This window comes from Halobacteriovorax sp. ZH5_bin.2 (assembly GCF_043196375.1).
Lineage (GTDB): Bacteria > Bdellovibrionota > Bacteriovoracia > Bacteriovoracales > Bacteriovoracaceae > Halobacteriovorax_A.
The window spans coordinates 1-57,671 of sequence record NZ_JBEBMJ010000007.1; the positions used below are offsets into that span (position 1 = coordinate 1).

Sequence of the window (57,671 nt, forward strand, 5' to 3'; positions counted from 1 at the left end):
CTATTTTTTTTATTTGCGAATTTTGACGAAAAGTGCCATTTTTTTGCTCAAGTCATAATATCAGTTATATGGGGTAAGGCTATATTCTAACTTATAATCATTATTATAACCCCAATTATCACTATCTACATCTAGGCAATATTTGACATAAAAAACGCGACAACTTGGTCGCGTAATTTATTTGAAGCTCTTAGAATCGATTTTAGAACGTCACTTTTTTTGTATTATTTCTAACGACAGAAATTTGTCAGTTGATATAACTTCTCACATGCTCTAGCTGCTGAGAAACAATCTGACATATCACGTGAGATAAACATCTGTGATCCACATGAAACTTGACCTAGGTCTTCAACAAATATTTCATGTGTTTTTTCTTCCACTAAGCGGCCTTTGAAATATGCGCTCATTTTAATGATATTTTTACCCGTGTGTAGCACAGGTTTTTTTCGCAAGTTTTTCTGCCAAAGATTCAGTGATTTTTTCGTGCGCTGACTAGTCATATCGTAACGGAGAGTTTTTGATTTTTTTCTGCCTTTTTCATCCGTATATGACACGACGATTTTATCGGCCTCCAAATTTTGGCCCACAATGAAGTCTTCAAATCTTACGGGATATAGATGTCGCGTTTTGCATCCGAATGCCTTTACGGCCTGATTTGAGCCGTTGTCACATTTGATCCCAACACCGCCGATTAAAGTGGCCGCTTCATAGGTATTTTGTTTCGTATTTTCGAAATTTAGTGCGTATGAGTAACAGCTAAAAATAGCAGATAAAATAACTAGGGAAATTTTCATGAAAAATCCTTCTTTTATAAAACAATAAGTAAGCAAAAATTATTTCATAAAAGAAGGGGATTTTTCAATCACTATTTTAGACACCAATAACGATATCGTCGTCACCAGGTGCTTGTTTCACTTCAAAACATTCGACACGGTATAGGTGATCGTTTGACTCTCCTACTGATTTACGATTTTTAGCACGATCATAATGACGTGGACTATAAAGAACACGGGCCGAAATTGGCCAGCTGGCCTCAGTAATACCATAACCTTGGTCATCAGTTTCAACTACTGACCATTTTAAGTAACCGTTTCCACCAATGATAACGTTAGAAAAAAGCGCACGGCCATTGCCATAGTCCATAAGCATCTTCAGGTCTGGGCCAGTAATATTATTATATTGTTCGTGAAATACTGAGTTAATAAGACGCCCAGCATAGGCACGATATGAAACTGGGTTGACCTTTTTTTCAAAGATGTCCACTTGGCAACGAAATGCGATGTGATTTGTTGTACCAAAGTCAACGGTTGCTGCGATTGTTGATACTGCGGAAATAAGCGTTAATGCAATCGAGATTTTAGTTAAAATCTTCATTTGTCCCCCAACTGTAAATAATATTTAACAATTATTATTCAATTGGAGGCGAAGTTCATAGTTAAGAAAACTTAAAATTTACTTATCAGTTGGATTCAGATTTAGATATAGATTCCCACGAAATAGGCTCATGGCGCCACTAAGCGTATCCCCTACCTGATACTTACAATTAGTCCCTACATAGCGTACACCACGCATTAGAAGCTCACTTTCAGATAATGGGTTTAGATAAGCTCCCATCCATACATCAGGATACTTTGTGCGAATGTGACAACCGTAGTCTGTGGCCGTTACTTCTGTAATTTCAGCAACTCCTTGGGCCTCTTCATATTCATAGTCATACTGATATTCATAGCGCTCAGCTTGATAAGACTTAAACCAGCAATTTGGTCTTGGTTGATTTAAAAGACCGGCCTTAAGTGTGTCCACGCGGCATTGATTTTGAGGGTAATCATTAAAGATTGTGACCTTTGAGATATGATTTGATTTTGCATTGATATCACTTCCTGGATAAATCACAGAAGCATCTCTAATGGCACCAAGTCCTCTTAGACACAATTTATCGTCCTTACATTGCGAAAGGTTTTCTGTACTAATACCGCTTGTATCAATAGTTTCAGCGCTATTGGCGACAAAGTATTTTTTCAAGCATTCATTCGTTGCAAAGTAATCAGACTGGGCCTCGCTTGAGTATTTCTGTGTTGGCATCACTTTCGGGTAACCTCCGATAATATGGCCAACTTCATGACAAGCAATAAGGGCAAATGCATCTTTAGATAGCTTATTTTTGCGAACAAACTCTCCGTGAAAACTAAAGCGCACAGATTCAGAGTGCCTTTTATATCCAACTGATGCATTTAGGGTTTTTGACTCCCAATTAATGTCGACTTGGCGATTCTTACCTTGTGGTAACTTTTGGTCGTAGATACTAAGAACGCTTTCGATGACCTCGCGAAACTCTCCCTCTGAAGTGATCACATTAGAGGCCAATAAATTAGTTGAGATAAGGCAAGATGCTGCAAGTAAGATTGTTTTCATTCTATCTGTATAACAGATAATCTGAACGCAATGAGTAATATTGAAATCTATATATAGTGGTGTACAGATTTTGTTGATGCTAAATGGTGCTGAAAATCCCCTATTTTGACCCTTATATTGACCCAAATTTAACAAATTTCGCTATTCCTAAGTCATATTCTTTCCCCTATAATGTGTCTAATTACTTAAAAATGCGAGGAAATATGTCAGTAAACGGCGTACCATTTATTACTTTAAATCGCTTTGAAGATGGGTTTCGTGAAGAATTCCTTTCAGGCGTTGAAACACTATTTGATAACACACAATTTATCGGTGGACCTCAAGTTAATAAGCTTGAAGAGAAGCTAGCAGCTAAGACTGGAGCTAAGTATTCAGTTGGTTGTGCTAACGGAACAGATGCAATCCAAATCGCTCTAAGAGCAAGTGGCGTTGAAAAAAACGATGTCGTTCTTGTTCCTGATATGACGTTTTGGGCGACTTTTGAGGCCGTCGTCAACGTTGGTGCAAACCCTGCAACTGTCGATGTTAGTCGTGAAACTCTTCACTGGGATAAAGATACTTTCAAAGAAGCTGTTGAGAAATTTAAGCCAAAGGCTGCTATTCTTGTTCACTTATATGGTTGGGCATGTCCAGATACAATGGAAATCAGACAAATTGCTGAAGAAAATGGCGTTATGCTAATTGAAGACGGTGCTCAGTGCTATGGAACGACAATCAATGGAGAGTCGATTCTTGGAACTGCTAAGATCTCAACAACAAGCTTCTACCCAGCAAAGGTTCTTGGAGCTTCAGGTGATGCTGGTGCAATCTTCTCAAACGATGAAACTCTAATTAATACTTGTCGTACACTAATTAACCACGGACGTACAAGTCACTATAGCCACGGCCTAATCGGTTGGAACTCAAGAATTGGTGCTTACGAAGCGCTATTTCTAAACCTATCGTTAGAGCATATTGATGCAAGACTTGATTCACGCCGCAAGGCCGTTAAGTACTACCAAGAAAATCTTCAAGGTCTACCTCTTAAGATGCAATCAGTTCCTGCTCACGTTGGTGAAAATGGTTACTGTAGTGTTGCTCTTATTGAACCAGAGCTTAGAGATGGGCTTACAGCTGCTTTAAAAGAAGCAAATGTAGGATTTGGGACAATTTATCCAGGTGCCATGAGTAAGCAAGAAGGTGCTCCTGCCCACAGTGTTGGATCAATTGATCACGGTAATGCCGATTATATTAGTAAAGCAGTTTTAAACCTGCCATGTTTCGCCTATATCACGGAAGAAGAATGCGAGTACGTTTGCCAAGTAGTAAAAAATTATTTTTCAAAATAATCACTTTAGGGGCCGTTGTTATTTCGGCCCCTGCTTTTTCAAACGGAAGAACCGAAAGGATCAACGAGTTAGAAAGGCAAAAGAGTAAGAGGCCACCTCCAACCAACCAAGTTGGTCTAGGAACCAGTTTCTCATCTTCACTCTATAAAGTTGGGGATCAATTCGATATCCCAGTCGTTCCTTCAATTAACTACAATTACAAAAGATTCTCATTTCGCGGTATTGCCGCAAGCTTTCGCCTATTTCCTCTCACAAACCTGACCCTTACGCCAGACTTTAACAAAGTGGAGGCCGAGGCAGGAACATACAATGATGGACTCAAAGAGCGTGATCGCTCACTTGATTTAGGAATAACATTTCTCTTACCATCGAAGTGGTTTATGACGAGATTTAGCTACACTCATGATATCAGTGGCCGCTCTGAGGCCAGCAAGTACTATGTCTCAGTATCAAAAGCGTTTCCAATTGAACCTTGGAAAGGTGAAAAAATTGTTTTAATTCCAGGTCTTACGTATTCTCAGTACAGCGACAATTGGAGTCGTTACTACTTTGGTGTCTCAAGTGCTGAAGCACGTGCAGGTCGTCCAGAATATACTCCAGGGGCCTCTCATCAGCTAAGTGCTAGGCTTATTGTGAATTACCCTATTGGCAAGAAGTACGTGCTTAATAGCTTCTATTCGTACACGAAGTATTCAGCTGCGGTAGAAGATAGCCCCTTAACGAAAAGAGGCTATCGTGAAAGTATTTTTCTTGGTCTAAATTATATTCTTGGAGAGTCGACTCGCTAAACTTTCTATCTAGTCAAGAAACTCAAAGGCCTTCTGTGCAAAGAGTGCATCAGGTAGGATATAAAGTGTCCAGTCAGTGATGTCACTGTTAATAATCTTAAGGTTATTCTTCTTATAGCGATTATTATATAAGCGGTAATATGGCCCAATAAAGCGCTCATCTAGCTCAGCTAAAACTCTATGTGCATTATCAGCATACGATCTAACACTACTTGGATGCTTAAGATCACTTATTCTCGTTAGTGCATCTCTTAATACCTTGGCAGCAGTTGCAATTTGCATAAGCTCGGCACCTGTTGTTGAGTAATTATCTGCATGAGACTGCTCATCATTTAAAACAGATAGCGCATTGTAACTATTAATGACTTTCATCAGGCGATGCTTTAATGAAAGCTTTGAGATGTCACTATTATAGAAGAGACGATCATAAGCTTTTAGAAAGTCGGCCGGCGTCTTAAGCTTTCCATCTTTTACAGATTGAGAGATTTCATTGGCCTCTTTCATAATTAGGTAAAGCTCATGCTTATCAACTGTTGATGGATTAAAGACCATCTTGAAGTCAAAATTAATTGTCTCACTTGGGTAATCGATTCCAATACCAATTTTTCGTCCCTTAAAGTCCTGATCTTGAACTAAGAGTAAATCCCACACTGGTCCAGCAAGACGTGGGTTAAGTTGTAATAAGATATCTTTCTTCGTTGTAAAGACCTTCAGATAATTATTAAGAGCAAAGCCAGCAAGAGTTGCATTACCATTTCTTTCATCTGTAGGGTTTAGCATTGGCCCAGCAATCTTTAGAACAAGCTTTTTAAGGTTAGAGCCTACGATACCATTTTTAAGGTTCACATCCCCTATCATGGCATTTAAAACCGAGCCAAATAGTCCAGCATTCTTTGCTGTACGGCCAATTGATTCAAGCTCAATCTTTAGTAGCGTATTACCTAGGAAGATCTCATCTTCGTTCTTTTCAAGAAGATCCTTCTTGTAGTCTTTTAACGCCACTGCATGAAGCTTTATTCTGGCACTAATTGATGAGCGGTTATTTTCGATAACATAATTCTTATCTTCATTACCAAACATATTGTTAAAGACTCTGGCGCCAAACCAACGCTTCTTCTTCTCAACTTGATTAAGAGCAATTGATAGATATAGCTGATTGTCTCCCTGTGATCTAACAGTTAGATCCTCAAGGATATTCACGCTTCCTTCTTCAAGGTTTGAGAGCATTGCCTTTGCTTCTTTCACTTGAGGCGCAATCGAGGCCGTAAGAATTGAATTTACCATCGATTCAAACTCTCTAAGATTAATCTTAAACGAGTAATCAGTTGGACCTTCATTATTTAGATCACCTGAAGTCCCCACAAAGTTAAGGCTATCTTTCTTCTCTGGACGACTGTAAATTTTTGATAAGAAATCCTTTGTTCTCACACCGTGACCGATGGCCAGATCAATATAGGTCTTATCCATTAACTTATCGAAGATCGGCTCAATATTCCAAACTTGAACATTATTTTGAGCATAGAGAATCTTTTCACTCAGAATTGTAGGGTCTAGGTTAATCTGAAGTCTTCCTGTGCGGCGATCGATTCCTAGGATATTATTAAAGAACTCCACAAGGTTCTCTTCAGTCATCTCCTCTGGAATCGAGTTAAATGGACTTTGAAGGTCTAGTTTTTTAACAGCAATGATTTGTTCTTCAGTCTTTACAGTCTGGGTGCGCTGGAAGTTCTCCTTGAAGCTTTCTAGCTTTTCAATAAGCTTTCTTTTTACTTCAGCTTCATCAACAATCACTTCATCTTCTTTGGTCGCAAGTGGATCGCTAATAAGGTAAGTCTTTAAGATATTTGCTGTAGCAAGTTTCGTAAATTCTTCAAGAAAGTACCCCTTATCTGTCTTAGGAGTTAAGTGGATACGTCCTTGGCCACTACCAAGAGTTGCATCCTTAATATCAAGCTCTAGAACACCTTTATCTCTCATATACGTATAAAGAGAAATCTCAAATGGAACAGAGTCTCCATAAGTTTTGCTATCGAGGCGAATATCTGGATTATTAAAATCAATTCCTTCTCCTTCAAGTCCCATTTCAAATAATGAATTAAGTTCAAGGTTCACACGTCCTCTTAAGATAACTCCAGGTAAATGAGGAGCAAGAACGACATCTAATTCTTTAAATAGTGGCTCTTTATCAATAAGCTTAAAGTCACGGAAAAAATTCGTAAATTGTGACACTGCATTTTGCGAGATACGAGAATTCACAAAAGGCATCTCAGGTCCTTTGCGTCCTCCATTTCGAGTTTCCATATCCACAACATGTCTAAGCTTTAAATCGGCAATTGAGACCCTTAGAAACTCATCTGCTTGCTCAAAGAATTTTATATTGGCAAGTTGAGGTTCATCAATAAAGTATAGGTCTTTTTGACTTAGTGCTTTTCTCGCTTTTGAGATCGAAGTCTTGAGCATTTCGTTAATGATCATTCTTTCACGATCATTCCAATTATAAATCCCTGTCGCTTCTAACAGTCTAGAATGTATTTTGGAGAGCCTTAGTTCTGTATCAGCACTGAAACCGTAAGTCTTATATTCTTGTTCACGAAGCTTCTTAAGCTCGTCTGCTGCAACTTTTCCTTCGGCCTTAACACCTTTGATATAGCTAAGAGAAGGATTACCAATACCACCTTCAATTAAAAAAGATGCTCCTTGCTTTGTTCCCTTAAGCTTCTTCGGTCCAATATACCAAACCTGAAGATTTTCAAGATCGCGGTAGCGAGTCAGGCCGGAGAGTTTCATAAAATTGAAACGCAGACGAACGCGATTATCTTTCAAAACGATTTCTTCATTATCAAATAAATCTTTAATGACTTTAGAAAGGTCTTCATCAGAATAATCTGTTGGGGCCTTATCATCGGCCATAAAGTAATTAAGTAAACTACGGTTTCTTAAAAGTGCCGCCGTCACATTCGTTACGATGTGCATACCATTTGTATAATCAACGTCATCTAGAATAAATTTTTCAATTGATAGCTCTACATATTGGCCACGTACATATGGAGGAAAACCTAGAACAAGTGAAATCGAGTGCTCATTTAAAAGCTTATCTCCGGCCTTATCTTCCATCGATAAGAGCATTGAGTCTGGAATGATAATTGTGGCATCGAGGTGAAAGGTGCGATTGATAGGATCGAGATCGATCTTAGTAATCTCTTTAAAGCTTCCTTTTCCATCACCAACAAGAAGGTCTTGTAAATCATAGCGTAGAAATTTTAGAGGCCACTTAAGTGAAACCAGTGCTTCTTCATTACCCCATTCTTCATCGGCGCGAGAATTGATCGGTCCACTGTGCATCGGCTTGGCCTGCACTTGTGTCGAAAAAATAGTCACTGTCAAAAGAATTGCTAGTAGAAATTTAGATTTAAACACCTTATACCTCTCTCAATGATTTCTTAGGGTATATGATGCAACTAGAGTGCCAACTTTATTAATTTAGGTCATTGAGAAAATACGCTGGCATTTCACGTATAGGCATACCACCAGCAAATCCGCCATTACTCATGCATAGAGGATCCTGTGAGTCTTGCGGGCAGCGATTATAGCGCATACAATTATTGGCCGTGTCTTTAACGAGAGACCAGCCTGAACCGAATGTGTGGACTCCAATTACTGCATTTTGATCAAGACTATAAATGGCCGAGCCAGAGTTTCCACCAAAGACATCGAGGTTGTACTCTAAAGTTGGCCCATTATCATATTCAACCTTACCTTGATCGACTATTTTTAAAGGTGCCCCAAGTGGGCTTCCTACAGTAATCAACTTTTCTTCTTCTTGGAAATCTGTCGAAAGTTTTAAAGGCCTTGTATGTGAGACAGATTCTTTTAATGCGATGATTGCAACATCTGCTTCTTCCTCAACATCAAAGAGTACATGAGTTACCTTTTCGCATTCATAAACTTTCTTATAAGTAGAGTTTTCTTGTGTATAATCAAAAACAAAGACAAAGTTATCACAGAAGTTATACTGATCACCCTTGTTTAAGAAAACACAGTGGCCTGCGGTCATCATCTTGTTTTCAGAAATTAAAAAAGAGCTGCACTCGCCAATTGAATTCTGATGGGCGAATCTTTCGTCGGGACATAAGTTTGAGCGTTCTTTAATGCTAACAAAGCGCTCTAAGTTATCTTTATGTAATATGGCAGCTGTCGCATCAGAGACAATATTCTTACTTACTTCACGGCGATTATCATCACCATAAATCATCTTATTTGATTTAATAAGAAGCTCAGCATCCTGATTGTGACAAGATAAGAATATAGTTAAAAAGCATAGGCTTAAGATAATTCTCATAGGCCACAATATAAAGTCTTGGCCTTAATTATGGTTAATTTTGTAAACTCGTAACAGGCCGTAAAGTAATTGGCCATTTATGTCATTTTGTGGAAAAATTTTTAAATAAGTTTTATTACTCAATTATCATAGGGAATTATATGGATATTTCTGTATTTCTTGCGCAAACTGTAGATATCCTTTGGGGCCTACCATTAGTGATGTTACTTGTTGGTGGTGGTTTATATCTAGTGGTGATTTCGCGTTTAAAAATGCTTGCAGGCTTCATTCACGCGCTAAAACTTATTGCAGGAAAGTATCACCACGCTCATGATGATGAGAGTAAAGGACAAATTTCACACTTTAAGGCCTTAACAAATGCCCTGGCCTCAACGGTTGGTATGGGAAATGTTGCTGGTGTTGCGGTAGCGATTTCACAAGGTGGCCCTGGTGCAATATTTTGGATGTGGGTCGGTGCTCTTATTGGGATGAATACCAAGTTCTTCGAGTGTACGCTGGCCGTTATGTATCGTAAGAATGATCACCACGGAGAAATCCAAGGTGGACCGATGTATACAATCATAGAGGCGCTTCCAAAGTATATGCACTTTCTTGCTTACTTCTTTGCGGTGGCAGGACTCATTGGTACCCTAGGAATTTTTAACACGAATCAAATGGCAACCTTTATTGAATCGAATTATAGCATTCCAACATATATAACAGGAATTGTAGCTGCCTTATTAATAATTTACATCCTTATGGGTGGTGTACGAAGAATTGGAGGTGCAACTTCTAAAATCGTACCTGCCATGTGCCTACTTTATGTTGGTTGTGCTATTGCTATCATTATCATGAATCTATCAAGTGTTGTGGATGTGTTCTATCTCATATTCAATGAGGCCATCAATGGACGAGCGGCCGTCGGAGGAGCTTCAGGCCTAGCAGTTGTCCACATCTTTAAAACAGGAATAAAAAGAGCAACATATTCAAATGAGGCCGGTGTTGGTTCAGCGCCTTTGGCCCACGGAAATGCCAAAACAAGTGAGCCTGTGGCCGAAGGCCTCGTTGCAATGGTTGGCCCATTTATTGATACAATTATCGTTTGTACGATGACTTCAATTGTTATCTTAAGCTCTCTTACTCCTGAGGAGCTACAGGGTTCAAATGGTGTTCTTATCACTCAAATGGCCTTTGTGAAAAATTTTGGAGTTATGGGTTCACACTTACTAGGTCTATCAATTATCCTCTTTGCTTTATCGACGATTATCGGGTGTTCAAATTATTGTGAGAAGTGTTGGGATTTTCTCTTTGGTGGAGTGCCTCTTTTAGGAGCAAGATTAACCTTTGCAATCTTTTATGCCTCAACGGTGCTTTTGGGAGCAATCTCTGCACCAGATGATATGGTAAATGCTATGGATATTGGCTTTGCCTTGATGGCCATTCCAAATATGATTGCCACAATTTGGCTAGCGCCAAAGGTTAAGCATAAGATGGATGATTACTTTGCTAAGTATATGCGTCCATAGATATCGGCACACTCGCCAGTGGCCTCAATTGACTTGAGAGTACGCTGCCATTTATTTTCAAATGGTATATCACGACAGTCATTATGACTAACCCCACGTTTCATAATCGCTCTGATTGTGCCTTTGCAGTTGTTTGCTTCGATAAAAAAGCCTGTGCTAAAAAAAGTGTCAATCTCTTCAATGACTCTAATATCAACTTTTTGCTTAATTCGTTTTTCAAGAAAATCATTCACTTCTTCTAAGCAAAGATTATCATTCTTAAGTGGAATTCTTTCTTTATCAAAACCTAGTTCAACGATCTCTTGCCCTTGTGGGTCCTCAGGCATCTTCTTAGAGATTTCATACTTATCCTGTGTTGTGAGATCGTGATAGCCTCTAATATGGTTCCAGCCATAGCCCCAAGCATAGCCTGTATGAAAAGATGGATTACCACCAATATAGACCGCAACCTGCATGGCCTTACCAAAAATACTTGAGAATACATCTGAAACACATTGCTTAAGCTCTTCGTCGGCCTTAATTTTTTCCATTAGAGTTCCACCCATCCAGTAGCTAACGTCATGTTCAATACAACAATGTTGCCATAACTTTGGAGCATTAAATGTTCCTTGTGGTGAAATTGATGAGCAACCATCTGTTTGAAATGGCCTTAAGTAATTTTCAACATTTCTTTTAGACAAAACTCCATCATTTAATTCAAGTAGGCCATAATCCTGAGCATAGGAATAATTCACGCTAAAAATTGAAAATAGGATAAGTAATAATAAGAAACGCATTGGCCAAATATAGCAAATCATTAGCTATATTCAGAAATTTATGACATTTCTACATGGGTGTAAAAAGCTGTGACACTAATTTCGATAGAGGCTGTGGGGCTTCGTTTTTATCCTTTCTTGTTGATTTTCTTGTGCTGATGCTGGTTCCCGGTCACCCTTATCACGCTCCACAATCATATAAGTAATCATGGCCACCCATAAAATGATGGCCACGATTGATAGGATAGTATTTCTGATCTTAAAAAAATTCTTGTAAACCATAACACCACCTACTTCATTGAAATAACTTTTGGCTCAATAGGCTCAATGCCTGGAACCTTCCATTTCAAATCGAGAATCTCTTGTGATGGAATATATAGTCTCATGATGACATAGAAATTTCCTTTTGGAGTTGCCAACCAATTGGCCTTTTGCTTTTCATCCATCGGCATACGATTCGACAGATATAGGTCAAATGAACCATCAGAATTCTTAGTGAGATTACTGCTATTATTCAACGAATAACGTTCGAGATCATTTTTTATAAGCATTTTGCTAACACTGTCATAGACAGTGACCGACCAGAACGCTCCAACCTTTGGCCCACTCTTAAAGCGAATTCGATACATTTTAGAGCCAGTAAGTTTATTTCCTTTTATATCGACTTCGGCCAGAGGATATAAAGCTTCCTTCTCTCCTTGTCCTCCTAGGTATGGATGAGAGACCATCGAGCGTAGCGCATAATCATCCCCAAAATTATCTAGCCCAAAAACATAACTCCAACCGTTTGCAAATTTTGTATTAGCTGGGTTTCTGATTTGAGCAGCTGCGACTTGAGGGCCATCATTTAACACTTGAACTAAGACATCTTGAACGGCCTGTGAGAGCATCTCTTTTCTAAAACCATCATTAGTAAATCCAATTTTCTTAAATTGTCCAAATAGGGCCTTTTCTTTATCAGCGACAGGATTTACCTTTAGGTACTCTCCTAGTTCTTGAAAAAATCTTAGTGGATCACTATCGCTTCCTACGCGCTTATCAAGGGGATAAATTCTCACTCGACTTTTCTTTCCTAGGTATTCATCTAACTCTGTAAGCTTATACTGATCTTGGATTTTATGAACCTTTGTCAGCTCCTCATCCATATCTTCTGACTTAAGTATTTGAGTGCGTCCCCAAAGCCAAACTTTTGATGTTGGTGCCTCAACGATCGTAAGGCCTGAAAGATTCTTATCCTTCTTGTACATCTCACTTGTATTTGGAGCCACAATTAAGTATTTCTGTGCATTTGTACCTGTTGTTCTTGTCCCCACATATTTAATGAGGTTATGCCACATATCGAATACATCAATAACATAGTAGCGATCCTTGATTGCAGGAACTGATAGAACCATTGGTGACTGATTTAAGTCTAAGATAGCACTTGAATATAGAGTGTCCTGATTGGCCGTAGGCATATCGGTATCGGTCGGCCCTGGCAGACGTCTAGAGTGACCAAATTCGTTTAAAGGTGCACGGTAGCTTGTTTCAGGCTGCTTTTGTGTTACGTCAGTATAAGTGCGGGCGATATTTTCCATTCTAACAAGTGTTGAGCCCCAAAGATAAGCATTTAGGCCAAGAGCATAGGCTTCTTTTAAAAGCGGATCTTCTCTTACTGGAACAGAAGCAATTGACCTCTCTGCACTGCCACGTTCTTTGCCATAATAAATTTTATCAATGGCCGCTTGAGAGAGATGTGTTCGATAGCTTTCTGGTGTATTAGTTTGAATAAGATAAGTAACAGTTGATATCCATGAGATAGCAAGGACCACCCCTAAAGCAGGAAAAAGGTATTTTTGGTAACTTGATTTGCTCATCGCTATTTCCTTGTTTTATTGTGTGCATAGTCACAATATAGCGCAAGGAAGATAGCAATGAACTTAATAATCGTGAATTAAGGTTAAGTATTTAAAGAGTCAAATGCCTACCAAGTCCAACTCCCGGATACTCTCTCTTATTTGCACCGGGCTGTGCATATCCATTAATTAAAACTCTTCTTGGTGAATCTGTTTTATTAAGAGATGACGAATGAAAAGTGTATGGCCCAAAGAACGCCACATCACCGGCCTTTAGCTTAAGATCAATAGCTGGAAGTTTATCCAGTAATTCATCAATAATCCTCGGATCTTCTTTATAATTTAGGTGTCCTTGAAGGTGTGATTTGGGGATGAACTTAAGAGGTCCATTGAGTGAATTCATATCATCAATGGCCATAACTGTTTGAACGTAACTTCCTCGCCCATCAACATCTTCCCACATCTCTGTTCCATAACGACGATGTTCACTATCTTGATGCCACTTAAACTCGACAATTTGTCCAGGCAGCTTAAAGTGGGCCTGATTAATGAGCTGAACCATTTCATTTGATTCGAGAATTTTACTCACTATATTTAAGATTTTCTTGTCAGCACCAATATCAAGAAGATGTTCATCATAACCACCACACCAGACAATGCGGTTCAATGCATTCTTGTCAAAGACGAATTGCGCTAGCTTGAGCATCTGAGTTTCATCTATCGTTAGAGATGCCTCATAGAGATTATCAAATGAGCGCTTGATACGTTTAATTTCTGTGTAATCAAAAAGGCCTTCGACAATGCAAAAGCCATTTTCATAAAAATCTTTTACTAATTTATTATAATCTAATTCCATAAAGTCATTATAGCACGATATTAAGCATTCTTCTTAATGGCTCTGCTGCTCCCCAAAGAAGTTGATCGCCGCTTGTAAAAATATTTAGGTACTCATCACCCATTTTCATCTTACGCACGCGTCCTACAGTTGTTTTAAGTGTTCCTGAAACATAGCGCGGGTTTAGCTTTTCACGAGTGGCCTCTGGTGTATTTTCAACAAACTCAGTATATTCAGAAAAGTTCTTAATCATATCTTCAATTGTTTTTAGATCAACAGACTTATTAAGCTTTACTGTTAGAGCTTGAGAATGTGACCTCAATGCACCAACTCTTACACACGTTCCATCAATAGGAATTGGATTCTCTATTCGTCCAAGGATCTTATTTGTTTCACTAAATGCTTTCCATTCTTCACGTGTTTGGCCATCTTCGACAGCACTATCAATCCAAGGGATTAAGTTAAGTGCCAGTGGTACACCAAAGCAGTCACTGTCTAGCTCATTACTTTTTAAGAGATTTGAGATATTTTGATCAAGTTGAAGAATTGGTCCATCCATTAGAGGCTTGGCCATATTTCCAATTACTTCCATTTGTTTAAGAAGTTCTTTCATATGACGAGCACCTCCACCTGAAGCCGCCTGATAAGACATTGTGCTCATCCATTCAACGAGCCCTTCTTGGAAGAGGCTTCCAATTCCCATGAGCATTAAACTAACAGTACAGTTTCCACCTACAAAGTTTTTAATTCCATCGTTAAGGGCCTTGTCAATGATATCGCGGTTAACAGGATCGAGAATGATTAGCGAGTCATCATCCATTCTCTTTGCAGAAGCAGCGTCAATCCAAAAGCCTGGCCAGTTAACCTTTTCAAGTTCAGGGCGTACTTGCTTTGTATAGTCTCCGCCTTGGCAAGAGATGATAATATCCATATCTGCAAGTTCAGAGATATTATTTGCGTCCTTAAGCGTGTGAGTAGCATTGTAAATAAGTGGACCAGCTTGGCCAGCTTGCGAAGTTGAAAAGAAGTATGGATCGATTTTGGCAAAGTCTCCCTCGCTCTCCATTCTCTCTAAAAGAACAGAACCAACCATTCCACGCCAACCAATAATTCCTACTTTTTTCATATGTATCTCCAGAGGCAACGGCCTTTTTTATTTAATTATGTCTAAAATTATAAAAGTATAGACATCAATGTGTCTATCCACTACAATTAATTTCAATTGAAGAGGCGCAGTGTTCAGAGCGTGTTGATAAGGGTGTACAACTATTTTAGTCCGTTATCAGTCAACACAATGGGAATATTGCCGAAATAAGGCCAGAGTGTACAGCTTGTCTTATTGGTCACTAAGGGAGAAGCCTTAGGACTGTCATATAGTAAATTTTAATTAACGAAATTAGGATTTAGTTATGTGGAGAGCTTCAAATGCAAATGTTAGCTTATATCTTTTAGCTAGATGTTTTTTTGCATTTCTTTATTCTCCTACATACAATTATCTTAATTTTAAAGCTTTAAACGTTTTTACTTTGGAGACTTATGTCAACTCAAACAAATGAAGTTATTGTTGCGAAATTTGGTGGATCATCGATGGCAAATCTTGAGGCCATGACTCGTAGTGCTCAAATCAGTGTTAATAAGGGTGCCAACATGGTTGTCGTTTCAGCTGTCTACGGTGTTACAAATCTTCTTGTGGAGATTTCTAAAAAAGCACCTGCTGGTGACGAGGCCCGCGTGAATGAACTTATTCATGAAATCGAAGCTAAACACCGTGAAATCCTTCAAGAAATGCAAGCTTCTGAGAGCTTAAGAGATGATGTAACCCAACTTCTTTCAGAAGTTAATATGATCGCGAAAGGCATGCTTCTTTTAAGAGAGTGCTCGGACCGTGCCTATGATTCACTTGTTAGTCTTGGTGAGCGTCTTTCATCTCTTGTTTTTAGTGAGGTTCTAGCTCGAATCAATGAACAATCGGCTTCAACTAAGAAAGTCGAATTATTTGATATTCGCCAAGTTCTTGTAACAGATGACAATTTTACAAAAGCTGCACCTGATATTGAGGCGACTAGGGCCCGTGCAGACCAGTTATTAGTTAACGCAAAATATGGCGACATCGTCTATGTTTCACAGGGATTTATCGGAGCAACTAGCGAGGGACTAACGACAACTTTAGGACGTGGTGGATCAGATTACTCTGCCGCACTTGTTGCAGAGGCCATGGGAGCTGACACGCTTCAAATTTGGACCGATGTTGCGGGTATTGCAACAACAGATCCACGAATTGTTAAAGAAGCAAAACTTCTAAATGAAATTACATTTTCTGAAGCGGCCGAGCTGGCAACTTTTGGTGCAAAAATACTTCATCCAACGACCTTAACTCCTGCCTTACGTGCCGGGATTAAGGTCTTTGTTGGATCGAGCTACGAACCTAATGAGCCAGGAACATGGATAAAGAGTGATACAGAGTCTGCACCGTTAATTCGTGCCATGGCGTTAAGACGTGAACAAAGCCTTGTCACATTATCAACGCCAAAAATGTTACAGGCCCATGGTTTCTTATTTGAGATTTTTAAAATCTTTAATGAATTTAAGGTCAGTATTGACTCAATCACGACGTCAGAAATTTCTGTTGCACTTACTTTAGATGATAGTGCTTTATTAAATAAAAAGATTATTGATCGTTTGGCCGAGCTTTGTAGCGTAAAAGTAGAAAAGGACTTAACATTAGTAAGTCTTATTGGAAATGAAATTAATCACACGCCAAATATAGCAGCACGAATTTTTAATGCTATTGATGGAATAAATGTTCGTATGATTTGCCTAGGTGCCAGTAAGCACAATTTTTGTTTCTTAGTAGGTAAGAATGACGCTGATGAAACAATACAAAGATTACACAAGGAATTCATTTAATGAAAATTGCACTTTTAGGAAAAGGAAAAACTGGCTCAAAAGTTATTGAACTATGTGAATCACCAGAATATTCACATATTGAATTAGAAGTTTTCGACTCAAAAAATCCTTTAAAGAAAGATGATCTTAACAGATTTGATATGGTCCTCTCTTTTTTGAATGGGGATGTTTTTTTAGAGCACTATTTCAAATTATTAAGCGAGTCAGGAATCTGCGTAGTAACTGGTTCTACTGGATTTGCATGGACACCAGAATTAGTAAGTAAAATTAAGTCACCTTGGATTAAGGCCACTAATTTTAGTTTAGGGATGAATTTAGCAAAAGAGATGATTCGTATAGCGGCCAAGGCACAAGCTCTCTTTCCTGCCAGTGATCTTAAGTATGAAATTCATGAAGTACATCATACGAAGAAATTGGATGCTCCAAGTGGCACTGCCCTTTCGTGGCAAGAATGGCTAGATAAAGACTCAACTATTACAAGTGAGCGCACAGGCGATATTATTGGAATTCATGAATTAAAGATTGATACTCCAAATGAATATATTACAATTAAACATGAAGCTAAGGATCGAAAAATTTTTGCAGCAGGAGCTCTTTGGGCCTGTGAACGTGTAAAAGACTTAACACCAGGTCTTCACGACTTTAGCGATATTGCATTACAAGTAATAAGAGAAAACTAATTAAGGAGCTATTTCAATGGCAAATCACGATTATATCAATTCAACACCACTGTGGACGGCGGTTATCACTCCCCTAAACTCAGACCTAACGATTGATCTTGACTCTCTAGAGTCGATTTTAAGAGAGCAAGAAGCTGCTGGAAACGGAATCCTTATTCTAGGATCAACTGGTGAGGCCTTAAATCTCAATCTTGAAGAAAGAAAAAATATCTTAAACTTCGTTATCGACCTTGAGTTAAAAGTTCCACTGATGTGTGGCGTTGGAGGCATTAACCTTGCTGAAACATGTGAGTGGGTTTCATACTTAGATGGACTTGAAATCGATGCCTATCTTATGGTGACTCCGCTTTATGCAAAACCTGGAGCTGAAGGCCAATATGAGTGGTTTAAGGCCCTTATGGACGTCTCAAATAAACCAGTTATGCTTTATAATGTTCCATCTCGTGCAGGGATCGAGTTGTCATTTGAGGCCGTGAAACGCCTAAATAAGCATAAACAATTTTGGGCCATCAAAGAAGCAAGTGGAAGTCCTGAGAAATTTGCAAAATATGTTGAGGCAGCTGGTGAGCAAGGCCGAGTATACAGTGGAGATGATGGAATGCTACCAGAATTTGCGCCTCTTGGTGCCAAAGGACTTGTTTCAGTCGCTTCAAATCCGTGGCCTGCCCAAACTCATGCATACACTATCGCTTGCTTAAGTGGCGAATTAAGTGAAGAAGAAACTAAAATGTGGGTCGAATCAAGCAATGCTATGTTCGTTGCCTCTAACCCTGTTCCTGCAAAATGGTTAATGAAAGAAAATAGACAAATTAAAGACGCAAGTCTTCGCCCGCCTCTTTCAATCAAAGATATGAAATTAGAAACAAATGTATTAAATGCAAATAAGAAAATAAATGAATGGAGAAAAGCATAATGACAATGACAGTAGATGAAATCCTTCTTGGACTTGAAAGTGGAACTCTAAGATCAGCTTCTAAAGTTGATGGTAAATGGGTTGCAAATACTGAAGTAAAACAAATGATCCTTGAGGTTTTTAAGGCCGGAAAAAATATTGAGCAATCTGAATTTGGTTGGCCAGGTTTTGTGGACAAGCACAATATTCCAGCACAAAAATTTACTGTAGACCGTGGTGTTCGCATGGTTCCAGGAGGATCAAGCGTACGTCGTGGTGCTTACGTTTCAAGTGGTGTAATTATCATGCCACCTGCATATATCAATATTGGTGCATACGTTGATGAAGGGACGATGGTTGACTCTCATGCTCTTGTAGGCTCTTGTGCTCAGATTGGAAAGAATGTACACCTTAGTGCTGGTGTGCAAATTGGTGGCGTTCTAGAGCCAATCGGACTTGCTCCAGTAATCATTGAAGACGATGCTTTTATTGGTGCGGGGGCCGTAATTGTTGAAGGTATTCAAGTATTAAAACGTGCTGTTATCGCCCCTGGAGTCATCCTATCTAAAGGTGTTCCGGTATATGACTGTGTCAATGAAAGAAGATTAGAACCAGGAGAGCCTATACCAGAAGGTGCTATCGTTGTTCCTGGAACAAGACCTGTTAACGAAAAACTTTCATGGGCAAGAGATATGGGACTTTCAATGAATTGTGCCATGATTGTAAAATACCGTGATGAAAAATCAGATGCCTCACTTGAGCTAGAAGCATTTTTAAGATAAGGCAAATATTGGAATGGAAAAAGTTTTAACGAAGTTAACAAAGAGATTAGACTCATCATTTTACTTTTATGATCTAGACGCCCTTGAAGAGCATCTCCGATATATTACAGATAATAAAGATGAGAGCATTAAACTTTACTATGCTTGTAAGGCAAACCCTTTGTCTTCGATTTTAAAACTTATCAGAAACCTTGGCATCGGCGTTGACGTTGCTTCCAAGGGAGAGCTTACACAAGTCGTGGCCAGTGGCGTGAAGTCTAGTGACATCATATCAACTGGCCCAAGTAAGTCACGAGGATACATCAGAACACTTCTAGAACATGAAATTAATTGTGTGGTTATAGAAAGTATCTATCAACTAAAATGGTTAAATGAACAGGCACGTGAGCTTGGAGTAAAGGCCCGCGCACTCTTAAGAGTACAATTAGAGTGGGATTCGCAAGAAAAATCAGTCCTAGGTGGTGATGAGATTACGGCCTTTGGCCTTGATGAGGCCACGTGGTCTACAATTAATCTATCAGAATACGAAAATATTGAGGCCATCGGATTTCACGTTTTTCAGTGGGGTAATATTCTTGATCCCAAAAGACTCGAAGAAGTCTGGGATAAGACATGTGAGCGCATCAATACCCTAGCAAACAAAATGAATATCAATCCTGAAGTCATTGATCTTGGCGGCGGACTTGGTATTCCCTATCAAAATCAAGACGAGAGAATTGATTTTAAAGATATCAATGCGGCACTTATGCGCTTAAAAGCTAAGCATAATTTAAAGAAAATTTGGATGGAGCTTGGACGTTTTGCCGTTGGCGAATGTGGGCTCTACTTAAGCCAAGTTATTGATCGTAAGAATGTTCGTGGCCAAGAGATCCTTGTTCTTGACGGAGGTATCAATCATATTGCGCGTCCTGCCCTTACTGATCAGGCCTTCCCTTGTCGTGTTTTAAACGAAGAAAAAAAATCACAAGAGACCAAACAATTTCATGTTCATGGCCCTTTGTGTACATCACTAGACAAGCTTGGTGTCTTTGAACTACCCAAAGATTGTGATTACGGAGACTGGCTAGTTTTCACTCAATGTGGTGCTTATGGTTTTACAGAAAGTATGCCATTTTTCTTATGTCATAATCTGCCAGCAGAAGTCGTCTCATATAAAGGGGACGTCATGATTCCTAGAACAATTAAAACAAGTGCTGACTGGGTTGAATAGCTCCACTCTTAAAGCGTGTTAAGAATTGGAATATTCTCTAGTTGAATATTTGGTGGTGCCATCTGTCTCAGCTGTGCAGGAGTAAGTCTTGGAACCCCACGGCCAGGACCAGTAGAGTCTTCAGAAGCACAATTGTCACCATCACACTTAGTGACAACATACTCGGCCTTGCCATCACTTAGTCCAGAAATACTTATTTCTGAATCAGCAAAGCTATCGCTCGTCACTAATTTAAAATCACCGTCGGCAACCTTACATTCTACAGAGACAATATAATCATAGTCATATGAAGATAGTTCATACTCTTTTGCACTCTCAAGTGATGAATTGAGAGTACTTACTTTTTCTTTACGATTTCCGTCTTCATCTTCTTCAAAGTATGTCTTTTTGATCTTACAGGCCTTAACCTTTTCATTTGTGAAAGTCACAGTAATGGCCGGTTTTGACCCATTAAAGTCAATTGAGAGATCAGCATCTACTTCATCTCCAGGAACATCTGTTTTGTCAGGTTCTGGATTTACTGTCGGAGTAGGCTCAACAACATCGGGCTCATGTACGACAACTTCTTGATTTGTATTAACTTCATCCACAACAGTATTAACCACTTCAGCAATAGCGGCCGATGCGTTTGATGTATGAACCGCACCTTGTGTCACACCAGGATTCCTTAAAATAGCAGGTGTAGTGGATCCAGTATTATTAGATGTAAGACGTGGGCCACTTAATTTTGGCGCGTTAACTTGATTCGTAATATCCCTATACTCACCTTCAATTGTGATTCCATCATTAACAGCATTCTTAGTATCACTTGCCGTTTTTGCGTCACTTGCTTTCTTATTAGCGGCCTTAATGAGTTCGATCTTATCATCAGTTCTTGCAACAGTGTGAGCAAGTTGTCTTGCACTATCAACAATACGCTGTCCTGTTGCTTTAATGATATTCCCTTTAGCTGGAACTGGAAGATTTGCTTGTGTTGGTGCTGGAAGCGCTAACACTTTTTCTCCTGCAATTGCACCTTGCGGAGTCCCATGCGGAGCACGAGCTGGTCTCGCGTTTAAAGCATTTGAAGTTGTTGAAGCAATCTGTGGAGCCGTAGGCTTCCCTGAACTTACGGCCTGTCTAAGGACTTCACGACGAGCAGTTGAGGCCGCGCTTGATCCACTGATTAACTTATCAACAAGAGAAGGATCTCTTGAAGTAACAAGATCAAGTAACCCCTGTGCTCTTTGTTCACCACCTTTGGCAACATCCTTACGATAGGCCAAAGCAAGTAAGTCCATATCACTTAAGCGCTCACCACGAGCAACCTTACTCTCAATATTTTGATAAGTTGTGGCCTTTTGAAGATCACTTAAACCAGAAAAGTCGTAGATTCTATCCTTAACATCATCAAGGCTACGTACAACACCATTCATCTGCGCAAGCTTAGTCTCTTTGAAAACAAAGTGTCTTTCCGCTCTCATGGCCTGACCTTGAGCAGTTTTTGCATCAGTTAAAATTTTAATATTATCAATATCAATTCCAAATTTTAGGACAACACCTTTATCAGTAACTGTGCCAAGTCCTGAATCAATTAAGGACTGATAATTATCAGAACCTTTATTGATTAATAAACCACTTCCATCTTCAAGAAGCTTTCCTTCTTTTAATGTTTCCATACGTTTTCCTAAGCGTGTATAGAAAACAACATTTGGGTTAGCGGCTTCGTCAAATCCATTTATATAGCTTCTTACCTCAGGAATAACCTTATCAGATAAGAATCTTGCATTAGATAACTTACCACCAGATTGATTTTCAAGTCTTCTCAGCATCGCTGGAACTTGCGATTGATTATCAACAACAGCAACTGCTTTACTAGTCGACGTTGGCGCAGGAAGGCCAAGGACTTTAGGAGGAGGTAGTGCTAAAACAGCTTCAGGCTTTGGTGCGTTAAGTGATGTTCTAGCGTTTAAAATACCAATAGGTGAAGGAGATACATTTTTCGTTGTCGTCGCAACCTGTGTTGCTTTAACTGTTTTAGTTACGGCCGCACCAGTAGTAGAACCAGCGCTTCGGCCAGCTCTTGTTGCACTTAAGGCCTCTGCACCATATCTTGCAACAGCAATACTATCAGTTGCAACACTAACGAGTGATAAACCTACTGCAATCTGACCACCAAGTTTTTGAGACTCAGCTGCTGCAATGGCCTCCATACTTTCTTCTGTTGAAGAGAGGCCAAGAGAGTGTTTTGTATCAGTTGTATCAAGCTGTTTATTAGCGTCATTAATTTCTCTTACACCAACGGCCGCCTCACCAACAATTAGTGCAGAACTTGCTGTAGCAAGTGCAATCCCGACTGGACTTCCGATCCCTGTAGCAACAAGGACACCTGATAGGGCCATCCCCGCCCCGGCCATCGTGACATTAGCAAGCTTCCATGTTTCATCATTTGAATAAATATCGCGCATTTGACTACATAAGAATGATGCCTGCATATCCTGAAGCCCAGGAATAACTCTATTATTTTTAAAAGCTTGTGCAACAAGATATGGCCTATACTTAAGAAGATCCTTTAGATCTTTATCCATATCGTCAATATCCTTAGAAGAAGAAGGAATTTTATCTTCTAGATCTTCTAAATCCTCAAGCATATTCTTACTGACTGTCTTATCAAGGTCCTCAAAGTCACTTGTAGAAATAGCACTTGCTGGCTTACTCGTCCCAAATAAAGGAGTTTTCTCAGCACAATCTTTTGCAAAGTCATTTGATGGAGCATGAAATTTTGAACGAAATTCTTTTGTTGCGTAATACTTTCTAAAATCTGGATTTTCATTCGAAAAATTCATCATATTAGAAATATAGCTATTCTGTTCAGAAGCAATAAAGTCTTTATAATTCTTAGAGCTTCTTACAGATGCACAATATGGGAGTGTCCCCATATAATAATTACCGGTCTGAGAAGACGTCACACATGGGAACTTTCTCTTAATTTTATCACATTGCTTATTAATACCATCAAGGAGGTCGTTAACCTTAGTTCTTAACTCTCCTTTATTTGTCTTTTTAATTTTACCTTCAGCAATGGCCTTCTTAAATTCATCTTTTGCACTATTAAGAATTCCTAGAAATGGCTCCTGTCCGAAATCTTGAGCCTCTTTAAGAATATCATCAATTGCACGATCTAAATTGGACTCACTTGCACCTTTAGACTTAAGCTTATGAAGAATATAATTCTTCATTGAAAGCTCACTACCGATTTTTAATCCATCATCTAAGAGAGACTTAATTGAAGAATGTTTTTTGATACGATCAAAGTCTTTTGATAGTGTATCTAACTCTGAACTACTTACGCTTTGAACAACTTGATCATTACTACAAGCAACTTGAACAAGAGTGTCACCAATATTGCGTGAACTCATAAAGAAAGTACCAAGCGTGTTATCTTCAGCTTCTGCACGGTAATCTTTTTCACATCGTGAAAGAATTCCAACACCCTTTGAAAGACCTAGGCCTATCCCTTTTTCAAGACCTTCTTGATTTTCTTTTGCCTTAGCTACAGAGTCCTTAATCTTAGCAATTCTCTCTTTTTGTGCGATACATGTTGCATCAGCAACATTATGACGACAAAACTCCTCGACTTCAGAGGCTAGCTTATCAAAGGCCTGCATTTTCTTTTCATCAGATAAAAGATCCTTAACAATTTGTGGCGTTGTGTATTCACTTGCTGAATTCTTACAAGCGCTCGTTCCAAAATTTGAGCTATTACTGCCCTTTTGGCGTGCGTTTACACAAGCACCTCGTCCATCTTGACCAGGGCCAAATAGTAAAGGATTACATCTAACTTTTAGGATTCGATTACCAAAGAAACTTTTTTCACAAGAGATCTTTCTTGGGATCTGACACTTGCCACTAACTAAAGTTGACTTATGTCCTGCAAGGAAACAATCACTCGACGCTGCATAAGCTTCATCAATTAAGAATTGAAACGTGTAACGATTCTTATACTTACGAGCATTTTCAATATTTTCGTGAAAATCGACAATGGAATTGTGGTAGTACTGTAGAGTAAGAAGATTCTTATACTCAGGCTTAGTTAAATCAAGAGTATAAACTCTTTGACTCGTTTTCGCGCTCGTAGTGGTAGATAGAACTACTGCTAGAACAAGAAAGGCTGAATATAAAAGTCGACTTATTTTTACCATCGCTACCTTATCGTCTGGGCATCTAAAATTACTTAATTATTATTTAAATTTTGATTAATTCAAACAACTTACGGGTTTTAATGTATAATTAAGAGGTTATCTGTCAAAATTCGAATATTTAGTGACTTATAAAAAAGGCACTAGGGAGTTGATCATGTCTAATTGGAACCTAGAAAAGAAAATTATTAATATCGATGAAACAAATCACGCCCAGTACCAACTTAATATCTATGACCTAGTTCCTGACAAGGTGGATGAAAGTGCTCCAACAATCTATATTCAAGCAAATGTTCACGGCGCAGAATTACAAGGAAATATGGCAATTTTTAAGCTTCTAAACTTATTAGAAGATGAACAGTTAAACGCAAGAATTCGAATGGTTCCAAATGCAAATCCTTATGCAACCTCGATTAAGATGGGAACCTATACCTATGGGCGCTTCAACCCTATTACAGGAGATAATTGGAATCGCATGTACCTCAACTTCTTTAATCAAAAAGAAGGACAAGGCCTAATTACAGAAGATGAAATTAAAGCATGTGAGAATAAGCAAGCGTATAAAAAGCTACTTAAGGCCAAGATTGCTGAATACAGAAGTTATCACAAGACCTACGGTATTGATGAAAATAAGAATCTCTTTATTAGCCTTCAAGAGCTAGCAAGTGATGCAGATATTGTTTTAGACCTTCATACTGCAGGTGTTGGCTGCCGCTATATCTATGGCCCTGACTTCTTAGAAGAGAAGATGGCAGAGTTAAATTTTCCATTTCACTTAGTTATTCCACCCGAGTTTGGTGGTGCAATGGATGAAGCAAGTTTCTATCCATGGGTAAAGTTTCATGAAGCTCACAAGAGTGAGAATACTTTTGAAGCTTATACTCTTGAATTAGGAAGTGAAGAAGTAATTGACTCTAAGGCCGGCCAAATTGATGCCATCAATATTTTTAACTATCTTGTTAAAAGAGGCGTCATCGATGCAGATGAGATCAACACAAAGAAGAATACACAGTATTTTTGTGAATTAAAAAATTATAAAGGATTCTTTTCTCCAAGTGCAGGCTTTATTGAGTACCACAAGGCACCTGGAGAGAAATTTAAAAAAGGTGAAAAGATTATGAGTGTCTATCACTTTGATAAGTTAGATAGCTTAGAAGAAGTTATCTCCCCTATCCTAGCACCTTGTGATGGAATCGTGATCAATCATGCCCCAAGTTCAAATGTGAAAAGGGGCATGAGTATCTTAGAAGCTTTTACGCAATTTACATTAAAGCAGTCTTAAGAACCTTAAAGACCGCTTTGAAGCGCGCGAATACGCTTATCTAAACTTGGATGTGAGCTAAAAAGCTCAGCAAATGATGGGCCACTAGAGATCTTGAATGCTGTAAGATTAGGATCTGAGTTATCAACCATTTTTGTACTTTGTTGCAGCTTTTGAAGGGCCGCAATCATCTTGTCACGCCCTGCAAGTTTCGCACTTCCAGCATCTGCTCTGTATTCACGAAAGCGTGAAAACCACATCGTGATCGGCATAGCAAGTAGGCCAAAAACAATGTCGAGAACAAAGACGAGTGCCATATGAGCAAAAGGCCCAAGTCCCGGTCCCTCTTCGTCATCAGAACGAAGAGCATTTGAAATCACCATGGCACCAATGCGTGATAAGATCATAACAAAAGCGTTAACAACACCTTGGACCAGTGCCATCGTCACCATATCACCATTAGCAATGTGAGCGACTTCGTGACCGATTACCCCCTCAGCTTCATCACGACTCATTGCATGAAGAAGTCCCGCAGAAACGGCAACCATTGAGTTATTGCGACTAGGTCCTGTGGCAAAGGCATTTACTTCATTTGAGTTATAAATATAAACATCTGGGTTTTTGATTCCACTTGCACGGGCATATTGGTGCACGGATTGAGCAACCCAACCGTAATTTGGATCGTTTGGAGAGATCTCTGTCATACGATAGGCCATCTTCGCCATAAACTTTGACAGGGCCAAAGAAATAAAAGATCCACCAAGTCCCCAAACGGCACAGATGATGATAAGGGAATTATAATTCATCCCCGCTTCCGTCATATAGCCACGGATTCCAAGTAGATTAAGCACAATACCGATCGTTGCAACAACAAGGATATTTGTTAGTAAAAATAAACCAATTCTTAGCATTTTAGATTAACTCCTAAAAAATAATATTCCCAACATGATAGAGAGTAATTCTAAATTTGGTCAATAAGATGAATTATTGTTTACAAAAATTTAACAATTCTTCTCAAGTGTTAAGAAAGTTTAAAGAAAATTAATAAATAACCGAGCAATTAATAAGGAACTGTTAACGATTTTCATTTAAAAGAGCAAAATGATCAACAATAAACACATTACAAAGAAAGAGATTTTATGGAATGCGATCATTTTTGCAGCAGTTATCTTTACGGCCATTGAGGCCCCTTTCTCATTTATTTTCCAAACCAAGATTCAAGGCTGGCAGCTAATTTGTGACTTCTTAGTTTCTACTCTATTTGTAAGTGACCTTATTTTAAGAATCCGTAAAAAAAGAGCACAGAATATGAGCTTCACATCAAAGGCCCATAAGAATAAGTGGTATGCTTTAATCGGAATCGACCTCATTGCATCGGTTCCATACGACATTCTAAGTTATGCCCTAGGCTTTCATGCCTTCACTTATTTTAGACTATTTCGTCTTGTACGTCTTGCACGACTATTTGAAATGGTTTCAAACCTCGCCTTTGTGCCAAAGATGATTAAATTCACAGCTGTTCTAACGCTCTTTATGGTTGCCGTTCACTGGATTAGTCTATGCTGGATTATGATCACTCCAATTGACCAATCACTAATACAAGATCGCGTCACTCACTATATTACGGCCATGTACTGGACAGTAACGACTCTTACGACAATTGGCTATGGTGATATTACTCCAACAACAAATGAAGGCCGCCTCTTTACAATGGTTATCATGATCCTAGGAGTCGGTGTCTACGGTTTTGTTATTGGTACAGTCAACAAGATGGTTCAAGATGGAGAACGCTACAAGCAGCAAAACAGAGAGAAGATGCATGACCTCGTGAGTTTTATGAAACATTATAATGTTCCAGAGCGTCTGCAACAAAATGTATATAGCTACTACAACCACCTTGTGACAAAGAGGCTTACAGAAAATGATAATAAGATCATTAATGAATTGCCTCAGGCCCTTCAAGGTGAGCTTACTGTTTATATGAATATTAAGCTCATCCGAAACCTTCCAATCTTTAAGACGCTAACGTCAAGTTGCTTAAAAGAAGTTGCTGGTGCACTTGAACAAAAATACTACGGCCCTGGCCAAACCATTATCAATATTGGTGAAACTGGTCATGAAATGTATCTTATTGGCCATGGTAGTGTTGAGGTTATCCTCAGTGATGGAAATGTTGTGGCCACCCTTCACGAAGGCCAATTTTTTGGCGAAAATGCCCTCCTGCACGACACTAAGAGAAACGCTAATGTGCGCGCTCTTGGTTATTGTGAACTCTATAGGCTTGATAAAGAACAATTTGCTGAGATCTCATCACGGCACAATGACCTTCTCGTAAGTATCACAAGTCTTACAACTCGTCGCTCCACTGATCGTTCAGAGCGTCACAGCCCAAGTGTGAAACGAGTTCAACAAAAGCTTAAGGAACAGGAAAAAAACGAACCAGAAGCGGCATAATCTGGGCCCGAGTACGCTTGTTGCCTTTTAATCACCCTCATTCTTTGTTAACATATCCTAATATTTTGGAGGAAACACAATGATGTTAGATAGTACAATTGCAAAGGAAGTTATCGACTACGCACTACTTCGCGGCGCTGACTTTGCAGAAATTTTTGTCGATCGCCAAACGTTTGAATCAATCAGCATTAAGAACTCTAATGTTGAAAATATTGAAAACGGTATTAACTTTGGAATTGGTATCCGCCTATTCTACGGTACAAAAGTTCTCTATGGTTACACAAACTCAACAAAGAAAGAAGAATTGCTAGATATTGTTTCTTCTCTAAGTGCAAAAGATCTTCGAGATCCGATTGTGACAGCGACGAATTTTAATTTCGAAAAGCCAATGCAAAATCACTTTGTCCAAAAAGGTCTTAAAAACAATATCTCCCTCGATCAAAAGATCCCTCTTCTTATGAAGATTGAAGAGATGACAAGAAAGGCCTCTGATAAAATTACACAAGTTCCTATCAACTCAGGTCTGCGCTTTCAAGAAATTGAAATTTTCAACTCAGAAGGTCTTCATGTAACTGATGAAAGAAATTATGTAAGACTATATGCTTCTTGTATTGCAAGTGATGGAACGATTCAAGATAGTGCTGGATACTCTCCTGGAGCGATGTCAGGTTGGGAATTTATTCAAGGTCAAGACCCAAAGTATATTTCTGAAAAGCTTGCTAGAGAAGTTTTAACAAAGCTTAAAGCAAAGCCATGTCCAGCAGGAAAGATGCCTGTTGTTATTGATAATGGTTTTGGTGGAGTAATCTTCCATGAAGCCTGTGGTCACCTTCTTGAGACGACTTCTGTTGCTAAGAAAGCTTCTGTCTTCTGGGACAAGATGGATCAAATGATTGCTTCAACTGTAGTTAGTGCTGTAGATGATGGAACAAACCAGAACTACTGGGGATCAATCAATATTGATGATGAAGGGATGAAGACACAAAAGACTCAACTTATTAAAGACGGAAAACTGACAAGTTTCATGGTTGATAAACTTGGCGCTATGAAAACGGGATTTGAGCGCACGGGTTCAGGACGTCGTGAAAACTATAAATACGCACCGACTTCACGTATGAGAAATACATATATTGAAGCAGGCAAGGATAAATTTGAAGATATGATCGCCTCAATTGATCACGGTATCTACTGTGCTCAAATGGGTGGTGGTTCAGTTAGTCCGGGAACAGGTGAATTTAACTTCTCAGTTATTGAAGGTTACGAAATTAAGAACGGAAAAATTGGTGATGCGGTTAAAGGTGCAACTCTAATTGGAACAGGCCCAGAAACACTTAAGCAAATCTCGATGGTTTCAGACAACCTTGATTTTGCGGCCGGTGTATGTGGTTCAGTATCTGGTGGTGTTAACACAACTGTAGGACAACCTGCCCTAAAAGTAGATGAAATTCTAGTGGGTGGAGGTAAGTAATGAGTAAGACAAAAACACAACTACAAAAAGATTATATTAACCGTACCCTTGACATGGCCAAGGATATGGGAATTGATAATGTCGATGTTATCATTTCTGGTTCTGAGTCATTTTCACTTAAGGCCGAGCAAGGCGAACTAAGTGAATACAAGAAGTCTAACACTGGTGCTCTAGGTGTTCGTGTCATTAAGGATCAAAGAGTCGGTCTAAGTTTCACAGAAGACTTAAGTGACGAAGCAATTCGCACAACACTTTACAATGCTTGTGAAAACTCAAAATTTTCTAAAGTTGATGAGTACCAAACAATTCAAGAAGGAATCATTCTTGATGATGCTAATCCAGCGGCAAATATCGAACATGCTCCTGATGCAAATGAGATGATTGAAAAGTCTCTTTATCTTGAATCAGAAGTAAGACGTCGTGATGAGAACTGTCAAAGTGCTCCTTATAATGGAATCGCAGAAGGGGTTTCTAATTTTGCAATTGGTAACTCAAAAGGTGTGCTTTGTACGCATCAATCAAAGGCATATACAGCATACACATCGGCCCTTGTAAAAAAAGGCGATAAAAATGCTATGCACTACTTCGCTGATACAAAGAGAGATTTTAGAGATCTTGATTACGATAAAGTAATTAATACTTCATTAGAAGTTGCCAATAACTTCATTAATGCTTCCCAGATTAAAACTGGTGACTATGACGTTAATTTTGAAATCGATTTATTTGATAATATTCTATCAAGTTTCATGCTTCTTTTTAGTGCACGTGCGGCCATTGATAAATCAAACCCATGGCGTGACAAACTAGGAGAAATCGTTGCAGACTCACGTCTAACATTTAAAGATGATCCTTTCTATGTTGGTGGTTATAGTGTTTGTCCATTTGACGGTGAAGGAAAGAAGAAACAGGTAAATACTTTACTAGAAAATGGTAAGCTTGCTCAATTCCTACATAATAGTGCCACAGCAAAAGAGCTAGGGCTTGAAAATAATTTCTGCGCAACTCGTGGAGCAAAGTCGTCTCTTGGAGCAACGACTTCAAACTTCATTATTGAGGCAGGGACAAACACTCAAGACGAATTTAACTCTCGTCGCTATGTCGAAATCCTAACGGCACAAGGACTTCACAGTGGAATTAGACCAATTAGTGGTGAGTTTTCACTGGGAGTTAGTGGACGTGTTTGGAATAACGGTGAAATCGAAGGTTATTTTAAAGACGTAACAGTAAGTGGAAACTTCTTTAAAATGCTAAGTGAAATCGAATTAATTGGAGATAAAATCGAATCTTCAAGTGATCACTCACTATTCACACCAAAGATTCTCTTTAAAGATCTAATGATTGCTGGTTCATAGGGTGCCATGCACTTTTGGTTTCGCATTTGCTAAATCAAAAGTGCTGCACCTTTTTAATTCCTATCCATTTTACCAAGTTTCTAAAAAATATAAGCTCTCATCTTATTTAGCGAGTGCGAAACCAAAAGTGCATGGCACCTACTTAAGCATTTTCGGAAAAGCTGTTTGCTGATAGCGCTGTGAGATCAGTTCAAATAGAGTCACTCCATCACGCTCCCATTCCTTGTCTTGTTTCTGGAATAGATTTTGTCTAGCACGTTTATCCTTAATATTTGAAATATAATTCTTTAGTTGCCCAGCTGTCATTTTCTGATCGCCAAGCATAACCATGGCACCATCATCCATATCAAATAGTCCATCAGTATCGTCTAAGTTATCAAATGATATAGCTGGTATAGCTCCATCAGCACCAAGACCGTCAGCTCCAGCGCGACCATTAAGCCCATCACCGCCAGAACCATCACCAATACCATTTCCACCGCGACCTTTTTTAGAGCTTGCAGATAGAGCATCAGGGTTAATCTCTCCTTGAGAGTAGCCTTCTCCAGAAAGACTTCCATCACCATTTTGGCCACCATTTGCCATACGACTTCTAATTCGAGAAGCAGCAGAGCTTCCGAGAGTCGAATTTAGGAAAGAATCAGTAAGTGAAGAAAGGTTTGCACTATGTTCAGCACTTCTTTTATCAGCGATACTTTGAAGAGAAGCAAATTCACCACTCTTGCCGCGTTTTGCAAGAGTATCCTTCATAAGTTGTGTATCGGTACGTCTTTTCGCATTTCGATCGAGTTGTTTTCTAATCCCTTTACTCAGACGTGAAATTGCAGAGTTCGTTGAATTCCCCCCAGTTTCTAATTTTCCACTTATTGTTGAATCGAGGGTTTTCTTACCATTTAAAGCATCTTGAAAGTTAGAGCCAGCAGTGCTGAAACCACTTAGCCAATTGGTAAACTGACCAAATCCATTACTAAGCTGAACATCAGGTATCCCACGGTGAGTCTGCTTACGCTCGACATTTGTGGACGCATTAATTCCGTCATTTACTGTATGATAGAAGTTGTGCATTTTTAGCGCATAGGCCGCTGTCCCAGATAAGTTTGCTAGAGTTTGTCCCATAAAGTTATTAAGCTTTGCTATAAGCATTTCAAAATATGGGATCAGACCAGGTGTAATATAATAATCGAGTCGACTCACTTTCGGAGCATAGAAGTGGTAACGATAAGCATATTGGGCAAATTCATCGGCCATTCTTTTTCGATCTTCAGTTTCTTTTTCATCACCGTTATCTTCTGAAACAAGAGTTGATAGAAAATAACCTCTGGCATGATCGCGGTAGAAATTTGTGATGCGATCATTAAAGATATAGTAGTTATGAATATCGTGTTTTCCTGCATTAAAAGGAATCTTCGTACGAGAAGAGTAATTCGTCGAATACAGACTCGACATATCTGGTAAGAAAGGGTCAAGAAGCTTTAGAGCAACACTTCCCTCTTTTTTAGCATAAGTATTTCGCGTACAGGCCCCTGCTGCTAACTCTTTATTACAGACGTCGTTATTTTGGGAGTGGAAGCTCATACATTTAATCTTGTATTTACGGCCAACAGGTACGCGAGCAATTTTCCAAGTGGAGCTTGTTCTTGGCCCACAAATATTTTCCGGCCCTCTTTCGGGATCGAGATCAACGTCGTAGTCACTACCAAAGAGAATCCCTCCAGTTGTAATATTGACGAGATTTCCAATAAGGCTATTCTTATGAAGTCCAAAGAATTTCATTAGCTTCATAATCCAACAAACTGGATAAAGACACTTCTTGCCAAGTGTGTACCTCTTTCCATTGTATTTAATATAATTCCAATTATATTCCTTAAGCCACTGAACTGTGTATTCAAAAAGCGCTGTACCTGCACTAATATTTTGTAATGTTGCATCTTCGATGGCCTTGATCTTCATAAGGGCCATATCACGTAGAAAGAGCGTAAAGTCCATACCATGGCCTTTTGCTGTCTCCTTTCTCGCATCCGTAAATTTTACTTTTCCATCTTGCACAAATTCTGCGTAACGAGAAGATTTTGTACACTCACCACTTCCGATACAAGCAGTAACCTGGTCAAGGGTTTGAACAAAGTAGTCTTCTTCACGGTCTTTTAAAGAATAACCATCATTTTTAACAACCGCCTTTCCAAGCGAGTTTTTTTCGATCGCGGACTCTCCACCAAGAGACTCTACTTCTTGCTTTTCTTTATCCGTAATTGTCTTCATATAGTCTTTATCAGAAACTTTCTTACAATTACCACCTGTTTCATCACAGACTTCTTTTTCATTATTTAGAACATAAGTGTCATACTTACCAAGGCCATTACAATTTGCGATATAGCTGGCCTCAACATCTGGCTGTAGCCAATCCTCAGGACTCATTGGCCCGACTGTATCAACACAACGGCACATCATCTCAAGTGATCTCTTCTTTAAAACTGAATAAAGTTTAAATTGCGAGTGCTTATACTTAATGGCCTCAAAGCGAACAACGTCACGAATATTGTAACGTCCAGCACCTGACTTAGGGTCATGTCCATCAAATCCCTCAAGGAATTTATCATCATCTTTCATATAGTAATTTACAATACTATTGCGATCCTTAGGAGAAAGCTTTCCATTGTAGAATAGGTGCAGAAAGATTTTCTTTTCGTTCTTAGGAAGGTCTTCAATATAATTAGTAATTTCTTTAAGTGCTTCCTCACCAACAGAGTAATCAAACTCATCCCATAACGGTCTTCCACGGCCAACAATAGACGGATCAAAGCGAGAGAAGTTAAAGCCACGCATAGAATTTGTTTGTACATTCCAATTATAAGGCTGATTATCAGTCCCAGTATAAGATCCACTTGCTGCTTTATAGGTATTATATTGTGATTTGATGTGAAAGAAGTCACCTTCATCTTTCCCACCAGTTGTATAGTCCATTGCATACATCATCATCATAACTTCAAAGTAGTCATTTGATTGTGCTGATAGAAAGTCACCAAATAGATTAACTCGACAAGACTTCATATCTGAAATATAGACATCTTCAAATAACGGAGAAGCGTCTTGGTGTCCATTATAAAGAGTATAATCAGGATCAGTTGTTTCTTTTCCTGTCATCATAGAAATATAATTCGCCTCAACAACACCATCATTAATTGTAATTTTAGCATTATCCACACATTGCTTAACTAATCTCAAACGAGTGCTATGATCAGTTCCTAAGGGAGCGCCTTTATTTGCACATGAAGTAATTGCATTTCGATATGGGGCCGCAAACTTATTAAACGCATCATCAGAATTTTGTGGATGTTTTGGGTTGGCCAGCGTTTCTTTTCTAAAATTATCAATTAATTTCGTGGCCTCATTCATTTTACTACCAACAGCTTGCTGGTGAGAGTACTCTGTTGAGATACCTGCATAAAGTTCTTCAAAACATGTCTTACGTGGATAACGAGTCGGTCCATCGTTATCATAAACTCTTACTTGCTTTGAAGAACAAGAGCTATATTTATTTTCAATACTACTCATATAAGTAGCGACACGAGAACTTGAAACTTGATTGTCTGAAAGTTGGCCTTCAAGCTTTGACTTAAGGGCCGTTACCTTGGCCTCAATTTCAGATGAATCACCAGCTCGTGTATATGCATGCGCACTTGGAATGATTAATTCAAGTAGTGATGAAAAAGTTGGAAGAATAGGAGCACAAACACCATTAGAGTTTTTGAAAAGTGATTCACAACACTCTCCACCCTTATCTGGTCTTTGTCCCATTCCAAAACAGCTCGAACACTTATAATTTGCACGACAGATCTTTCTTCTTTTATCGCAAGAGTTTGAACAACACTCACTATCTTTTGAACAAGAGTCCTTTTCAATACTACAAGTGTTGATATTAGTTAGGCGTCTCATTTTCTTACATGAGCCTACTTCACACATATCAGTTTCTGGCGAGCAGGCCTGATTTGCTTTTTTTGCAACTAAACATTTCTCATAATAATTCTTATCTTTAGAGTATAGTGGCAGGCCACAGATTAGCCCTTTGTGACATTGGTTCGTTGCTGAATAACAGGCTTCTCCCCTTTTAAGATATTTCTTTTCTGAGTATAGGAGTTGGGCCATCAATAGAGGCCTAGAATTGACTGAAGTCTTGTTGAGCTTATTAACAATTACTTTTACGTACTCATCACTTGATGCCTCAAGATTTTTCTTGATATAGGCATCTATGGCCTTGGCATCTACTTTTGAAGATTTTCCAACAACGGCCACAAGATTTTGGGACTCTGCTTTTATGAACGCATCAGTTTCATTTGCAGCATATGAGTGCATATTAAACAGAGTGGCAAAAGTGATTAATATTATGAGACGAAACATATTTCCCTCTTAATTTTCTTAAGATTAAATTTATATATATTTTATCGGAATAATGAGTAAATTACTCAAGCAGAATATAAATATTGAATTTCAGGTTGCTAAAATGAAATATCAAATACTTACGTGTGCCAAGAAAATGCCACACGTAAGTGTAATATTAGGTAGTTAGGATTTATTTTACTTTTGCAATTGCCTCATCAATCATGGCCTTGCGAGCTGCTGCATCTCTCCAGCGCTCTTGAGCATCAGGTGCTAATTTATGAATTGGATCGAAGTAAGTAAATAACTTATCTGGCTTCACATATGGAGCACGCCATACTGAGATTCCATTTTCTTGATCATAGTATTCATAAGAAGCAACGTGGCGCTTACCACCTCCGCCTGGAAGATCACAAACAAATGTTGGCGTGTTAAATCCTGCAGTCGTTCCACGAACGGCCTTTTCAAGTTCTTCACCCTCACCAAGAGTTGTTCTAAAGTGCTCACAGCCTGGAACCATATCGTGCATATAAACATAGTATGGTTGGATATTCATATACCCAAGCTTACGAGTTAAAAGAACCATTGTATCAACATGGTTATTTACACCTTCTTGCAGAACCGCTTGGTTACGAACAAGAATCCCTTCACTGAAAAGACGCTCCATGGCCATTTGTGACCACTTCGTAATTTCAAGTGGTGAAGAAAAGTGAGTATGAATCATCATCTGCTTACCAAAGCCTTTGGCAAGATTATTAACCTTAATAAGGGCATCCATCCACGCATCATCAGTAAGAATCTTTTGTGGAAAAATTGCAATCCCTTTCGTCGCGTAACGGATACGACGAATATGAGGGATTTTTAAAAGGTTTTCACCGATATATTGAATCTGCTTAGGGTTAAGCATGAATGCGTCCCCACCAGAGATAACAACATCTTCAACCTTTGGATGTGCAGCAAGATAAGCAAACACATTATCCCAATGCTTTTGGTTTGCACCGTAAGATTCTTTTTCAACAGTTTCAGTTGAACCACCAATTACACGAGAGCGTGTACAATAAGCACAGTAAACTGGACAAATTGTAAGTGGAAGAAAAAGAACTTTATCAGGGTAGCGGTGAGTTAGCATTGGCACTGGTGAATCGACATCTTCACTAAGAGAGTCGGCCATATGCATAGGGTGGTCTTCTAAGAACTGAGAGCCAATTGGTAAGAATTGCTTACGTAGTGGACAGTTGACAGGATCATCCCAATTGATAAGTGCAAAAACATATGGAGTGATTCTGATATTCATTGGAGTAATATGTTGACCTTGTTGTAGGTCTTCAAAGAACTCTTTTGAGATTTTATCACCAAGAACTTTTTTAACTTGGTCAATTTTTCGAATGGAATTCTTCAGCTGCCATAGGTGGTCTGAGAACTCACCTCTTGTCACATTTGCCCATGCTGGGATCTGTTTCCAAAAGTCATCATTTCTAAAATTTCTGTGCTCAAGATCTGGTATCTTCATGTGATCTTGAGTGTGATCAGTTGATAGATCAGTCGTCGTCATAAAATAATCCTTGAATGTAATTTTACATATTATATCCCAAAATATTCCTTTTTAGGAAACGCTAAACGTGTCATTATTAAGATATGGAAAAACCTAATTTAGATTATACCTCAGATATTTTAGATAATGTCACTCGACATATTTCATGCGAGAACGTCAAATCTTTTCTCTTCGCACAAGGCTATTATCACGGCAAAGACCGTTTGATGCAAATGGAGATGTTGCGTCTAATTGCTCAAGGACGCCTCTGTGAGTGCATCAAGGACAGTGAAGAGACTTTTGCCATTGATAAATATATGCGAGAGCTGGGAATTAACCACTTTGCCAAAGAAGAAATTCAAAATATCGATGAAGAGACAAATACGTTATTAACACACTACGTAGATGGAATTAATAAGGCCATAGGTGAAGGCCACCCATTTGAATTTAAGATTCTTGGTCACAGACCTAGTGAATGGCGTATCAGTGATACTATTCTAACAATTAAGGCCATGAGCTTTCTAGGACTTGCTCAAGGACAACAGGATTTAGAAAAACTTATTATTCAATTGTTACAAAATGCCCAGAGATTAAACGACAAGAATGATCAAGATACTCAAGTTGAGCGAATTAAATCACTTGCAAAAGGTGCTCTTGATACAATTACTGATAGTGAAATTAATCTTATCAGCAAGGTCAAAGTTTATAACCCTCTAATTCCTGAAAGCTATAAATTTTTGAAGAATATCCCAAAGATTCAGGCCTCAAATAATTGGGTGTCAAATATGAAGGGAGAGGCCATTCACGCCTGCGATCCACACTTAGAGTGTAATCGCCTACCGGCCATTTGGTATGAGATGAAGGCCAATATCAAAAATGTTGGAAACTTCTTTGGTATCTCGATGCCAGGTGTTCCAGGCTTTGTTATGGGTAGAAGTGATGACACAGCTTTCTCATTCACTTATGGCTTCATGGATATGGTGGACCACTTTATTGAAGAAGTCCGTGATAATAAGTATCGCTTTGAATCGAATCTCTTTGATTTTAAAGTAAGACGAGACCTCATCAAAAGAAAGAAGAAAGAAGATGTCGAACTCTATATTCGAGAAACTCATGCAGGTTTTCTTGAAGTCGATAGTGAAAATAAAAATATCATCGATGGCCACTACCTATCGATGGCATGGTCATGTCGAAAAAGAGGTGGTGCAAAGACCTTAAAGGCCATCATGGATCTTCTGTATGCTAAGAGCGTTGATGATCTTTTCGGTTGTGTTTCAAACGTTGCCATCAGCTGTAACTGGCTACTATCAGACTCTAGCGGAAATATCGCCTACCATCAATCAGGGGTACTACCAAAAAGGGCCCACTCTGGCCTATATCCTGTTGAAGGCTTTTTTAAGCAAAATATATGGCAAGGCTATTACGAAGGCCACCAACTTTATCACTTTAAAAATCCTGATATTAAAATTATTGCAACGGCCAATAATCGTATTCAAAATGAGCAATTTCCAACAGCAATCAATGCCCCAATGGCCTCATACCGCAAGGATAGAATTGAAGAGCTCTTAATTGGTAATAAAGAGCACTCTGTTGAAATGTTTAAAACGATGCAATCAGATACCTTCTCTCGTCAAGCAGATCTCTATATTAATGTTTTTCATAGTGTTTTTGAAAAGAATGAAATTGGAAAACGTCTTCTAGAGTGGAAGCGACATTATGATGTCGATAATCGTGATGCTACAATCTTTGAATACTTCTACCGCAGCTTACTAAAAAGCTTCTTTAGTGATCACTTACTCGGCGAGCAAGTGACGACATATTGTATGGATGAAACTTCGATCATTGCTGATTTCTACGGTTTATTTGATCGAATTTTCCTCACGAATGATATTGACCATATTTGGTTTAAAGATAGCAAAGAAAAAGAGCGCTATATCGAAGCCGCCCTAAATAAGTGCCTTGTTGAGGCACCAAAGAATATGCGCTGGGGAGATAAGAATCGTTATAAGATGAAGCATATCTTATTTGATGGTAAGCTTCCCCTCTTTTTAGGCTTTGATATTGATAATGTCGAAATTCCAGGTAATCGCTCGACAATCACTCAAGGTGCAGTCTATGAGGCCCACGGTAGAACGACATCATTTGTTCCATCTTGGAAAATGGTCACAGATCACTCATCCCCAGATGTCTATACCGTTTTACCTGGAGGACTCAGTGACCGCAGGTTTTCAAATAACTACAAAAGTGATGTAAGTAACTGGATTAATAACCGTTATCGCCATAATGTTATCACTAATGGTAAGTGACTAACCTATTGATACTTGGTCTGTAAGCTTTACAGGCCAAGCTCCCCTGTCCCAATAAATTTGATATAAAGAGAGAATGAAAACTCTATTTGTATCAATTCTAATTGCCACATCTTTGCCTTTTTCCATCATGGCCAAAGAATATCAAAGCTCAGACTTTCAAAAGTCAGCAGCTTCATTTGATAAACAATTACAAGATGCCCTAATGGATTTTGTTTTCGCAACTAAAGACATATCTTATCAAACAACATTTACTCCGCGCTATATTGTTCGTTATCACGAAAGAGTAGAGTTAATAAATGAATTCGAAAAACTTGATTACCTTCTTCACTCACATGATGAGGCACTGGAGAAGATAACTTATCATATAAGAAAGAAGAATAATGCCAAGGCCTTAGAGTTAATTCGAATTCGTACGGCCAAATATAAAGCAATGCTATCCCTCATGAATTATATGATGATGTCTGGAGAGAATTTTATTTCTGTCTTCTCTGATGACTTTGAGGACATTGATTATTACTCAAAGCATTTCGAAAAAGATTTCAAAGAAACAAAACGACAGTTAAACGATTCAAATCGTTCTCATAATCAAGGTGGCCGTGATCATATGGACCCTCCGTATAATCGCTATAACCTGCGTTTTATTAAGGCCCCGACAATTACAGATTTTTATAATCTTGATAGTGAAATCACGAAGCTTGCAGGAAATGACAAGGACCTAAAGGCCCTTGTTGAAGATATTAAAGATGACATTGATGAATCACGCCAAGAGCTAACGTCTTTTAAAAGCTTACTAAAAGAAACAAGCTGGAATGCTGGCCGCTACAATATTCTCTATAATATAAAAGAATTTATTCTGAAGAGCTTTAGCTATGTTGCCCTTCCTATCAAGCATGCTATTAAAGTAGATGAACTTAAGAAGGTATCTGAAAGAGAGTTTGAGCCTGGAGACATTGGTGCTATCCAACGCTATGGAAAGTTATCTAATCTCGTCTTCAAAGGTAATTGGACCCATGGCCTTATGTTTATTGGCAAGTATTCTAAGTTTAATAATTACTTCAAAGATGATGTTGAGACAAATGAAGTCTTTGCAAAGCGCTGTAGCGATGAACTAATGAAATGCCATGACTATATGTCGTATCTTAGAGAGAGATATCCTGAGTCTATGGATGAATATGAAAAGAGCGAAAAAGAGGGCAGGCCTTATGTTACACTTGAAGGGCTAAAACCAGGTGTTGTCTTTATGGAACTTGGCCCATCAATGGCATGGGATAATCTTGTTATTCTACGCCCTAACCTATCAAAGAAAGACAAAGCACTTGCCTTAGAGCGTACATTTAAAAGTATTGGCAAAAAATATGATTATTCATTTAATGGTAACTCGTACTCAAGATTCGTCTGTACTGAGCTTATCCAATACTCTTATGAAACAAATCCAAATGAAAATAAGAACGGTATCGAATGGGATGTTAACCTAGTAATGGGTAAACCTGCGATGTATGGATTTGATCTTGTCCAAACCTTCATCAATCAAGTTGAAGATCCGCAACGTGAGAAGCAATTAAGTCTAGTGGTTTATATGAAAGGACTTAATAAGAAAGAACTAAATGAGAAAAATAAAAGGCCTGAATTTGGAACGGCCAAAAGAGGATCAATTCAAGAATTAAAAGATACATTATAAAAGAAGAAGGCCGCTAATTTAGCGGCCTTTTTATTAATTACTTTGAAATAACAAAGTTTGAAGGAAGTGGAAGAACTGAACCTTTGATATAGATTGGTCTCTTTGATCCTTTCTCTAAACGAGGTGATTCCATATCAAGTACCTCACTCTTGGCAGCTGCAATTGCATGATCAACAGATGCTGAAAGAGATAAAATTGCTGCACGATGGGCACGCTCAGAGTTAACAACACCTGATGTCTTAACCTTACCTGCTAGGAACGATTTCACATCAACTGTTTCCATGATAATTCTCTTAACTTCAAGAGGTGTTAGTTCAGGATTAATATCAAATACCTTACCAGCAACACCTGCTACATATGGAGCAGCTTGTGAAGTACCAGAAACCTTAATGTACTTATTTCCAGGAGCACTTGAAAGAATCCCTACGCCAGGAGCTGCAACGTCAACCATCTTCTCACCGTAGTTAGAGAATGGAGCGAGTTGATCATAGTCAATTGTTGCAGCAACTGAAATCTCATTATCACCTTGGATATTTGTTGGTGATGTTGGAAAAATATCATTATTAAGGCCATCATTACCAGCAGCAAATACGAAAAGAGTATTTGGAGCAGCCTCAAGCATTGACTGAGAGTTCTTAACAAGAGCACCTAAAAAGTACTTCGCATACTTATCTACTGTTTCAGGATTTGGTTCTTTCTTAGAGAAAGTTTTCATTACTGTTTCTACAATCATCTTTGCTTGAGGGTAACCTGTACCAAAAGATCCATTGGCAACACGTGCACCATGATCTGCTACATAGTAAGCAATTTCATTGAAAGTCGAAGTTTGAGCTTTTGCAAGCTGATCAATCCCTGCCTTAATTAGTTTTTCAACAAAGCCACCAAGGAAAGAATTTACAGCAATTTTTTGTCCAGGAAGTTTAACTTCTGTTGGAATAAGTTTAACTGCAAGAATCTTTGCATCATCAGACTTCTGGGCCGAAATACCTGCAACGTGAGTCCCGTGCATAAAGTTTCCATAGACAGTCATTCTTTTAATGAAGTCTTGGTCTTGAATAATTTCTCTCATCCAAGTTAATTCTTCTTGTGTAATTGTTCCACGCATCGACTTTTCTTGAAGCTCAAAGAACTTAACCATATCGTCATTTAATGTGCCGAGATATTTATAGTCGATAACTTGGTTATTGCTTTCAGCAAAGTTCCATCCATAAACATCATCTTGATAACCATTACGATCTTCATCACGGTCATTTCCAGGAATCTCAAGTTGATTGATCCATGCTTTAGGAGCGATTTGCTCGTGCATCATATCAGTACCAGAATCAATAATTGCGATTGTTGCAGCACTTGTTGCACTAGATAGGAGTGCCACTGCTAATATATTTGCTAATATTTTCAAAATTTCCTCCAATGAAATATATTTGAATTTAATTTAAGACTATTATCTATTTTAAAATGTAGATTGCATATGTAAAATGAAGTTAGCTTACAACGTCTTACATAAAACGAATAGAAGAAAACACTGGCCCACAGCAGAGGAAAACATGCGTCATTTAACAATTTTTGCGACAGATGTCATCAAAGGTCCCCTATTTGAAGATCTCAAAAAAGAAGGCCACCAATTAACGGTATGGGATCGCTCACAAAATGGCACAATTTCACAGGCCGATATTATTGATAAAGCAAAAGATTGTGATGTTCTTATCTCAATGCTTAGTAATAAATTAAGTGCAAATACTTTAGCGCAACTCCCAAAGTTAAAATTAATTTCACAGTACGCTGTCGGTTTTAATAATATTGATATTAACTACTGTCATAAAAATGGAATTAGTGTAACAAACACACCAAATGTTCTAACGGAAGCGACTGCAGAATTGGCCATGGCCCTAATGCTCTGTAGTGCTAGAAATATCGAAGCAGCAAGACAAAATGTAATCGATAAACAATGGAAAACATGGGAGCCAGCAGGCTTCATTGGAAAGTCACTCTTTAATATAAAGCATGGAGTAATTGGCGCCGGTAGGATTGGAACACAATTTGCGAAAATGTGTAAAGGTGCCTTTAATCAAAAAATAATCTATAGCGGGCCAAATAAGAAAGTTGAAATCGAAGAGAGCTGTGAGGCAAAATACGTCGATCTACCAACTCTTCTTAAAGAAAGCGATATCATTTCAATTCACTGCCCATATAACGAAGCGACTCACCAACTCATCAATCAGGATGCATTCAATTTGATGAAAAAAGATATTTTACTAGTTAACACGGCAAGAGGTGAAATCATTGACGAAGAGGCAATGTATCATTTCTTTAAAACAAATAAGCAAGCAAAGGCAGGGCTAGATGTCGTTTGCAACGAGCCTTTAAGTGATAACTCTCCCCTACGTGAACTCGATAATATCTTTATTTTACCGCATATTGGTTCTGCCAATGATGTTGCTCGTTCTGATATGGCCCAACTCATTTTTGACAATATTCAAAACTTTGCAAATGACCAAGATTTAAAAACAAGTGTTTAAGAATCTTATATAAGGTTTACCTAAATTAAGCTGAAGATTTTTTGATATATTTATACATTATATTCATGAATATAAAGGAGTTATTCATGAAAAAAATCTTAATAATCGATGATGATCAAGAGATCAGAGATCTTCTCAGGGCCCTACTAGAGAGTAATTATAATATTGTAGAAGCAAGTAATCAGGATGAGGCCATCGCAACGGCCTGGCAAGAAAAACCAGATCTTATTCTCTTAGATATTTTATTACAAAATGAGTCTGGCTTTGAAATTTGCTCGCAATTAAAAATGAATGATGAGCTTAAAGACACACCAATTGTTTTCATTTCATCAAAGAATAATGTTAATACGAGAGTTACTGGTTACCAACTTGGTGGAATTAACTTTATTAGCAAACCATTTGAACCATCAGAAGTGAAGAGTATTATTAGCACAACACTTAAATCTGTTAACAATGAGAATGCACTTGAAGTGATAAATTACCGCGATATTGCATTAAATATCCCATCACAAGAAGTAAAGATTCGTGGAGAAAGAATTCATTTCACATCTTCTGAATTCAAAATCATTCATCTTCTTTTAAAGAATGAACAAAGTGTTCTTGCACGAGAAAAGATACTTAATCATATCGCACCTGATAATCACAAGGTTAACGATCGCATGATAGACACCTATATAAGCTCTATTAGAAAGAAGATTAAGAATTCTAATTTCATTATTAGAAGTGTCTACGGTGAAGGCTATAAAATTCAAGAGGTATCACTGTAAGTCCCATCGACTTACAGGATCCTCAAATAACACCTTACTTAATTGAAATTAAGTAAAATTTAGACGACTTGTCCCTAAGCAAGTACTTAAGTCAACTATACTGTCATTATGAAAAAGCATATCATGGTTATTGACGACTGCTACGAAACTGCCAAGCTCCTTGCCACTAGCCTCGAGAATACATTTAATTCACATGTTCGCTTTCATACAAATCCCTTTAAGGCCATTGAAGATATACAAACGATTAAGCTTAATCGTGGCGAAAAGCTTTATATAATCTGCGACTATATGATGCCTCAAATGGACGGAATCGAGCTCTATGATGAGATTTCCCTACTCGACAAGGAGATGAGTTTCATTCTAATTACAAACGAAAATGATAGCCAAGTTATTGAGGAGGCAGCACGTAAGGGAATCGACATGTTCGTTTTAAAACAACAAGGATTTGATGTCGTTATTAATCAGATCAATAAAATAATTAATGATGAAAATAGATTAGGCCGTGACATCATTGAAGTCTTTGAAGTAAGTGATATTGTTCAGGGATACCGAGTCATTGAAAAGGATCATAAACACTTGAAGCTTTTAACTAAGGAGGAAATTCCAAAGAATGCCATCATAAAGCTAGATGGCCACTCTTCTCGTGCTCAAATCTATAAAGTCGATAGTTGTAAAATTGTAGACAATGATATCGAAGTTGAATGCAGCCCCGTTAAGGCTTCATAAGTCTCACTCTATGGCCAATAACAATTGCAATAATTAAGAGAAGGCCTGCAATCATATTACCACCACTTCCGCTATTAACATCTTCAATTGTCCCACAAGATCCACCACTACTTTTCCCACTGCTATAACCATCATTAAGAGTCGCCGTTCCGCCAACTAAGACGGGATCATTATAGCGAAAGTTAGCATTAGGTGTTGTTGAGAAGGCCATAGACACTGCTTCATAAGCATCAACAGCACCCTTAGCACAAGAGCTACGATCACAATAGAAACTGACAGCTGTTTTTGTCATGATATCTCTTACTTGATCAGGATAAAGAGAAGGGTTTGCTTGAAAAATCATGGCGGCAGTTGCGGAAATAAGCCCTGCGGCCATTGATGTTCCATTCATGCGAGAAAAGACAGCTGTTCCCTGTGTTGACTGTCCACTATTAACTGTTGAGAGAATACTGTCACCAGGTGCAGCGATATCAACAATACGTCCATAATTTGAATACGATGAGCGTGTACGAGTCGTTCCAACTGCACCAACTCTTAGAACTCCTCGACAATTAGATGGAGTGTAGAATGAGGCATCAGCATTAGAGTTTCCAGTTGCTACAACAACGACAACTCCCTTCGAGCGAGCAAAATCGATTGACTCTTGCATATAGCGGCTACAGCTACCACGCGCTCCAAGTGACATATTAACAACACGAGCAGGGTTAGGGTTTGTAGGAACACCAGAGACACTGCCACCAGCGGCCCATCTTAGAGCATCCGCAATGTCTGAAGTTAGCCCACCACAAGCTCCTAGGACTCGCACAGGTACTAGGTTGATATTCTTAGCAGCACCTACAACGCCGTAGCTATTATTAGCACGAGCTCCAATAATCCCGGCAACGTGAGTTCCGTGCCAAGTTGATGCATTCGTTCCAGAATTACAAGATGTCGAAGGAGAGCCATAATCCCCTTCATCATTTGGGTTACTATCGCGTCCCCCGCCATCTCTAGAGTTATCAGGATCAGAGATGAAATCATAGCCACCAACAACGTTTGCATTGAGGTCAAAGTGATCTGTGATACCTGTATCAATAACTGCGACATTAACCCTTGTGTCACTTTCAGATGTTGCATACTCACGAGCATGATAGAAAGTATTGTCCAGATAATTAGAGAAGTGCCACTGACTAGGATAGTAAGTGTCATTGTACTCTCCACCATTAGCAAAGAGTCTTAAGTCTTCTTCGACGTATTCAACATCGTCACTAAGGGCGAAAGAAGAAAACTGTGAGCTTGGATTAATTTTTGATTTTTCGACACTACCGTCTTTGTATTTGATGATAAAGTTGGCCGAAATATTGGCCGCACTGAAGGCGGCCAAAGCAAGTACTAAAAGTCGCATACTCAATCCTTGAGTTCTTTTATCTTGTTTATAAAGATAGGCCTATGGCATCCTGCCTGAGGCAACTGCAATATAATAAGCACAAACCGTGCCAATTGTTCATCTTACGATATCAGCTACATCCCACGATTCACCTGTCAAAATGACACACACTAGGGCCAATTTGCGAAGGTTTAGGTGTCAGAATTGTGACTTAAATAAAATTTAAATTAGATTAAATTTAATTGGATTCTATTAAGGTAACTTTCCAACGACGATTGTCAGGGTCAGTGATAAAGAAGAATTGTACACCTTCATGCACAAGTATTTCAGGAATTTTTTCATTTGAAAGTATATTGAGATTTTCGCCAGAGCTTTCTAGTCGGTAGTTTACGAATTCGACTTTTTTTTGAAGTTCGATTAATTCATCGTAATTATCAACGACAAAATCAAAGACAATATTATTTCCAACTTGAGCAAGCTTTGGACGCTCGACAACAAGAAAGCGAAGCTCATCATTAAAAACAACTACTGAGTCAGACGCTCCCTCAACTTCAAGATCAAAAACTTCACTTAAAAAAGTGGAAGTTAAATGAGCATTTGAGCTAAATAAAACGATATGACCTAATTTCATCTTTTAATTATCGCGGGCCTTTTCGATATCGTCAATGATAGCACTGATTTTTAGGACATATTCCCCATCACATTTATCATCTTGGCAGTGAACAACACGATTACAACTAAGCTCAGTATCCCATTCGAAATCATCATGGCCACGAATAAGAAGGCCCACCATTTTATTGCTCTCTTTTGAGTATACTGGGCCACCACTATTGCCACCAAAGGCATCAAGGTTAGTTATATAAAATAAAGGGTCAATATCTCTTACAAAACCATTATATGAGTACTTTGATAAGAAACCATTTGGGTGTCCGATCATATACACTTCATCAGAAACCTTTAGCTCTTCTTGCTGAATTTCGACAGGCTTTCTGCCACCCTCAACAGGGCGATCAAGTTCAATTAAAGCATAGTCAAAGGTCTTATCACGACTTTGGTGATAAGCTAGAATATTTTTACAATTATAAACTTGAGAATTAACAAAGTATTGAGTCTCTCCATCACTTCCTAAATCAGATCTAGCATCGAAGATAAAGCTTTTGCGCTCACAAGCTAGCTGAGCGTTTTGAATACAGTGAGCGGCCGTTAAAACCTGCTTAGGACCAACTAAAACAGCACTACACTTACCGTAGGCCTTTTGATCTAAAAACTTCTCTTCACCCTCACACAGTCTTGCTGTTTTCTTAAAATCAACACCTGTTACAGAAAATAGGCGTCCATCTATAACCTCTTCCAAACTCCAACGATTCACCATAATAGCGCTAGAATGTGAATTAACCTTGGCCGCAGGATTGTGAACAAGTGTCCCAGAAGCAATATCGACGATATCGAGCTCTCCATAAATGGCCTTATCAAGATTATTGATAAACTCAGATACTTGCACTATCGTCGGCGAAAAGTACGCTGATGCATTTAATGAGATGAATAGAGTTGTAAGTGAAAGAAGAAATCTTAATCTGTTCATTTTGGCCCTTGATAAAACAATGTTCATATATATAGGCCAAAATGCTAATAAACACGAGTCTTTACGTGAATTTTGTAATATTTCCAACCTCATGAACACGAAAGAATAACTCTTCTACCTTATTAAAATCACGTGCCAACTGATTCAGAAACATCCAGTGAGGTTCTTCACTGGCGGCCAAAAGAGCTTGTTTGTCCCCATCCAACTCAGGCCTTTCTTGTAAAATGAGGTGCCTAAGAAAAGACTTCTTTGAGATCCCAATGAGCCACCGCTTAGAAATTGGTGCTATCTCATGCAGACTCTCCAAAAGAGCTAAGTTTTGCTCAGTTGATTTAGAAAAACCGAAGCACGGATCGAGAATAATACGATTCCGACAAATTCCCGCTTGTTCAAATTTTTCAAGGCCTCGTTCAAAGAAGAGATTTAAAGAATCCACACTTAAGCTTGAGTCTAGGTATTTCATGTGATCAAGAGTCTTATCACGACTTGGAACTAGCGTATGGCAGAGAACATAATCAATTTCAGGGTAATCGAGTAAGAGTTTAATACACTCATCATCAATAACGCCCGAAACGTCATTCCAAATAATATGCCCAAAATGATGCTCGTATTTCTCTAAGAATAACCTCATTGTCTGAGGTTTATAGCTATCAATAGAGATTGTCTTAAAACCTTCAAGAGTCAATAAATTATCACTAAAATAGCTATCCAATCTCTCCCATTCTTCTTTTAAAGAAATTGGATCGTTAAATGGAGCACTACTTTCAGCACCAATATCGAGAGAGTAATTGGCAAGTTTAAATTTCTGTATTTGTTTAAGCTGATAGTCTTTATTGAGATTTAAATGACCATCTGAGAAAGAATTAGGGGTAGCGTTCACTACCCCTAAAAAAGATATCTTAGTCATTTTTGATTAAGCTAATTTTGGATCATCAATCGGTTTAGATACGCTTGACTCACCTGCTGGCTTTTCGGCCGGTGTTTGTTTATTACTTACTTCTTCAACAAGAGGTACACCAATATCTTCACCTGCAATTAATGCTTGAATTTGCTTAGAATCAAGAGTTTCCCAAACAATTAGGCCTTCAGCAATTCTATCAAGTGCATCACGATGATCAGTTAGAATCTTCTTAGCAAGCTTGTAATTCTCATCAAGGAAGCGAGTGATTTCAGTATCGATTTCTCGTGCTGTTTCTTCAGAGTAACCAACACCTTCACTTGGAGCAGTTGATCCAAACGGAGAATTTCCTGGCTGATGGAAATTACGAGGTCCCATTTTAGAACTCATTCCCCATGAACAAACCATGCTTGAAGCAAGTTGTGTTGCACGTTCAATATCATTTGAAGCACCATTTGAAATTTCGTTAAATACGATCTCTTCAGCAACTCGTCCACCCATTAGGAAAGCGATAAAGTTTTCAGCTTTCTCTAAAGTTAGGTTGTGCATATCTTCGTTAGGAAGAGTTTGAGTAACACCTAAAGCTCCTCCACGAGGCATAATTGATACCTTGTGAATAGGATCAGTCTTTGGAAGATTCATCCCAACAAGAGTGTGACCTGCTTCGTGATAAGCAGTTACTTTTTTCTCAAGATCTGAAAGTACCATCGACTTTCTTTCTGGCCCCATAAGAACCTTATCTTTAGCTTGTTCAAAATCGATCATTTCAAGAACTTTCTTACCGTAACGAGCAGCAAATAGCGCAGCTTCGTTAACTAAGTTTGCAAGGTCTGCACCTGTGAAACCAGGAGTCCCTTTTGCAATAACTTCAAGATCAACTGCCGTATCAAGTGGAGTTTTCTTTGTATGAACTTTTAGGATTCCAAGACGTCCACGAACATCAGGAGGTCCAACAGTTACACGTCTATCAAAACGACCTGGTCTCAGAAGGGCCTTATCTAGTACGTCAATTCTGTTTGTTGCCGCAATTAGGATAACACCTTCATTTGATTCGAAACCATCCATTTCAACAAGAAGTTGGTTTAGAGTTTGTTCACGCTCATCGTGTCCACCACCCATACCGTGTCCACGGTGGCGTCCAACAGCATCGATCTCATCAATAAAGATAATACAAGGAGCGTTCTTCTTACCTTGCTCAAAAAGGTCACGTACACGAGATGCACCAACACCTACGAACATCTCAACGAAGTCAGAACCTGAAATTGAAAAGAATGGAACACCTGCTTCTCCAGCAACGGCCCTTGCAAGAAGAGTCTTACCAGTACCAGGAGGACCTACAAGGATAACACCTTTAGGAATCTTACCACCTAGATTAGTGTATTTCTTTGGGTCTTTAAGAAAGTCCACAACTTCTTCTAGTTCTTCTTTTGCTTCTTCAACACCAGAAACATCTGAGAAAGTTACTTTCTTGTCGTGTGGTGAAAGCATACGCGCTTTAGACTTTCCAAAACTCATGGCCTTTCCACCACCAGCTTGAAGTTGGCGAAGGAAAAAGATAACAATGAGGAATAGGAAAATCATCGGTCCCCAGTGCAGTAAGAAAGTCGTAATTACATTTTGTTTCTCTTCTGCTTCGTACTCTGGATAAATTCCGTGTGACTCTAAAATTTTAAAAGTTTCGGCCCCTGTCGTTCCAGTTGCTTCAAACCAAGCACCATTCTCATAGCCGTCCTTAAACTTACCTAAGATCTTATCCTTACCCTTAAGTACAACCTTATCAACATGCTTACCTTTAATTGCACTTACGAAATCCGGGTATGTCACAGGCTTATAAACCTGGCGGCTTTCAGAAGAAATTTTAGCGATGGCCGCAAACATAAGGATTAAGATAATCCATAGGAGGAGTGTTTTGTTTTGTCCTTTCATTAAAATCCTTTTTAATTAATTTTCACATTAACTATTTAATCAAATATTCACTAACTAATTACAATTCTTAATAAAATATAAAGCTACATTGTAACCTCATAGTTATTAAAATGGTATCATTTTCGGTGGTGTCAAGCCTAGTAATTTAAAGCCAAACTAAAACTTTACCGTTTTTACGCCATGAATAATGAACTGGAAGGAGAATTTGCGAAAAGAACTTGTTTAGGTCTCCATCCCTAGAAGCTATGGGACATTTTTTAAGAGAATGCTTCGCACTTGTGTTATTTGATAAGAATGGAACACCTTCAGGAATCTGCGAATGAATACGATAAAAGCTCATCTGCTGTCCTTTTCTTACGACGGCCAAGTGATTTTTAAAATTATAAACTCGTAGTCCACCACTAAAAGTTAAAGGCCCAATACTTGATGTCTTTATAAGTGAGCGAAGTTTTTTAAATTGCGAATGGGTTTTACCTTTAGATGAGCCAGACTGAGATAAGATCTCCTGCTCTATTGCCTCATTAATAACACCATCAAATTCAATGAGAATTCCCCACTCTCTTCTTAAGACCTTAAAATGATGACTCTCTGCCATATCGTCTTTTATGGCCTTAAGTCGATTCATGCGATTACAGTAGTGCTTAAGATAAGCTGGAAAGCGCTTAGCAATAGAGTTTTTAGTTAAATTCCTTACGAAATTGCGCTCATAGCGAGTGTCTTCGTTTGATCGATCCTCAAGCCACTCTAAATTACTGAGCTTGGCATATTTCAAGATATGATTTTTGGAAAATGCGAATAACGGCCTATAGATAATACCGTTACGATATGGCATCCCAAGATCAATATGCTTGGCAGATGATTTAAACTGCTGCATAAGTGACCACTCAAAGCAGTCATCAAGGTGGTGGCCAGTGAGTAAGATTTCCTTATCCCTAAGATTCGACAAAAGTAGTTGATATCTCTTTGCACGTGCCACTGACTCAAAATTCTTTGTCTTTAAAGAGAGTTGTTCAACTTTATAAGTTTCAAACCCAAGTCCATATTTTTTTGCGAAACTTGAAACGAGATTCACTTCCTCTTCGATCTCTTTTCGTGTGCCATGATTAATATGCAGAAGGCGTAGGTTTTCTGCACCTGCTTGAATTAGCATATGGGCCAAAACCATTGAATCAACACCACCACTACAGGCCACGGCCATAGGAGAACTTAAATCAAGTCCCATTTTAAGATTAAACTTCTTAAAGTGAGAGATCATTCGCTCCGTCGTAGAATGTGATTTTTTTTGTTTAGGTTTAAAATTCATTGCCATTATTTTCACAAAATTTAACTTTTTGATAAATTATAATATTGACATACGAGGCGCAAGTCATTAATATCCTAATCAATCGAAATGTGCGAATGTAGCTCAGTTGGTTAGAGCGACGGATTCATATCCCGTAGGTCGGCAGTTCAAATCTGCCCTTTCGCACCATTCTCTCCTTATCTAATTCCAATAAATTAACAAAGACTAAGTAAACACTAAAACTCTGTGTTTGTTCAACTTTTTTACACTGTTCAGCTCGTTAACACTAACTGACTAAACTAAATCTCAATACTTACACCACATTTCAGTAGTTTAAACTTTTTACACCCATGAACTTGTTTCATGATACATGGCATCATTCCTGCATCTATTTTAGTATCAAAACAAATAGGAATGACATGATTAAAGCGAAAAACGTAACTAAACATTTAATTTTACTGGCATTAATAAGCCAGGGCCAAGCTTTCGCACAGAATGATTCGGCAAAAATCTTTACAGAAGGACTTAGTTCTTCTCTAAAAGGTGCTGGATTTAAGAATGTGGGACTAGAGCTTGGTGCAGATTATGGTGCTCTTGATTCAAGAACTGATAAAGGAAGTGTTTATCAGACAAAGATGAATCTTGATCTTGAAGCAGAAGTCGTCGACAGTGTTGACTTCAACTTCAGTGGTGGTTTTAGCTATCAGTCAGGTAACTCGTCTTCACAAGAAGCTGAGAGAGTAAAAACTTATAAGCCAAAGTTTACTTATGACTATGGTTACTTTGATTTTAGACCACTAAGTTTTGTTAAAATCAGCGCTGGTGCACTTGATAACTCAACGAAGCGTCAATATATCTCACCATTCATTAATGGTGGTACATCATTCATTGGTGCTAGAGAAGTTATTACGACGAAAGTTGGAAACTTCTACTTCCGTCTTCAAGCAACACAAGCGAAGCCACAAAATGCAATTTTAAGAGAAACTTTTAATATTGATGATTCAGGTGATCCACAATTCTTCTCTGAATCTGCAGACATCACTTACCTATCAAAAACGTTAAGAATGGGTGGTGCTGTTGGTACTTACCGTTACAAAAAATTATCAGGTGATCTTGCAAATAAAGACTACTACTGGGGGAACTCGGTTAGCATCGGTACACCAATTGATCAAAGTCTTTACCTTTATGACTTCACAGGTATTTTTACAAACGCAAGTGCAGAAATCGCTTTAGGAGATAACTCTCTTAAGCTTTCTGGATCTTATATTAAAAACACTGAAACAGTTGTTCCTGATGATAAGAATACTGGTTACGCATATAGAATCGATTTCAAAACAAATATGGGTGACAAGAAGCTAACTCTTAACGCCCTGGCATTTGAAAACCAAGCAGACACTGCTCCAGCATTTTACCGCGGCGGAATCTTTTCAAATGACTACAAAGGTTATGCAGCAGGATTTGGATTAGAAACTCAAAAAGGCTTTAGAACTGAATTTACATATATTAATCGCACTGTACTCGGAAACCTTGACTCAGCGTACTTAATTGATGGTTACAGTGACGAACAAGTTTACACAATCTCCCTAAGGAAAGAATATGACATTTTGTAAGAACATGAAGAACATCACTCTCCTAAGCATTTCAATGCTTGCACTAACGTCGCTAGTTAGTTGTGGAAGTGACACTTCCAACGACGAAAGACAGCAACTTGCAAGACAGCTAAAAGCTTCTGCAAATGAAAGTGCTCTTGTGTCAGTTTCACGCTTCACTGTAGAAGGTGTTACTGAAGATAAGACATCAATGAAGTCTAGAATCGCTTACGGTAAAACTTTTCACGTAAAAGCATGTCTAAGTTCAAAACTTGGAAAAAGCCTTCAGTATCAAACATTCTACGTTTCAGGTGAAAACTTTCAAACAGTAGAAAGAACTGCAGATAATAATAGCTGTATCTTTTGGGACGAGCCAATCACTATGGATTACTCTCTTCCAAATACATACCTTCCAATGGGTGACAGAGTCATTACTCTTGCAACAAGTGCTAATATCTCATACGACCTTAAACTGTCGATGAATCAATACACTAACAGCATTATTCACAGAAACAATTATGTAATGAAAACTTCACTTAACAAGTCTCGCCTTAGTTCAGACGAGATCATCAATGTTAAGAATGTTAAAATCACTCCTAAAGGATTTGGTCAAGTTGATCCAAGAAATGACAACTTAATTATCGACCAAAAAGTAGTTGTTAACGGTTGTCTTAACCTTAAGGCCAACGGAAGTTCACTTTCGAATGAGTTTGTTAAGGCAAGACTTATTAACCTTGAAAAACAAGAAAATGGTGAAGAACACGCAGTAACTGAAATGTATGACATCACAGATGGACAACTTGATGAGTCTGGTTGTGGTGAGATCAAGTTCTACCTTGAGCACGAAAGATACACGAATACTCGTCGTATTCCATTTAACCTTGAAATTGAAGTACAAAATGAAACACTTCAAAATGCAAAAGTTACACGTGGACTATGTCTATACCCATGGTCAAACAATGGATGGATCTTTGCAGAAGTTTCAAGAACAGGAAAGTGTGAAAAAGATAATAACAACCAAAGAGCAAGACTATTCGTTGATGAAGTTAACTATAGCTTCCTAGGACACGATAATAACAATGGTTTCCACCTTAACAAGAACCTTGACCTGGTAATTGAGAAGTCATTTATCGTTAAGATGTACCCAAAGGTTAACTACGGTAACTACGTACACCACATGAACCCAATTGAGCCTTTCTACCAAGGAAAGCTTAAGCTTGAAGTATACTTTCTAGCTCCACTTCAAGGTGATATTGATTTAACAAACGAGAACAAGCATAAGTTTAAGCTGATCTCTGTAGCTTCACGTGAAGTCGATGTTGAAAATAACCTTCTTAAGGCAAGAATTGATATGCCAATCAAGTTTGTGGACATGCCATATATCCATACCAGAACTTATGCGGCGATTAAGCTATCACCAATTTTAAGAGAAGGAGATGATCCAAGAACTGCACCTCGTCCAGCTTGGGCAGCAGGTACATTCCATGCTTCATCAAAAACATTCCACTCAATCCTTCACACGCAACTTCAAGTGACAGATGAGTTTGAAGCAAAGGATTACACAAATACTAAAATTACGAAGAAAATGACTGAAATGGTTCAACTAGAAAGCTACCTTGAAAAACTATCTAACGATGTAAAAGGTGTAACTAAGAAAGATATCATTGCTGCAAAACTTGCTCCAAGATATAACAAAAGCTCTGAAGCGATCTTCTCAGATGAACTTAAGAAGCACGAGCTTTTTGATGAAACAATCAAGGTTGACCACATTGGACTTAATAAGAAACTAATTGAAGAAAATAAGCTTACTGCGTCTGAACTCTCTAAGCTATACGAAGACCAATACGATGCTGCAACACTTGCAAAACTATGTGGTTCATTCTTTAGCCAAGAAAAGACAGGACTAATCTGGAAAACTTACTCAGACTACAATATGCGAAAATGTATTGAGTCTCCATGGGAATTCATGATGATTACTCCAGTAAGTCACGTACAAGAAATTCTATCAAAACCAAGAGTTAGTCACTCTAATACAATTAGAATTTCAAAATCAACTGGAAGCGGAACTTACTTTACAGAAAACAGAAGAGTTGGATTCTCACACGGATATAAAACAGGTGTTGGTGCAAAGCTAGACTTTAAAATCCCATTTGGTGAAAGTTCACCTGTAGGTGGTGGAGTTGGTGTATCAGCTGGTTATGACTGGTCAACATCATGGTCACTAGACAAATCAAATGGTGACAACAATAGAAGTGATAACGGACAATCAATTGACCTATATGCTGAAGCAATTACACTAAACTTTGAAGCAAGAACACACCAGTGTTTTATGATCGAAGGGACTTCTAAGTTTAAAGCTGAATGGGTAGGATCACAAATGTATGGAAGTGGAAATCACGGACTTGGTGGATCACTACAGTACGTAGCTGTAAACAACCCAATTCGTTATAAAGTATGTAAGCCAAAAGCTGGAAAAGAAAGATTAGAAGAAACATGGTACTTTACTGGTGAAGGTTTCCAATTCAACTCAATCCTAAGAGATAGACTTGGAATGACTGAAAACCAATACACGATGATGTTTAGAGGAAGAAAGACACTTTATAAGTTTACTGACTTCTTATCAAAAGCTTCAAGCTCGATGTTTAACATCAAAGAAAGAAAGACTCAGTCGCCAGATGTGTATATGCTAGATGTTTACAAGAACTACAAAGAAGCATTTGATAGCAACCATGACTTAATCGATGACCAAGCTATCCCAGGTACGGTTGAGAAGTATGACCCAATTAAAAATGGCGGAGACCACAATTTCTCTGAAGATAATTGTGAACTTCCACCTGATGAATATAATCATGCATCAGTAGACTTTTGTTAGAAATATAAAGGCCGCTTTAATAAGCGGCCTTTTTTTATTTGAATCATTTTGCTTCAAAGCTATCGTATTTCGAAAAGATATAATCAAGAGTGTCATCGTCAACATCACGGTATAGACACACCCCTAATTCCATCAGATAAATTTTTAAGTGCTCACGAGGGTCCACATTTGGATACTTCTTCTTTAGAAGTTCAAATAACTCGGCCTCGGCCTCAACGATAATATCTGATAATTCATTGCCGGCACCTTTATTAATCATATAAAGAGCAAGTAGATATGGCATTTGGATGATTTGTTTACGTACGATTTTAATACGCTCACGAATTCCTACAGAGTTCTCTTGAGACAGGTTAAAGATACGAGAAATCATGTACTTCACCGCTTCTTTAAGGATGACATCCTTTTCCTTACCTAAATAATAATAGATGAGGGAGCGTGTCACATCAGCTTCCTTGGCCACCTCGGCAATTTTCCAATTCAGGTGTCCCTTAGCAACTTCTAGCTTAGTTACTGCATTTAAAATTCGATAATGTACTTCTTCACTTTTATTGCTTGTCATAAATAAATCTCTCTATACCTGATAATAATACTTAAGTTTTAAAAGGTAAAATCCGATAAAAATTTATTGAGTCATGTTCAATTTTGATTATTTAGTTCTTTAGAGTTTTCAGATTTATGGGGGAAAAGTATGAAAAATCAGAAACTTACAGGTATCGCAGGAGCGCTAATCTTCTCGACACTCCTAGTTTCCTGCAACCAAAAGTCCTATCGAATGCCCAGCTCGCTAAAGAGCTCAAATTTCGACTCCCTAATGCACGAAATGCATGCCCAAGTCTCTAAAGGCGTTAAATCCCCTGCTGAATGTGCAACTAAGACTAAGCATTACTACAACAAACTATTTTCTATTAAATCAACGGATATCGACTTTTCAGAATTTTCCCAATATCAAATGCAGGATTTTGTGAATGCATCTTTTAATATTCGCCTAGATCTTAAAGAGAAGCTCAAAGATCTCAACAGCACAAAAGAGCTCAATCGAGATGAAAAAGAATGCCTAAAAGGAGTGAAGGATATCTTCAGGGCCCTTCGCTACCTCGAAGACTACTTTATTGAGTCATACTATGCATCGAGACCAAAATCAAAAGTACCTCGTCAATTTAGCACCCTTAATTTTGACGGAGACTCTCCTATTCACTTTATGGTTAACCCTGAATACAGTTTTTCAGGGCCTGCAGATCTTAAGTCAGGAGATATTATCCTTTCTCGTGGCAATG

Annotated in this window: 42 protein-coding genes, 1 tRNA gene and 1 riboswitch (1 of these 44 running past the window's edge); of the genes, 21 read left to right on the forward strand and 22 right to left on the reverse strand. The window is 38.5% G+C overall.

What is annotated here, in order from left to right; translation table 11 throughout:
* Nucleotides 1-230 precede the first annotated feature (230 nt).
* From ABMA76_RS15210 to ABMA76_RS15220, 3 genes are all read right to left on the reverse strand, one after another.
* The gene (locus ABMA76_RS15210; protein ID WP_392908434.1) at nucleotides 231-794 is read right to left on the reverse strand and encodes a hypothetical protein; all 564 of its coding nucleotides are present in this window, start codon (nucleotides 792-794) and stop codon (nucleotides 231-233) included.
* A 76-nt stretch (nucleotides 795-870) separates the two neighbouring features.
* Nucleotides 871-1,374, reverse strand: coding sequence for a hypothetical protein (locus tag ABMA76_RS15215; RefSeq protein ID WP_392908437.1), 504 nt, complete (start codon nucleotides 1,372-1,374; stop codon nucleotides 871-873).
* A gap of 78 nt (nucleotides 1,375-1,452) precedes the next feature.
* Complete coding sequence (locus ABMA76_RS15220; protein WP_393062069.1) at nucleotides 1,453-2,412, reverse strand: hypothetical protein; 960 nt, start codon at nucleotides 2,410-2,412, stop codon at nucleotides 1,453-1,455.
* A 203-nt stretch (nucleotides 2,413-2,615) separates the two neighbouring features.
* Here ABMA76_RS15220 and ABMA76_RS15225 point away from each other — a divergent pair, with 203 nt between their 5' ends.
* Nucleotides 2,616-3,740 (forward strand): DegT/DnrJ/EryC1/StrS family aminotransferase, encoded by a 1,125-nt coding sequence (locus ABMA76_RS15225; protein ID WP_392908442.1) that lies wholly within the window; start codon nucleotides 2,616-2,618, stop codon nucleotides 3,738-3,740.
* The gene (locus tag ABMA76_RS15230; RefSeq protein ID WP_393062071.1) at nucleotides 3,695-4,528 is read left to right on the forward strand and encodes a MipA/OmpV family protein; all 834 of its coding nucleotides are present in this window, start codon (nucleotides 3,695-3,697) and stop codon (nucleotides 4,526-4,528) included. Before ABMA76_RS15225 ends, ABMA76_RS15230 begins: the two co-directional genes overlap by 46 nt.
* Nucleotides 4,529-4,537: 9 nt before the next feature.
* Here ABMA76_RS15230 and ABMA76_RS15235 read toward each other — a convergent pair whose 3' ends face one another.
* Together ABMA76_RS15235 and ABMA76_RS15240 are read right to left on the reverse strand one after the other, a co-directional pair.
* Nucleotides 4,538-7,945 carry a hypothetical protein gene (locus tag ABMA76_RS15235; RefSeq protein WP_392908448.1) on the reverse strand — a complete coding sequence of 1,136 codons (3,408 nt, stop codon included), beginning with the start codon at nucleotides 7,943-7,945 and terminating at the stop codon, nucleotides 4,538-4,540.
* A 58-nt stretch (nucleotides 7,946-8,003) separates the two neighbouring features.
* Nucleotides 8,004-8,867: a trypsin-like serine peptidase gene (locus tag ABMA76_RS15240; RefSeq protein WP_393062073.1), complete on the reverse strand. Its 864-nt coding sequence runs from the start codon at nucleotides 8,865-8,867 to the stop codon at nucleotides 8,004-8,006.
* A 140-nt stretch (nucleotides 8,868-9,007) separates the two neighbouring features.
* On the opposite strand from ABMA76_RS15240, the gene ABMA76_RS15245 reads away from it, so the two are divergent.
* Nucleotides 9,008-10,372, forward strand: coding sequence for an alanine/glycine:cation symporter family protein (locus tag ABMA76_RS15245; RefSeq protein ID WP_392908452.1), 1,365 nt, complete (start codon nucleotides 9,008-9,010; stop codon nucleotides 10,370-10,372).
* Here the strand turns inward: ABMA76_RS15245 and ABMA76_RS15250 are convergent.
* The 5 genes from ABMA76_RS15250 to asd all read right to left on the reverse strand — a co-directional run bounded on the left by ABMA76_RS15250 (nucleotide 10,345) and on the right by asd (nucleotide 14,923).
* Complete coding sequence (locus tag ABMA76_RS15250; RefSeq protein WP_392908455.1) at nucleotides 10,345-11,148, reverse strand: hypothetical protein; 804 nt, start codon at nucleotides 11,146-11,148, stop codon at nucleotides 10,345-10,347. The two genes, ABMA76_RS15245 and ABMA76_RS15250, sit on opposite strands and share 28 nt — an antisense overlap.
* A gap of 75 nt (nucleotides 11,149-11,223) precedes the next feature.
* Complete coding sequence (locus tag ABMA76_RS15255) at nucleotides 11,224-11,409, reverse strand: hypothetical protein (protein WP_392908458.1); 186 nt, start codon at nucleotides 11,407-11,409, stop codon at nucleotides 11,224-11,226.
* 8 nt (nucleotides 11,410-11,417) lie between these two features.
* A complete protein-coding gene (locus ABMA76_RS15260; RefSeq protein ID WP_392908461.1) occupies nucleotides 11,418-12,983 on the reverse strand; it encodes a DUF1254 domain-containing protein in 1,566 nt (521 codons plus the stop codon).
* Nucleotides 12,984-13,074: 91 nt separating this feature from the next.
* Nucleotides 13,075-13,818 (reverse strand): phytanoyl-CoA dioxygenase family protein, encoded by a 744-nt coding sequence (locus tag ABMA76_RS15265; RefSeq protein ID WP_392908464.1) that lies wholly within the window; start codon nucleotides 13,816-13,818, stop codon nucleotides 13,075-13,077.
* A gap of 7 nt (nucleotides 13,819-13,825) precedes the next feature.
* Nucleotides 13,826-14,923 (reverse strand): aspartate-semialdehyde dehydrogenase, encoded by a 1,098-nt coding sequence (gene asd / locus ABMA76_RS15270; protein WP_392908467.1) that lies wholly within the window; start codon nucleotides 14,921-14,923, stop codon nucleotides 13,826-13,828.
* A gap of 91 nt (nucleotides 14,924-15,014) precedes the next feature.
* Nucleotides 15,015-15,227: riboswitch (Lysine riboswitch) on the forward strand.
* A gap of 106 nt (nucleotides 15,228-15,333) precedes the next feature.
* On the opposite strand from asd, the gene lysC reads away from it, so the two are divergent.
* The 5 genes from lysC to ABMA76_RS15295 are packed head-to-tail and all read left to right on the forward strand — an operon-like array spanning nucleotide 15,334 to nucleotide 20,268.
* Nucleotides 15,334-16,704 carry a lysine-sensitive aspartokinase 3 gene (gene lysC / locus ABMA76_RS15275; RefSeq protein WP_393062075.1) on the forward strand — a complete coding sequence of 457 codons (1,371 nt, stop codon included), beginning with the start codon at nucleotides 15,334-15,336 and terminating at the stop codon, nucleotides 16,702-16,704.
* A complete protein-coding gene (locus ABMA76_RS15280; RefSeq protein ID WP_392908472.1) occupies nucleotides 16,704-17,384 on the forward strand; it encodes a 4-hydroxy-tetrahydrodipicolinate reductase in 681 nt (226 codons plus the stop codon). Before lysC ends, ABMA76_RS15280 begins: the two co-directional genes overlap by 1 nt.
* Nucleotides 17,385-17,400: 16 nt before the next feature.
* Nucleotides 17,401-18,297 carry a 4-hydroxy-tetrahydrodipicolinate synthase gene (dapA, locus tag ABMA76_RS15285; RefSeq protein WP_392908475.1) on the forward strand — a complete coding sequence of 299 codons (897 nt, stop codon included), beginning with the start codon at nucleotides 17,401-17,403 and terminating at the stop codon, nucleotides 18,295-18,297.
* Nucleotides 18,298-18,302: 5 nt separating this feature from the next.
* Nucleotides 18,303-19,058, forward strand: a complete 756-nt coding sequence (locus tag ABMA76_RS15290) for a 2,3,4,5-tetrahydropyridine-2,6-dicarboxylate N-succinyltransferase (protein WP_392908610.1) — start codon at nucleotides 18,303-18,305, stop codon at nucleotides 19,056-19,058.
* A 13-nt stretch (nucleotides 19,059-19,071) separates the two neighbouring features.
* Nucleotides 19,072-20,268, forward strand: coding sequence for a PLP-dependent decarboxylase (locus tag ABMA76_RS15295; protein ID WP_392908478.1), 1,197 nt, complete (start codon nucleotides 19,072-19,074; stop codon nucleotides 20,266-20,268).
* Nucleotides 20,269-20,276: 8 nt separating this feature from the next.
* On the opposite strand, the gene ABMA76_RS15300 is transcribed toward ABMA76_RS15295, so the two are convergent.
* Entirely contained in the window at nucleotides 20,277-24,449 is a 4,173-nt protein-coding gene (locus tag ABMA76_RS15300) for a hypothetical protein (RefSeq protein ID WP_392908480.1), read from the reverse strand.
* A 154-nt stretch (nucleotides 24,450-24,603) separates the two neighbouring features.
* On the opposite strand from ABMA76_RS15300, the gene ABMA76_RS15305 reads away from it, so the two are divergent.
* Nucleotides 24,604-25,728 (forward strand): succinylglutamate desuccinylase/aspartoacylase family protein, encoded by a 1,125-nt coding sequence (locus ABMA76_RS15305; RefSeq protein ID WP_392908482.1) that lies wholly within the window; start codon nucleotides 24,604-24,606, stop codon nucleotides 25,726-25,728.
* A 5-nt stretch (nucleotides 25,729-25,733) separates the two neighbouring features.
* On the opposite strand, the gene htpX is transcribed toward ABMA76_RS15305, so the two are convergent.
* A complete protein-coding gene (gene htpX, locus ABMA76_RS15310; RefSeq protein WP_392908484.1) occupies nucleotides 25,734-26,618 on the reverse strand; it encodes a protease HtpX in 885 nt (294 codons plus the stop codon).
* A gap of 190 nt (nucleotides 26,619-26,808) precedes the next feature.
* Here htpX and ABMA76_RS15315 point away from each other — a divergent pair, with 190 nt between their 5' ends.
* From ABMA76_RS15315 to ABMA76_RS15325, 3 genes are all read left to right on the forward strand, one after another.
* Nucleotides 26,809-28,161, forward strand: coding sequence for a cyclic nucleotide-binding domain-containing protein (locus ABMA76_RS15315; protein ID WP_392908486.1), 1,353 nt, complete (start codon nucleotides 26,809-26,811; stop codon nucleotides 28,159-28,161).
* An 82-nt stretch (nucleotides 28,162-28,243) separates the two neighbouring features.
* Nucleotides 28,244-29,629: a TldD/PmbA family protein gene (locus tag ABMA76_RS15320; RefSeq protein WP_392908612.1), complete on the forward strand. Its 1,386-nt coding sequence runs from the start codon at nucleotides 28,244-28,246 to the stop codon at nucleotides 29,627-29,629.
* Nucleotides 29,629-30,981, forward strand: a complete 1,353-nt coding sequence (locus ABMA76_RS15325; RefSeq protein WP_392908488.1) for a TldD/PmbA family protein — start codon at nucleotides 29,629-29,631, stop codon at nucleotides 30,979-30,981. The genes ABMA76_RS15320 and ABMA76_RS15325 overlap by 1 nt, the downstream gene beginning before the upstream one ends.
* Before the next feature lie 138 nt (nucleotides 30,982-31,119).
* Here the strand turns inward: ABMA76_RS15325 and ABMA76_RS15330 are convergent, their stop codons facing one another.
* Both ABMA76_RS15330 and ABMA76_RS15335 read right to left on the reverse strand, forming a co-directional pair.
* Nucleotides 31,120-35,376 carry a hypothetical protein gene (locus tag ABMA76_RS15330; protein ID WP_393062077.1) on the reverse strand — a complete coding sequence of 1,419 codons (4,257 nt, stop codon included), beginning with the start codon at nucleotides 35,374-35,376 and terminating at the stop codon, nucleotides 31,120-31,122.
* Nucleotides 35,377-35,548: 172 nt separating this feature from the next.
* On the reverse strand, nucleotides 35,549-36,907 hold the full coding sequence (locus tag ABMA76_RS15335; RefSeq protein ID WP_393062079.1) for a KamA family radical SAM protein: 1,359 nt from the start codon (nucleotides 36,905-36,907) through the stop codon (nucleotides 35,549-35,551).
* 83 nt (nucleotides 36,908-36,990) lie between these two features.
* Between ABMA76_RS15335 and ABMA76_RS15340 the strand changes: the two genes are divergently transcribed.
* Together ABMA76_RS15340 and ABMA76_RS15345 are read left to right on the forward strand one after the other, a co-directional pair.
* Nucleotides 36,991-39,192: a penicillin acylase family protein gene (locus ABMA76_RS15340; protein ID WP_393062081.1), complete on the forward strand. Its 2,202-nt coding sequence runs from the start codon at nucleotides 36,991-36,993 to the stop codon at nucleotides 39,190-39,192.
* Nucleotides 39,193-39,268: 76 nt separating this feature from the next.
* Complete coding sequence (locus tag ABMA76_RS15345; protein ID WP_392908496.1) at nucleotides 39,269-40,873, forward strand: hypothetical protein; 1,605 nt, start codon at nucleotides 39,269-39,271, stop codon at nucleotides 40,871-40,873.
* 37 nt (nucleotides 40,874-40,910) lie between these two features.
* Here ABMA76_RS15345 and ABMA76_RS15350 read toward each other — a convergent pair whose 3' ends face one another.
* On the reverse strand, nucleotides 40,911-42,272 hold the full coding sequence (locus ABMA76_RS15350; RefSeq protein ID WP_392908498.1) for a S8 family serine peptidase: 1,362 nt from the start codon (nucleotides 42,270-42,272) through the stop codon (nucleotides 40,911-40,913).
* Nucleotides 42,273-42,417: 145 nt separating this feature from the next.
* On the opposite strand from ABMA76_RS15350, the gene ABMA76_RS15355 reads away from it, so the two are divergent.
* From ABMA76_RS15355 to ABMA76_RS15365, 3 genes are all read left to right on the forward strand, one after another.
* Nucleotides 42,418-43,389, forward strand: a complete 972-nt coding sequence (locus ABMA76_RS15355; protein ID WP_393062083.1) for a 2-hydroxyacid dehydrogenase — start codon at nucleotides 42,418-42,420, stop codon at nucleotides 43,387-43,389.
* An 86-nt stretch (nucleotides 43,390-43,475) separates the two neighbouring features.
* The gene (locus tag ABMA76_RS15360) at nucleotides 43,476-44,156 is read left to right on the forward strand and encodes a response regulator transcription factor (protein ID WP_392860644.1); all 681 of its coding nucleotides are present in this window, start codon (nucleotides 43,476-43,478) and stop codon (nucleotides 44,154-44,156) included.
* A gap of 108 nt (nucleotides 44,157-44,264) precedes the next feature.
* Nucleotides 44,265-44,882, forward strand: coding sequence for a response regulator (locus ABMA76_RS15365; protein ID WP_392908502.1), 618 nt, complete (start codon nucleotides 44,265-44,267; stop codon nucleotides 44,880-44,882).
* Here the strand turns inward: ABMA76_RS15365 and ABMA76_RS15370 are convergent.
* The 6 genes from ABMA76_RS15370 to tilS form a co-directional block, all read right to left on the reverse strand.
* A complete protein-coding gene (locus ABMA76_RS15370) occupies nucleotides 44,869-46,266 on the reverse strand; it encodes a S8 family peptidase (protein ID WP_393062085.1) in 1,398 nt (465 codons plus the stop codon). The two genes, ABMA76_RS15365 and ABMA76_RS15370, sit on opposite strands and share 14 nt — an antisense overlap.
* 220 nt (nucleotides 46,267-46,486) lie before the next feature.
* Nucleotides 46,487-46,879 carry a glyoxalase/bleomycin resistance/dioxygenase family protein gene (locus ABMA76_RS15375; RefSeq protein ID WP_021267033.1) on the reverse strand — a complete coding sequence of 131 codons (393 nt, stop codon included), beginning with the start codon at nucleotides 46,877-46,879 and terminating at the stop codon, nucleotides 46,487-46,489.
* A 3-nt stretch (nucleotides 46,880-46,882) separates the two neighbouring features.
* Nucleotides 46,883-47,830 carry a trypsin-like serine peptidase gene (locus ABMA76_RS15380; RefSeq protein WP_392908506.1) on the reverse strand — a complete coding sequence of 316 codons (948 nt, stop codon included), beginning with the start codon at nucleotides 47,828-47,830 and terminating at the stop codon, nucleotides 46,883-46,885.
* A 61-nt stretch (nucleotides 47,831-47,891) separates the two neighbouring features.
* Nucleotides 47,892-48,710, reverse strand: a complete 819-nt coding sequence (locus tag ABMA76_RS15385) for a dihydropteroate synthase (protein WP_392957683.1) — start codon at nucleotides 48,708-48,710, stop codon at nucleotides 47,892-47,894.
* Nucleotides 48,711-48,743: 33 nt separating this feature from the next.
* Nucleotides 48,744-50,654 carry an ATP-dependent zinc metalloprotease FtsH gene (ftsH, locus tag ABMA76_RS15390; RefSeq protein WP_392908510.1) on the reverse strand — a complete coding sequence of 637 codons (1,911 nt, stop codon included), beginning with the start codon at nucleotides 50,652-50,654 and terminating at the stop codon, nucleotides 48,744-48,746.
* Between the two features lie 145 nt (nucleotides 50,655-50,799).
* A complete protein-coding gene (gene tilS / locus ABMA76_RS15395; protein WP_392908512.1) occupies nucleotides 50,800-51,957 on the reverse strand; it encodes a tRNA lysidine(34) synthetase TilS in 1,158 nt (385 codons plus the stop codon).
* A gap of 91 nt (nucleotides 51,958-52,048) precedes the next feature.
* Here tilS and ABMA76_RS15400 point away from each other — a divergent pair.
* From ABMA76_RS15400 to ABMA76_RS15410, 3 genes are all read left to right on the forward strand, one after another.
* Nucleotides 52,049-52,125 (forward strand) — tRNA-Met (locus ABMA76_RS15400).
* 230 nt (nucleotides 52,126-52,355) lie between these two features.
* Nucleotides 52,356-53,546, forward strand: coding sequence for a hypothetical protein (locus ABMA76_RS15405; RefSeq protein WP_392908514.1), 1,191 nt, complete (start codon nucleotides 52,356-52,358; stop codon nucleotides 53,544-53,546).
* On the forward strand, nucleotides 53,533-56,397 hold the full coding sequence (locus ABMA76_RS15410; RefSeq protein ID WP_392908516.1) for a hypothetical protein: 2,865 nt from the start codon (nucleotides 53,533-53,535) through the stop codon (nucleotides 56,395-56,397). Before ABMA76_RS15405 ends, ABMA76_RS15410 begins: the two co-directional genes overlap by 14 nt.
* 43 nt (nucleotides 56,398-56,440) lie before the next feature.
* On the opposite strand, the gene ABMA76_RS15415 is transcribed toward ABMA76_RS15410, so the two are convergent.
* Nucleotides 56,441-56,956 (reverse strand): TetR/AcrR family transcriptional regulator, encoded by a 516-nt coding sequence (locus ABMA76_RS15415; protein WP_021266649.1) that lies wholly within the window; start codon nucleotides 56,954-56,956, stop codon nucleotides 56,441-56,443.
* Nucleotides 56,957-57,085: 129 nt separating this feature from the next.
* Here ABMA76_RS15415 and ABMA76_RS15420 point away from each other — a divergent pair, with 129 nt between their 5' ends.
* A protein-coding gene (locus tag ABMA76_RS15420) for a YiiX/YebB-like N1pC/P60 family cysteine hydrolase (protein ID WP_393062087.1) crosses the window boundary here: on the forward strand, nucleotides 57,086-57,671 show its beginning. It continues 1,037 nt past the right edge of the window; 586 of the gene's 1,623 nt are visible here — the first part of the coding sequence; it begins with the start codon at nucleotides 57,086-57,088; its stop codon lies off the right edge, out of view.

What these genes read in the sequence shown, in the direction of transcription:
- ABMA76_RS15210 (WP_392908434.1), bottom strand. Translation starts at nt 794, where the DNA reads ATGAAAATTTCCCTAGTTATTTTATCTGCTATTTTTAGCTGTTACTCA.
- ABMA76_RS15215 (WP_392908437.1), bottom strand. Translation starts at nt 1,374, where the DNA reads ATGAAGATTTTAACTAAAATCTCGATTGCATTAACGCTTATTTCCGCA.
- ABMA76_RS15220 (WP_393062069.1), bottom strand. Translation starts at nt 2,412, where the DNA reads ATGAAAACAATCTTACTTGCAGCATCTTGCCTTATCTCAACTAATTTA.
- ABMA76_RS15225 (WP_392908442.1), top strand. Translation starts at nt 2,616, where the DNA reads ATGTCAGTAAACGGCGTACCATTTATTACTTTAAATCGCTTTGAAGAT.
- ABMA76_RS15230 (WP_393062071.1), top strand. Translation starts at nt 3,695, where the DNA reads ATGCGAGTACGTTTGCCAAGTAGTAAAAAATTATTTTTCAAAATAATC.
- ABMA76_RS15240 (WP_393062073.1), bottom strand. Translation starts at nt 8,867, where the DNA reads ATGAGAATTATCTTAAGCCTATGCTTTTTAACTATATTCTTATCTTGT.
- ABMA76_RS15245 (WP_392908452.1), top strand. Translation starts at nt 9,008, where the DNA reads ATGGATATTTCTGTATTTCTTGCGCAAACTGTAGATATCCTTTGGGGC.
- ABMA76_RS15250 (WP_392908455.1), bottom strand. Translation starts at nt 11,148, where the DNA reads ATGCGTTTCTTATTATTACTTATCCTATTTTCAATTTTTAGCGTGAAT.
- ABMA76_RS15255 (WP_392908458.1), bottom strand. Translation starts at nt 11,409, where the DNA reads ATGGTTTACAAGAATTTTTTTAAGATCAGAAATACTATCCTATCAATC.
- ABMA76_RS15260 (WP_392908461.1), bottom strand. Translation starts at nt 12,983, where the DNA reads ATGAGCAAATCAAGTTACCAAAAATACCTTTTTCCTGCTTTAGGGGTG.
- ABMA76_RS15265 (WP_392908464.1), bottom strand. Translation starts at nt 13,818, where the DNA reads ATGGAATTAGATTATAATAAATTAGTAAAAGATTTTTATGAAAATGGC.
- asd (WP_392908467.1), bottom strand. Translation starts at nt 14,923, where the DNA reads ATGAAAAAAGTAGGAATTATTGGTTGGCGTGGAATGGTTGGTTCTGTT.
- lysC (WP_393062075.1), top strand. Translation starts at nt 15,334, where the DNA reads ATGTCAACTCAAACAAATGAAGTTATTGTTGCGAAATTTGGTGGATCA.
- ABMA76_RS15280 (WP_392908472.1), top strand. Translation starts at nt 16,704, where the DNA reads ATGAAAATTGCACTTTTAGGAAAAGGAAAAACTGGCTCAAAAGTTATT.
- dapA (WP_392908475.1), top strand. Translation starts at nt 17,401, where the DNA reads ATGGCAAATCACGATTATATCAATTCAACACCACTGTGGACGGCGGTT.
- ABMA76_RS15290 (WP_392908610.1), top strand. Translation starts at nt 18,303, where the DNA reads ATGACAGTAGATGAAATCCTTCTTGGACTTGAAAGTGGAACTCTAAGA.
- ABMA76_RS15295 (WP_392908478.1), top strand. Translation starts at nt 19,072, where the DNA reads ATGGAAAAAGTTTTAACGAAGTTAACAAAGAGATTAGACTCATCATTT.
- ABMA76_RS15300 (WP_392908480.1), bottom strand. Translation starts at nt 24,449, where the DNA reads ATGGTAAAAATAAGTCGACTTTTATATTCAGCCTTTCTTGTTCTAGCA.
- ABMA76_RS15305 (WP_392908482.1), top strand. Translation starts at nt 24,604, where the DNA reads ATGTCTAATTGGAACCTAGAAAAGAAAATTATTAATATCGATGAAACA.
- htpX (WP_392908484.1), bottom strand. Translation starts at nt 26,618, where the DNA reads ATGCTAAGAATTGGTTTATTTTTACTAACAAATATCCTTGTTGTTGCA.
- ABMA76_RS15315 (WP_392908486.1), top strand. Translation starts at nt 26,809, where the DNA reads ATGATCAACAATAAACACATTACAAAGAAAGAGATTTTATGGAATGCG.
- ABMA76_RS15320 (WP_392908612.1), top strand. Translation starts at nt 28,244, where the DNA reads ATGTTAGATAGTACAATTGCAAAGGAAGTTATCGACTACGCACTACTT.
- ABMA76_RS15325 (WP_392908488.1), top strand. Translation starts at nt 29,629, where the DNA reads ATGAGTAAGACAAAAACACAACTACAAAAAGATTATATTAACCGTACC.
- ABMA76_RS15330 (WP_393062077.1), bottom strand. Translation starts at nt 35,376, where the DNA reads ATGTTTCGTCTCATAATATTAATCACTTTTGCCACTCTGTTTAATATG.
- ABMA76_RS15335 (WP_393062079.1), bottom strand. Translation starts at nt 36,907, where the DNA reads ATGACGACGACTGATCTATCAACTGATCACACTCAAGATCACATGAAG.
- ABMA76_RS15340 (WP_393062081.1), top strand. Translation starts at nt 36,991, where the DNA reads ATGGAAAAACCTAATTTAGATTATACCTCAGATATTTTAGATAATGTC.
- ABMA76_RS15345 (WP_392908496.1), top strand. Translation starts at nt 39,269, where the DNA reads ATGAAAACTCTATTTGTATCAATTCTAATTGCCACATCTTTGCCTTTT.
- ABMA76_RS15355 (WP_393062083.1), top strand. Translation starts at nt 42,418, where the DNA reads ATGCGTCATTTAACAATTTTTGCGACAGATGTCATCAAAGGTCCCCTA.
- ABMA76_RS15360 (WP_392860644.1), top strand. Translation starts at nt 43,476, where the DNA reads ATGAAAAAAATCTTAATAATCGATGATGATCAAGAGATCAGAGATCTT.
- ABMA76_RS15365 (WP_392908502.1), top strand. Translation starts at nt 44,265, where the DNA reads ATGAAAAAGCATATCATGGTTATTGACGACTGCTACGAAACTGCCAAG.
- ABMA76_RS15370 (WP_393062085.1), bottom strand. Translation starts at nt 46,266, where the DNA reads ATGCGACTTTTAGTACTTGCTTTGGCCGCCTTCAGTGCGGCCAATATT.
- ABMA76_RS15375 (WP_021267033.1), bottom strand. Translation starts at nt 46,879, where the DNA reads ATGAAATTAGGTCATATCGTTTTATTTAGCTCAAATGCTCATTTAACT.
- ABMA76_RS15380 (WP_392908506.1), bottom strand. Translation starts at nt 47,830, where the DNA reads ATGAACAGATTAAGATTTCTTCTTTCACTTACAACTCTATTCATCTCA.
- ftsH (WP_392908510.1), bottom strand. Translation starts at nt 50,654, where the DNA reads ATGAAAGGACAAAACAAAACACTCCTCCTATGGATTATCTTAATCCTT.
- tilS (WP_392908512.1), bottom strand. Translation starts at nt 51,957, where the DNA reads ATGAATTTTAAACCTAAACAAAAAAAATCACATTCTACGACGGAGCGA.
- ABMA76_RS15405 (WP_392908514.1), top strand. Translation starts at nt 52,356, where the DNA reads ATGATTAAAGCGAAAAACGTAACTAAACATTTAATTTTACTGGCATTA.
- ABMA76_RS15410 (WP_392908516.1), top strand. Translation starts at nt 53,533, where the DNA reads ATGACATTTTGTAAGAACATGAAGAACATCACTCTCCTAAGCATTTCA.
- ABMA76_RS15415 (WP_021266649.1), bottom strand. Translation starts at nt 56,956, where the DNA reads ATGACAAGCAATAAAAGTGAAGAAGTACATTATCGAATTTTAAATGCA.